The sequence below is a fragment of the Lachnotalea sp. AF33-28 genome (genome assembly GCF_003477885.1).
GTDB lineage: Bacteria > Bacillota > Clostridia > Lachnospirales > Lachnospiraceae > AF33-28.
The window spans coordinates 1-57,671 of the sequence record NZ_QUEE01000019.1 but is presented as its reverse complement, the minus strand read 5'-3'; the positions used below and the strand labels follow the sequence as shown (position 1 = coordinate 57,671).

The 57,671-nt window shown below is 47.5% G+C and carries 59 protein-coding genes (1 of these 59 running past the window's edge); 26 read left to right on the top strand and 33 right to left on the bottom strand.

Going from position 1 to position 57,671, the window contains the following annotated elements:
* The 11 genes from radC to DWZ56_RS20465 all read left to right on the top strand — a co-directional run.
* Window positions 1-87 carry the 3' portion of a RadC family protein gene (gene radC, locus DWZ56_RS20515; RefSeq protein WP_118558471.1) on the top strand. It extends 606 nt beyond the left edge of the window, so 87 of the gene's 693 nt are visible here — the last part of the coding sequence; its start codon lies beyond the left edge, outside the window; its stop codon occupies window positions 85-87.
* Complete coding sequence (gene mreC, locus DWZ56_RS20510; protein WP_243095396.1) at window positions 84-944, top strand: rod shape-determining protein MreC; 861 nt, start codon at window positions 84-86, stop codon at window positions 942-944. The genes radC and mreC overlap by 4 nt, the downstream gene beginning before the upstream one ends.
* Before the next feature lie 37 nt (window positions 945-981).
* Complete coding sequence (mreD, locus tag DWZ56_RS20505; RefSeq protein WP_118558470.1) at window positions 982-1,500, top strand: rod shape-determining protein MreD; 519 nt, start codon at window positions 982-984, stop codon at window positions 1,498-1,500.
* Window positions 1,493-4,366, top strand: coding sequence for a penicillin-binding transpeptidase domain-containing protein (locus tag DWZ56_RS20500; RefSeq protein WP_118558469.1), 2,874 nt, complete (start codon window positions 1,493-1,495; stop codon window positions 4,364-4,366). Before mreD ends, DWZ56_RS20500 begins: the two co-directional genes overlap by 8 nt.
* Window positions 4,367-4,396: 30 nt before the next feature.
* A complete protein-coding gene (minC, locus tag DWZ56_RS20495; RefSeq protein ID WP_118558468.1) occupies window positions 4,397-5,071 on the top strand; it encodes a septum site-determining protein MinC in 675 nt (224 codons plus the stop codon).
* An 85-nt stretch (window positions 5,072-5,156) separates the two neighbouring features.
* On the top strand, window positions 5,157-5,948 hold the full coding sequence (minD, locus tag DWZ56_RS20490) for a septum site-determining protein MinD (RefSeq protein WP_118558467.1): 792 nt from the start codon (window positions 5,157-5,159) through the stop codon (window positions 5,946-5,948).
* 9 nt (window positions 5,949-5,957) lie between these two features.
* Window positions 5,958-6,257, top strand: coding sequence for a cell division topological specificity factor MinE (minE, locus tag DWZ56_RS20485; protein ID WP_118558466.1), 300 nt, complete (start codon window positions 5,958-5,960; stop codon window positions 6,255-6,257).
* A gap of 6 nt (window positions 6,258-6,263) precedes the next feature.
* Complete coding sequence (locus DWZ56_RS20480) at window positions 6,264-7,430, top strand: FtsW/RodA/SpoVE family cell cycle protein (RefSeq protein ID WP_118558465.1); 1,167 nt, start codon at window positions 6,264-6,266, stop codon at window positions 7,428-7,430.
* Between the two features lie 57 nt (window positions 7,431-7,487).
* Window positions 7,488-7,883, top strand: a complete 396-nt coding sequence (mgsA, locus tag DWZ56_RS20475; RefSeq protein ID WP_118558464.1) for a methylglyoxal synthase — start codon at window positions 7,488-7,490, stop codon at window positions 7,881-7,883.
* Complete coding sequence (locus DWZ56_RS20470) at window positions 7,880-8,872, top strand: D-alanyl-D-alanine carboxypeptidase family protein (RefSeq protein WP_118558463.1); 993 nt, start codon at window positions 7,880-7,882, stop codon at window positions 8,870-8,872. Before mgsA ends, DWZ56_RS20470 begins: the two co-directional genes overlap by 4 nt.
* Before the next feature lie 183 nt (window positions 8,873-9,055).
* Window positions 9,056-9,475 carry a twitching motility protein PilT gene (locus DWZ56_RS20465; protein WP_118558462.1) on the top strand — a complete coding sequence of 140 codons (420 nt, stop codon included), beginning with the start codon at window positions 9,056-9,058 and terminating at the stop codon, window positions 9,473-9,475.
* A gap of 119 nt (window positions 9,476-9,594) precedes the next feature.
* Here DWZ56_RS20465 and DWZ56_RS20460 read toward each other — a convergent pair whose 3' ends face one another.
* Window positions 9,595-9,807, bottom strand: coding sequence for a DUF378 domain-containing protein (locus DWZ56_RS20460; protein WP_118558461.1), 213 nt, complete (start codon window positions 9,805-9,807; stop codon window positions 9,595-9,597).
* Window positions 9,808-10,027: 220 nt separating this feature from the next.
* Between DWZ56_RS20460 and DWZ56_RS20455 the strand changes: the two genes are divergently transcribed.
* The 9 genes from DWZ56_RS20455 (at window position 10,028) to DWZ56_RS20415 (ending at window position 19,183) form a co-directional block, all read left to right on the top strand.
* Entirely contained in the window at window positions 10,028-11,419 is a 1,392-nt protein-coding gene (locus DWZ56_RS20455) for an HlyD family efflux transporter periplasmic adaptor subunit (protein ID WP_118558460.1), read from the top strand.
* A gap of 98 nt (window positions 11,420-11,517) precedes the next feature.
* Window positions 11,518-12,054 carry a cell division protein SepF gene (locus tag DWZ56_RS20450; RefSeq protein ID WP_118558459.1) on the top strand — a complete coding sequence of 179 codons (537 nt, stop codon included), beginning with the start codon at window positions 11,518-11,520 and terminating at the stop codon, window positions 12,052-12,054.
* 32 nt (window positions 12,055-12,086) lie between these two features.
* Window positions 12,087-12,839 carry a YlmH family RNA-binding protein gene (locus DWZ56_RS20445; protein WP_118558458.1) on the top strand — a complete coding sequence of 251 codons (753 nt, stop codon included), beginning with the start codon at window positions 12,087-12,089 and terminating at the stop codon, window positions 12,837-12,839.
* 42 nt (window positions 12,840-12,881) lie between these two features.
* Window positions 12,882-13,976, top strand: a complete 1,095-nt coding sequence (gene aroB, locus DWZ56_RS20440; RefSeq protein ID WP_118558457.1) for a 3-dehydroquinate synthase — start codon at window positions 12,882-12,884, stop codon at window positions 13,974-13,976.
* A gap of 31 nt (window positions 13,977-14,007) precedes the next feature.
* Window positions 14,008-14,571 (top strand): signal peptidase II, encoded by a 564-nt coding sequence (gene lspA / locus DWZ56_RS20435; protein WP_118558456.1) that lies wholly within the window; start codon window positions 14,008-14,010, stop codon window positions 14,569-14,571.
* A gap of 45 nt (window positions 14,572-14,616) precedes the next feature.
* Window positions 14,617-15,528, top strand: a complete 912-nt coding sequence (locus tag DWZ56_RS20430) for an RluA family pseudouridine synthase (RefSeq protein WP_118558527.1) — start codon at window positions 14,617-14,619, stop codon at window positions 15,526-15,528.
* A gap of 74 nt (window positions 15,529-15,602) precedes the next feature.
* Window positions 15,603-16,961, top strand: a complete 1,359-nt coding sequence (trkA, locus tag DWZ56_RS20425; protein WP_118558455.1) for a Trk system potassium transporter TrkA — start codon at window positions 15,603-15,605, stop codon at window positions 16,959-16,961.
* Window positions 16,962-16,973: 12 nt separating this feature from the next.
* Window positions 16,974-18,413, top strand: coding sequence for a TrkH family potassium uptake protein (locus DWZ56_RS20420; RefSeq protein ID WP_118558454.1), 1,440 nt, complete (start codon window positions 16,974-16,976; stop codon window positions 18,411-18,413).
* Between the two features lie 131 nt (window positions 18,414-18,544).
* Complete coding sequence (locus DWZ56_RS20415) at window positions 18,545-19,183, top strand: cytidylate kinase-like family protein (protein WP_118558453.1); 639 nt, start codon at window positions 18,545-18,547, stop codon at window positions 19,181-19,183.
* A gap of 101 nt (window positions 19,184-19,284) precedes the next feature.
* Here the strand turns inward: DWZ56_RS20415 and glmS are convergent, their stop codons facing one another.
* The gene (gene glmS / locus DWZ56_RS20410) at window positions 19,285-21,114 is read right to left on the bottom strand and encodes a glutamine--fructose-6-phosphate transaminase (isomerizing) (protein WP_118558452.1); all 1,830 of its coding nucleotides are present in this window, start codon (window positions 21,112-21,114) and stop codon (window positions 19,285-19,287) included.
* 562 nt (window positions 21,115-21,676) lie between these two features.
* On the opposite strand from glmS, the gene ade reads away from it, so the two are divergent.
* From ade to DWZ56_RS20380, 5 genes are all read left to right on the top strand, one after another.
* A complete protein-coding gene (ade, locus tag DWZ56_RS20400; RefSeq protein ID WP_118558450.1) occupies window positions 21,677-23,344 on the top strand; it encodes an adenine deaminase in 1,668 nt (555 codons plus the stop codon).
* A gap of 19 nt (window positions 23,345-23,363) precedes the next feature.
* Window positions 23,364-23,987 (top strand): Type 1 glutamine amidotransferase-like domain-containing protein, encoded by a 624-nt coding sequence (locus DWZ56_RS20395; protein WP_118558449.1) that lies wholly within the window; start codon window positions 23,364-23,366, stop codon window positions 23,985-23,987.
* A gap of 282 nt (window positions 23,988-24,269) precedes the next feature.
* Window positions 24,270-24,791: an AAA family ATPase gene (locus DWZ56_RS20390; protein ID WP_118558448.1), complete on the top strand. Its 522-nt coding sequence runs from the start codon at window positions 24,270-24,272 to the stop codon at window positions 24,789-24,791.
* 881 nt (window positions 24,792-25,672) lie between these two features.
* Window positions 25,673-26,407, top strand: coding sequence for a tRNA lysidine(34) synthetase (locus DWZ56_RS20385; RefSeq protein ID WP_118558447.1), 735 nt, complete (start codon window positions 25,673-25,675; stop codon window positions 26,405-26,407).
* A complete protein-coding gene (locus DWZ56_RS20380; protein ID WP_118558446.1) occupies window positions 26,404-27,486 on the top strand; it encodes a tyrosine-type recombinase/integrase in 1,083 nt (360 codons plus the stop codon). Before DWZ56_RS20385 ends, DWZ56_RS20380 begins: the two co-directional genes overlap by 4 nt.
* A gap of 17 nt (window positions 27,487-27,503) precedes the next feature.
* On the opposite strand, the gene DWZ56_RS20375 is transcribed toward DWZ56_RS20380, so the two are convergent.
* The 3 genes from DWZ56_RS20375 to yneA all read right to left on the bottom strand — a co-directional run bounded on the left by DWZ56_RS20375 (window position 27,504) and on the right by yneA (window position 29,801).
* Window positions 27,504-28,829 carry an MATE family efflux transporter gene (locus DWZ56_RS20375; RefSeq protein WP_118558445.1) on the bottom strand — a complete coding sequence of 442 codons (1,326 nt, stop codon included), beginning with the start codon at window positions 28,827-28,829 and terminating at the stop codon, window positions 27,504-27,506.
* 2 nt (window positions 28,830-28,831) lie between these two features.
* Window positions 28,832-29,296, bottom strand: coding sequence for a MarR family winged helix-turn-helix transcriptional regulator (locus DWZ56_RS20370; RefSeq protein WP_158584679.1), 465 nt, complete (start codon window positions 29,294-29,296; stop codon window positions 28,832-28,834).
* A gap of 202 nt (window positions 29,297-29,498) precedes the next feature.
* Complete coding sequence (gene yneA / locus DWZ56_RS20365; RefSeq protein WP_118558443.1) at window positions 29,499-29,801, bottom strand: cell division suppressor protein YneA; 303 nt, start codon at window positions 29,799-29,801, stop codon at window positions 29,499-29,501.
* 315 nt (window positions 29,802-30,116) lie between these two features.
* Between yneA and lexA the strand changes: the two genes are divergently transcribed.
* The gene (gene lexA / locus DWZ56_RS20360) at window positions 30,117-30,737 is read left to right on the top strand and encodes a transcriptional repressor LexA (protein ID WP_118558442.1); all 621 of its coding nucleotides are present in this window, start codon (window positions 30,117-30,119) and stop codon (window positions 30,735-30,737) included.
* A 135-nt stretch (window positions 30,738-30,872) separates the two neighbouring features.
* Here lexA and DWZ56_RS20355 read toward each other — a convergent pair whose 3' ends face one another.
* The 28 genes from DWZ56_RS20355 to DWZ56_RS20215 all read right to left on the bottom strand — a co-directional run bounded on the left by DWZ56_RS20355 (window position 30,873) and on the right by DWZ56_RS20215 (window position 57,597).
* Window positions 30,873-31,097 carry a hypothetical protein gene (locus DWZ56_RS20355; protein ID WP_118558441.1) on the bottom strand — a complete coding sequence of 75 codons (225 nt, stop codon included), beginning with the start codon at window positions 31,095-31,097 and terminating at the stop codon, window positions 30,873-30,875.
* Between the two features lie 253 nt (window positions 31,098-31,350).
* Window positions 31,351-31,944 carry a recombinase family protein gene (locus DWZ56_RS20350; protein WP_118558440.1) on the bottom strand — a complete coding sequence of 198 codons (594 nt, stop codon included), beginning with the start codon at window positions 31,942-31,944 and terminating at the stop codon, window positions 31,351-31,353.
* 231 nt (window positions 31,945-32,175) lie between these two features.
* Window positions 32,176-32,529 (bottom strand): ribosome silencing factor, encoded by a 354-nt coding sequence (gene rsfS, locus DWZ56_RS20345; RefSeq protein ID WP_118558439.1) that lies wholly within the window; start codon window positions 32,527-32,529, stop codon window positions 32,176-32,178.
* 35 nt (window positions 32,530-32,564) lie between these two features.
* Window positions 32,565-33,158 carry a bis(5'-nucleosyl)-tetraphosphatase (symmetrical) YqeK gene (gene yqeK / locus DWZ56_RS20340; protein WP_442911455.1) on the bottom strand — a complete coding sequence of 198 codons (594 nt, stop codon included), beginning with the start codon at window positions 33,156-33,158 and terminating at the stop codon, window positions 32,565-32,567.
* Window positions 33,159-33,209: 51 nt separating this feature from the next.
* Complete coding sequence (gene nadD, locus DWZ56_RS20335; RefSeq protein ID WP_158584678.1) at window positions 33,210-33,827, bottom strand: nicotinate-nucleotide adenylyltransferase; 618 nt, start codon at window positions 33,825-33,827, stop codon at window positions 33,210-33,212.
* A 20-nt stretch (window positions 33,828-33,847) separates the two neighbouring features.
* Window positions 33,848-34,138, bottom strand: a complete 291-nt coding sequence (gene yhbY / locus DWZ56_RS20330) for a ribosome assembly RNA-binding protein YhbY (protein WP_118558436.1) — start codon at window positions 34,136-34,138, stop codon at window positions 33,848-33,850.
* Between the two features lie 99 nt (window positions 34,139-34,237).
* Complete coding sequence (gene obgE / locus DWZ56_RS20325) at window positions 34,238-35,521, bottom strand: GTPase ObgE (protein ID WP_118558435.1); 1,284 nt, start codon at window positions 35,519-35,521, stop codon at window positions 34,238-34,240.
* Window positions 35,522-35,623: 102 nt separating this feature from the next.
* The gene (gene rpmA, locus DWZ56_RS20320) at window positions 35,624-35,914 is read right to left on the bottom strand and encodes a 50S ribosomal protein L27 (RefSeq protein ID WP_118558434.1); all 291 of its coding nucleotides are present in this window, start codon (window positions 35,912-35,914) and stop codon (window positions 35,624-35,626) included.
* Window positions 35,915-35,916: 2 nt separating this feature from the next.
* Window positions 35,917-36,240, bottom strand: a complete 324-nt coding sequence (locus DWZ56_RS20315) for a ribosomal-processing cysteine protease Prp (protein ID WP_118558433.1) — start codon at window positions 36,238-36,240, stop codon at window positions 35,917-35,919.
* 2 nt (window positions 36,241-36,242) lie between these two features.
* Window positions 36,243-36,551 (bottom strand): 50S ribosomal protein L21, encoded by a 309-nt coding sequence (rplU, locus tag DWZ56_RS20310; RefSeq protein WP_118558432.1) that lies wholly within the window; start codon window positions 36,549-36,551, stop codon window positions 36,243-36,245.
* Window positions 36,552-36,735: 184 nt separating this feature from the next.
* On the bottom strand, window positions 36,736-37,971 hold the full coding sequence (locus tag DWZ56_RS20305; RefSeq protein ID WP_243095394.1) for a ribonuclease E/G: 1,236 nt from the start codon (window positions 37,969-37,971) through the stop codon (window positions 36,736-36,738).
* Entirely contained in the window at window positions 37,955-38,722 is a 768-nt protein-coding gene (locus DWZ56_RS20300; RefSeq protein ID WP_243095392.1) for a TIGR03936 family radical SAM-associated protein, read from the bottom strand. Before DWZ56_RS20300 ends, DWZ56_RS20305 begins: the two co-directional genes overlap by 17 nt.
* The gene (locus DWZ56_RS20295) at window positions 38,697-40,574 is read right to left on the bottom strand and encodes a TIGR03960 family B12-binding radical SAM protein (RefSeq protein WP_118558430.1); all 1,878 of its coding nucleotides are present in this window, start codon (window positions 40,572-40,574) and stop codon (window positions 38,697-38,699) included. The genes DWZ56_RS20300 and DWZ56_RS20295 overlap by 26 nt, the downstream gene beginning before the upstream one ends.
* Before the next feature lie 132 nt (window positions 40,575-40,706).
* Window positions 40,707-41,591 carry a sensor histidine kinase gene (locus DWZ56_RS20290; RefSeq protein ID WP_118558429.1) on the bottom strand — a complete coding sequence of 295 codons (885 nt, stop codon included), beginning with the start codon at window positions 41,589-41,591 and terminating at the stop codon, window positions 40,707-40,709.
* A gap of 53 nt (window positions 41,592-41,644) precedes the next feature.
* Window positions 41,645-42,472, bottom strand: coding sequence for an ABC transporter permease (locus DWZ56_RS20285; protein ID WP_118558428.1), 828 nt, complete (start codon window positions 42,470-42,472; stop codon window positions 41,645-41,647).
* Complete coding sequence (locus DWZ56_RS20280) at window positions 42,469-43,380, bottom strand: ABC transporter ATP-binding protein (RefSeq protein WP_118558427.1); 912 nt, start codon at window positions 43,378-43,380, stop codon at window positions 42,469-42,471. The genes DWZ56_RS20285 and DWZ56_RS20280 overlap by 4 nt, the downstream gene beginning before the upstream one ends.
* Window positions 43,381-43,471: 91 nt before the next feature.
* Window positions 43,472-44,143, bottom strand: coding sequence for a response regulator transcription factor (locus DWZ56_RS20275; protein WP_118558426.1), 672 nt, complete (start codon window positions 44,141-44,143; stop codon window positions 43,472-43,474).
* 186 nt (window positions 44,144-44,329) lie between these two features.
* Entirely contained in the window at window positions 44,330-44,611 is a 282-nt protein-coding gene (locus tag DWZ56_RS20270; RefSeq protein WP_118558425.1) for a DUF2325 domain-containing protein, read from the bottom strand.
* Window positions 44,612-44,962: 351 nt separating this feature from the next.
* Window positions 44,963-45,487 (bottom strand): nitroreductase family protein, encoded by a 525-nt coding sequence (locus DWZ56_RS20265; RefSeq protein ID WP_118558424.1) that lies wholly within the window; start codon window positions 45,485-45,487, stop codon window positions 44,963-44,965.
* A complete protein-coding gene (locus tag DWZ56_RS20260; protein WP_118558423.1) occupies window positions 45,484-47,091 on the bottom strand; it encodes an amidohydrolase in 1,608 nt (535 codons plus the stop codon). Before DWZ56_RS20260 ends, DWZ56_RS20265 begins: the two co-directional genes overlap by 4 nt.
* Before the next feature lie 155 nt (window positions 47,092-47,246).
* Window positions 47,247-48,497 (bottom strand): nucleotide sugar dehydrogenase, encoded by a 1,251-nt coding sequence (locus DWZ56_RS20255; protein ID WP_118558422.1) that lies wholly within the window; start codon window positions 48,495-48,497, stop codon window positions 47,247-47,249.
* A 206-nt stretch (window positions 48,498-48,703) separates the two neighbouring features.
* Complete coding sequence (locus DWZ56_RS20250; RefSeq protein WP_243095391.1) at window positions 48,704-48,919, bottom strand: AAA family ATPase; 216 nt, start codon at window positions 48,917-48,919, stop codon at window positions 48,704-48,706.
* Window positions 48,920-49,126: 207 nt separating this feature from the next.
* Window positions 49,127-52,624: an SIR2 family protein gene (locus DWZ56_RS22800; protein ID WP_158584677.1), complete on the bottom strand. Its 3,498-nt coding sequence runs from the start codon at window positions 52,622-52,624 to the stop codon at window positions 49,127-49,129.
* Between the two features lie 105 nt (window positions 52,625-52,729).
* Window positions 52,730-52,996, bottom strand: coding sequence for a hypothetical protein (locus DWZ56_RS20240; protein WP_118558421.1), 267 nt, complete (start codon window positions 52,994-52,996; stop codon window positions 52,730-52,732).
* Between the two features lie 575 nt (window positions 52,997-53,571).
* Window positions 53,572-54,639 carry an acyltransferase family protein gene (locus DWZ56_RS20230; RefSeq protein WP_118558419.1) on the bottom strand — a complete coding sequence of 356 codons (1,068 nt, stop codon included), beginning with the start codon at window positions 54,637-54,639 and terminating at the stop codon, window positions 53,572-53,574.
* Window positions 54,640-54,881: 242 nt separating this feature from the next.
* Window positions 54,882-55,757, bottom strand: a complete 876-nt coding sequence (locus tag DWZ56_RS20225) for an alpha-1,2-fucosyltransferase (RefSeq protein ID WP_118558418.1) — start codon at window positions 55,755-55,757, stop codon at window positions 54,882-54,884.
* Window positions 55,758-55,787: 30 nt separating this feature from the next.
* Entirely contained in the window at window positions 55,788-56,831 is a 1,044-nt protein-coding gene (locus DWZ56_RS20220; RefSeq protein WP_118558417.1) for an N-acetylneuraminate synthase family protein, read from the bottom strand.
* A gap of 22 nt (window positions 56,832-56,853) precedes the next feature.
* On the bottom strand, window positions 56,854-57,597 hold the full coding sequence (locus tag DWZ56_RS20215; protein ID WP_199679629.1) for a DUF354 domain-containing protein: 744 nt from the start codon (window positions 57,595-57,597) through the stop codon (window positions 56,854-56,856).
* Between the last annotated feature and the right edge of the window lie 74 nt (window positions 57,598-57,671).

The window sequence follows — 57,671 nt, the reverse complement described above, 5'->3', positions numbered from 1 at the left end:
GCGATGCTTGGTATTTCTTTGCTGGACCACCTGATCATCGGTGACAATATCTACACCAGCCTGAAAAGACGAGGATGCATTGAATGAACCAGAAATTCAAAGATATATTTACTGCCAAACATATATTGATCGGATTGACTGCGCTGTGCCTGCTGTTCATAGGCCTGTCCTTTCTGTACGGCGATGCTGCCAATCCGGTGAAAAATGCGGTCAACAAGGTCGTGCTGCCCATGCAGAAGGGAATCAACAGCGTGGGAAGCAGACTTTTTTCAAGTGCTGAAGAGCTGGCGGCGTTAAAGGATGCACAGGAGGAGAACGCAAAGCTGAAGGAACAGATAGCAAACCTGCAGCAGGAGATCAGCCTGTCGGAGCAGGAACGCTATGAACTGCAGACGCTGCGCAAGCTCTATGAACTGGATGCCGGATATTCGGATTATGAAAAGGTGGGGGCGAGAGTGATCGGGAAGGATTCCGGCAACTGGTTTCATTACTTTTTAATCGATAAGGGGGCGGCCGACGGCATCGAGGTGAATATGAATGTGATCGCCCAGGGAGGCCTGGTGGGCATTGTGACAGAGGTGCGGGAAAATTCCGCCAAAGTGCTGGCCATCATAGACGATGAGAGCAACGTCAGCGCTGCGTCACTGGCTTCCCAGGATTCCTGCATGATATCCGGAGACCTTAAGCTCTATCAGGACGGAGTCCTAAGCCTGATGTATGTCGATAAGGACGCTCCGATCAATGAGGGGGATAAGATTGTAACTTCATCCACCAGCAATAAATTCCTGCCGGGAATTTTAATCGGCTATGTCAAAAGCATAGAGGTGGACGCCAATAATCTGACCAAGTCCGGCACCCTGATTCCGGTGGTGGATTTCGAGCACCTTGATACGGTTCTCGTCATCACCACGCAGAAGGAAGGATGGGATTCCTGGACGGAGTAGCTGCCTGAATAAGAATTAAAGTTGGGATTGGAGCCATATGAAAAGATTTCTGTTCATTGTTGCTGTGGTGCTTCTGGGATTTCTGCTTCAGAATAATGTATTTGCGCTGATATCCTTTGTGCGGACCACGCCGAACATACTCCTGGTGATCACCTGTTCCTTCGGGTTTATCCGCGGGCGCAGAGAAGGGATGTTTGTGGGGCTTTTTAGCGGCCTGCTCATTGAATGTGTATTCGGGGGCACGATGGGATTTTATATGCTGATCTATGTGTATCTCGGCTATTTCAGCGGCATATGGCACAAATACTTCGATGTGGAAAATATTATTATGCCGTCGCTTTTATGCGGAATCAGCGATCTCATCTACGGCCTGTATATTTTTGTTGTCCGGTTTGCCTTGAGGAACCGGCTGGATCTGGGATTTTATTTCCGCACGATCATCCTTCCGGAGGTGCTTTATACGGTAGTGATTGCACTGCTGGTATTCGGTATTCTGCTGATGGCGAACCGCAAACTGGAACAACTGGAAAAAAGGAGAGCTGCAAAATTTGTTTAAGGAAATATGGTACAGCATTTGCTATGTGGTAAAAAGCATTGTCACTTCCCGTCTGTTTGTGGTGGGAATCCTCTTTTTGTGCCTGATGGGCGCGCTGGTAGCGCGTCTGTTCCAGCTGCAGATTGTGGAAGGGGAGACCTATCAGGAAAACTATATTCAGAAGACAGAGACCGGCATCACACTGTACGGAACCCGCGGTACGATTTATGACCGAAACGGCTATCCGCTGGCAGAGGACAAGCTGGCCTATGTGGTGACCTTTACGGATACCGGCTATTATAAGGACGGATATCAGAAAAATGTCATGCTGCTGGATCTGATCCATCTGCTGAACCGCAATGGCGAAACCATCGTTACAAATGTTCCGATTGTATTGAACGATCAGAATATGTATGAATATACATCCATATCTGAAACAAGGCGGCTCCGTTTCTTAAGGGATGTCTTCGGTTATTCATCCATCGAAAAAATGCAGGACAGCGCCAAGGACCCTTCCGGTAAAACTGCGGAAGAAGTGGTTGGGATGCTGATCAGCCGCTATGGGATCGGCGAATATTCCAAATATGACGATCGTGAAGAGGAGACCTATGAGGTGAGCAAAGCGGACGCTTTGCAGCTGATCAATATCCGCTATGACATGGCCATGAACAGCTACCAGAAATATATACCGATCACCGTATCCTCCAATGTCAGCATGGAAACTGTGACGGAGGTGAAGGAAAATGCTGCATCCTTTAAGGGTGTGGATATACAGGAAGAGAGCATCCGCGTATATAATGACAGTATTCCATTCGCCCATATCACCGGCTATACCGGTTCCGTACAGGAGGAACAGTTAAAAGAACTCCAGGAAAAGGATCCTGACTATGAAGAAGGGGATATCGTCGGACAGACCGGCATAGAGTCGACCATGGAGGATGTGCTTCATGCCTCAAAGGGGTCGCAGAAGATGTATGTGGACAGCCAGGGACGCATCCTGGAGGTGGTGGAGAAAACGGATCCGAAGGCGGGGAACAATGTATACCTGACGCTGGACCGGGATCTGCAGGTGGCCGTCTACCGCCAGATCGAACGAACGCTGGCCGCCATCCTGGTGGACCGTATTGTAGAGGGAGATGTTGTCATCACACCGGAAACAAAATCCGCTAACTTCCGAATTCCCGTAAAGGACGCCTATTTTCAGCTGATCAACAACAATGTGCTGTCCATCGCTCATTTTTCTTCAGAGGATGCCTCAGAGGTGGAGCGGGAAATCTATCGGAAGATGCTGTCCAAACGGGATGAAGTGCTGGCGGTGATCAGCGACCAGCTGTTTACCGAAGCTCCGTCGGCATATAAGAGCCTGACAGAGGAGATGCAGACCTATGTGGACTACGTGATCTCCATGCTGGGAGATAAGAAGATCCTGCTTACGGACAACATTGAGAAGGAAGACGATACCTATAAACAGTGGAGGGAAGGAACCGTCAGCCTTCAGGAATATCTGTACTATGCGCTGACCAACAACTGGATCGATACCGGCAAGCTCAATATGGAGAGTAAATACTCCAGCACCGAACAAACCTTCCAGGCGCTGGTGGATTTGATTAAGGAAGAGCTCACAACGGATGCCGAATTCAGTAAAAAACTCTTTCGCTTTCTAATTGATGACGAAACTTTGAGCGGAAGAGAAATTTGTCTTGCTTTATTCGACCAGGATGTATTAGAATACAATGAGGAGGATTATGCGATGCTGCAAACCAGCAAGTATGATACCGCCGCATATAATTTCCTGAAGAAAAAGATCTCCAGCCTGGAGCTCACTCCGGCCCAGCTGGCGCTGGATCCGTGTTCGGCAGGAGTTACGGTAACGAACGCCAAGACCGGAGAAGTGCTGGCGCTGGTTTCCTATCCGAGCTATGATAACAACCTGATCAGCAACAGCGACTATTTCAGCCGTCTGTTGAATGATAAATCGGAGCCGTTTTATAACCGTGTTACAAAGACGACTCTGGCTCCCGGTTCCACTTTCAAGCCCATCACTACGATTGCGGGCCTGGAAGAAGGGGTACTGACGCCGGATGAGCTGATCCAGACTATGGGCATTTTTACCGAGCAGGGCCTGCAGCTGCGCTGTGCCGCGGCGCCGAGAAACCACGGGTTGATTAACGTCACCAAGGCGCTGGTGGTATCGTGCAACTACTTTTTCAGTGAGGTCGGCTGGAGAATGTGCCTGGACAGCAACAGGGTTTACAATGAAAACCTCGGGATCGCCGCCATTGAGAAGTATTCCGCCATGTTCGGTCTCGGTGAAAAAACAGGGGTGGAGATTGACGAGAGCCAGCCCCACATATCGGATTCCCAGCCCGTGCCTTCCGCAATCGGACAGGGTACCCATTCCTACAGCAATGTACAGATGAACCGGTATGCGGCCGGCCTTGCTTCCAGAGGAAATGTATATCAGTATACGATTATTGACAAAACCACGGACAGCCAGGGAAACCTGCTGGAAGACAACCAGCCGGAGGTGATCAGCCATATTGACATCTCGGATACCGCGTGGGATACTGCGTTAAACGGCATGCGCCAGGTGATTGCGGAAAGTGTAACTGGACGGATTTTCAACGACTGCCCGGTGACTGTGGCCGGCAAGACCGGTACGGCGGAGCAGAACAAGCTGCGCCCCAACCATGCACAGTTTATCAGTTTCGGGCCCTATGAAGATCCGGAGATCGTGGTTACCGCCACGATTATCAACGGTTATACAGCGGCAAATGCCGCTGAGATCTGCAAAGCGGTTTATGATTTCTACTACGATTCGGTGTCCATGGATGAAATTTTAAACGGGGGCGCCGCGGAGCTGTCCGGCGTCGTGGTGGACGACTGACGGCGTATTTATGAACACAGAGGTGAACGTATGAAACAGACAGTAATGATTAAGGGAAATGCCTATGGTCTGGTGGTGATGCTGGACAAAGAAGCGCCGTTTGAGGACATACTGAAGGAAGTTGCGGTGAAATTCAGAGATTCCGCAAAATTTTTCAAAAATGCGAAAATGGCCGTTTCCTTTGAGGGACGCAAACTATCACCGGAGGAACAGCAGCAGCTGATTGAGACCATAACGGATAACTCGACCATTACCGTTGTCTGCGTGCTGGACAAGGATGAGGAGAACGAGCGCAGGTTTAAAAAGAAGCTGGAGGAAGCCGTGACAGGTTCGGCTACCGGCAGCGGACAGTTTTATAAGGGGACTCTGCGTTCCGGCCAGGTCTTTGAGTCGGAGAGCAGCGTGATTATACTGGGCGATGTAAATCCCGGTGCCCGAGTGGTCGCCAAAGGAAATGTGGTGGTGCTGGGTGCGCTCCGCGGAACGGCTTTCGCCGGCCTGTCCGGCAATGAGCAGGCTTTCGTGGTGGCTCTGGAGATGGCGCCGACTCAGATACGCATAGCGGATACCATAGCCCGCAGTGCGGACAGGCCTCCTGTAAAGCCGGACAGCGCCGACCAGCCTAAGATCGCCTATATTGAAAACGGCAATATTTATATTGAACCTCTCTGCAAAGAGGTAATCAATGATATCCACCTCATATAAAATTTATATCACGTGCAATTTAAGTAACAGTTCAGACGGTGGGAAAATTGATCTGTTACCAATTTAATTTGGGAGGAAGAAAGACATGAGTGAAGTAATTGTAGTAACTTCAGGCAAGGGTGGCGTAGGAAAAACCACCACAACAGCAAATGTCGGCACGGGACTGGCTATGCTGAACAAGAAAGTAGTGCTGATCGATACAGATATCGGACTGCGCAATCTGGACGTAGTGATGGGTCTGGAGAACCGTATCGTTTATAATCTGGTGGATGTTGTGGAAGGAAACTGCCGCATTAAGCAGGCCCTGATTAAGGATAAGCGCTACAATAACCTGTATCTCCTGCCGTCCGCTCAAACAAGGGACAAGACCAGCGTTTCTCCTGAACAGATGCAGAAACTGATCGATGAACTCAAAGAAGAATTTGACTATATTATACTGGACTGCCCGGCCGGCATTGAGCAGGGTTTTAAAAACGCGATTGCGGGCGCCAGCCGCGCTCTGGTTGTAACAACCCCCGAGGTATCAGCGATCCGCGATGCGGACCGCATCATCGGCCTTTTAGAGGCCAATGAGATCACAAAGGTGGATCTGATCGTCAACCGCATCCGCATGGATCTTGTGAAACGCGGTGACATGATGACGATCGACGATGTGGTGGATATACTGGCGGTCAGCCTGATCGGAGCGGTGCCGGATGATGAAAACATTGTGATCTCTACCAATCAGGGCGAACCGATCGTCGGCACGGATGCGCTGGCCGGACGAGCCTATATGAATATTGTAAAGAGAATAATGGGTGAGGATATTCCGCTTATGAATCTGGATACCGACAATGGATTCTGGAACAGGATTAAGAACATATTTAAGAGTAAATAGGGGGCCGTCATGAGTGTATTTGATTTATTTAAAAAGAAAAATTCCGGTACGGTCGCCAAAGACCGTTTAAAGCTGCTGCTGGTGTCCGATCGGGCCAGCTGTTCGCCGGAGATTATGGAAGCGATTAAAAATGATATTATAAAGGTGATCTCCAAATATATGGAAATCGACAGCGATGGGCTGGATATACAGATCACCCAGACAGAGTCGGAGGAAAATCATGGCACGGTGCCGGCGATTTTTGCCAATATTCCGATCAAAACGATCAGAAACGGTTCAGACGCAAGGTCCGAAGCCAAAAGAAATTAATAATCTATGACAAAAATATTCAACTTTCGCAAATACAAACTGAAGTATTTTGATTTTAAACTGGTGCTTATGACCCTGGTGCTGTCCACTATGGGGGTGCTGATCGTTAAAAGCGCGACAATGCCTTCCGGCGGTTCCGACTATATGCGCCAGATCATGGGAATTGCCATCGGCATCTTCTGCATGCTTTTTATCGCTATGGTAGACTACCATTGGGTTATGAAGATGATGTGGCTGGTCTATATTGCCAATCTCGGCATATTGCTGGCTGTCCGTTTCTTCGGTACCACCGGCCCGACCAATGCCCAGCGGTGGATCGATCTGCCGGCCATCGGAAGGATACAGCCCTCGGAGTTTTCCAAGGTGGCGACGATCCTGTTTTTTGCGGCCTTTTTTCAGAAGTACCACGAGAAGATCAATTCTCCTCTGACGGTGTTTGGCAGTCTTGTTCTTCTGGCACCACCGGTATTTCTGATTTTTGATCAGCCGGATCTGTCCACCAGCATGGTGGTGGCCTTTATATTTGTCGTAATCATCTTTACCGCCAAAATCAGTTACAAGTGGGTGCTTGGAGTGATTGGCGTCTGCGCGCCGGTAGTCGGTTATCTCGTGTATTACATTAACAAGACCGCCGCCGCATATTTTGCCGGTGAGATCACGATGAATTCCATCCATTATCAGATACGGAGAATCCTTGCATGGCTGTATCCCGATTTTTCCAGAGATATGGTTTTACAGCAGTTAAATTCGGTCATGGCCATCGGCTCCGGCCAGCTCTATGGCAAAGGGCTGTTCAACGAATCGCTGCAGTCGGTGAAAAACGGCCAGTTCCTCATGGAAGAGGATACCGATTTTATCTTTGCAGTGGTCGGAGAAGAATTAGGTTTTGCAGGAAGTTGTATTTTGATTGCATTATTCACCTTACTTGTGTTAGAATGTTTATGGTTGGCAACGAGAGCGAGAGATCTGTCCGGCAGGCTCATCTGCGTGGGAATGGCATCTTTTATTGCCTTTCAGGCTTTCGTCAATATTGGGGTGGCGACCATGCTGCTTCCCAATACGGGACTCCCCCTTCCTTTTATCAGTTCCGGCTTAAGTTCCCTGTTAAGCGTATTTATCGGCCTGGGATTTGTGATGAACGTTGGCCTGCAGAGAAAAAGCGAGATCATCTAATGGGGCCGGAGCCGCCAGCCTGCCGGTAAGTGACAATATTTAAGGAGGTAACTGTTAATGAACATTGGTTTAATCGCCCATGATTCCAAGAAAAAACTGATGCAGAATTTCTGTATCGCATACCGCATTATCTTAAGTAAACATGATTTATACGCTACAGGAACCACTGGAAGGCTGATTGAAGAGGTGACCAATCTGAATATACACAAATTCCTGGCAGGCCATCTGGGTGGTGAACGGCAGCTGGTAGCATCCGTAGAGCAGAATCAGATAGACCTTGTAATTTTTCTTCGTGACCCGCTGGGACCGAAGTCCCATGAACCGGATATGAACAAGGTGATGAGTGCCTGTGATATCCATAATATTCCTGTTGCCACGAACCTGGCCACAGCGGAGCTGCTGATCAAGGCGCTGGAGCGTGGTGATCTGGAGTGGAGAGATGCTTACAAATGATTAGAAAAAAATCTGTACAATGTACCCTGATCACCTTATTTTTAGCGGGCTCACTGACAGGATGTTCTCTATTCGGAGCATCCGATCCCTTACTTGAGCCTTACGCGGTGGCTTACAATACGAACATTTCCGCTATGCAGGATATGGCCGGAGACAGGACAGACCTGTTTGCGGATGATCTTGTGGTGGTGGGAGATGAGTCCGGCTATCAGGATGAGACGATCAAGGCGGAAGCTGCCATCATTTATAATGTGACTTCCAATCAGGTAGTATTCAGCCACAATGCGTTTGAGCGCCTGTATCCGGCCAGCATCACCAAACTGATGACGGTTTTAGTCGCTCTTAAATATGGCAATCTGTCGGACAGTGTCACTGTCGGTGATGACATCGTTAAGAAGTCCGAGCTTAAGGGGACTTCCCTTGCAAAGCTGCAATCCGGCTGTACCTATACGTTAGAACAGCTGATTTATGGCGCGCTGCTCCCTTCCGGCAACGATGCTGCGCTCGCCATCGCACAGCATGTGGGCGGGGGAAACGTGGATGAGTTCATCAATATGATGAATGCCGAAGCGAAAGAACTGGGGGCCACCGGAACGAATTTTGTAAATCCTCATGGTCTGACTGACGAGAACCATTACAGCACCGCCTATGATATTTATCTGATTTACAACGAGCTGCTTCAGTATGAGACTTTCAGAAATGTCGTGCAGACCGCATCCTATGATTATACATACACGGATGCCGCAGGCGCCCAGGTTTCCGGCAATTTTAAAACCACCGTCAAGTATACGAATCAGGAAGTAACCCCTCCGGAGAATGTCGTGGCCTTAGGCGGCAAAACCGGCACCACATCCGCGGCGATGTACTGTCTTGCGATGTCCAGCCAGGATACAAACGGAAATCAGTATGTATCGGTGATTCTGAAAGCGGATTCCAGAGAACAGCTGTATTATCAGATGAATCAGCTGCTTCAGAAAATTTATAATTAATTCTTGTGCTTTCTGCTGTTTTATAATATAATGGAGTCAGATTAATTATGTGACATTTGTGCCGGCCTGCCCCAAGCGTAAGACACAATTTTGTGCAATATGCAAAGTTATCGCAGAACAGCCGTGCGGCATGGGATGTCTAATCGCGTGAATGACACTAATAAACTAAAGGAGGAGATAGCCATGGTTCAAATCATAGCAGGAAAAAAGGGGAAAGGTAAGACAAAGTTTCTCCTTGACAAGGCGAACTCTGCAATCAAAGAATCAAAAGGATCTATCGTATACTTAGACAAGAGCTCTAAGCACATGTACGAATTAAATACGAAGGTTCGGTTAATCAATGTGATGGATTACCCGATCCGTTCCTACAATGCGTTTATCGGTTTTATCTGCGGAATTATTTCACAGGACCACGATCTGGAACAGATGTATCTGGACAGCTTTTTAAAGCTGGCTCATCTGGAAGGCAAGGATATTGCGGATGCCATTGATGAGCTTGATAAAATTGGAGAAGAATACGCGGTTACCTTTGTATTGAGCGTTTCACAGGACGAAGCTGAACTGCCGGCTAATGCAAAGGACAAATTGGTAATTTCTTTATAGATATTAAGCGGTACATACAGTATAAAAACAGGGATATCTCCTGACAGCCGGCTGTCAGGAGATATCCTTGTTTTTCAGTGGTGCGCCTGGCGGCACATGTTTCGATTAGGAAAATGCGATTATCTGTCGCCGGCGGATGCAATTCTGCCGTAGGTGCTGATCAGATAGAGTCCGGCAATACCTACCACCGCATATACAATCCTGCTGATCAAAGTCATATCGCCAAATAAAAACTCTACCAGATTAAAACGGAAAAATCCGATCAACCCCCAGTTCACCGCACCGATAATCGTCAGTGTAAGGGCTGTATAGTCGATTATTTTTGTATTCATGTTAAAGACCTCCTAAATGTTTGTCCGCCAAATACCTTTGGCTTTTTACTTAGTTTGTTACAATTGCCAGAAAATATTATGGTAACTCCTTCCAGCATTTCAAAAATTAGATAGATTTCATCAAAACTGTCTTTTATTCGACGATAATCGCCGGGTTTAGGCTATTGCATAATTCTGCTTAGCCGCTTATAATAATTGGGAAGGGAGACTGCGGTTACCAATGGCAAAAAAGGCGAAAAAGACTAAAAAAATCATACGTTATAAAAAGCCAATCAACATAAATATCGGAACCATCATCTTTCTGTTTATTTTTGTTTATCTGGTGATCATTGTATTCAATTATTTTTCAAAAGATAAGATACATATTTATGAGGTAGTGGAAGGAAGCCTGGCCAGCAATTCTTATTACACCGGGCTTATTTTACGCAATGAAGAGATCTATACCGCCGAACAGGCTGGCTATGTCAATTTTTATATGAAGCAGGGAGACCGGACGGGCAATGGCAACCTGATCTGTCTGCTGGATGAGAGCGGAGATATTACATCCAAGCTGTCGGAAAACAGCGAGGATGCTAATAACCTGTCCATGGAAAATTTAGGCAGCCTGCGCAAGCAGCTTACGGAGTACAGCACAGGCTATGACCCAATGGAATTTGACGCCATCTATGACGTGAAATATAAGCTTCAGTCCATGCTGTGGGAATATGTGAGCGCCCAGGCTCTCGAAGAGCTTCAAAATGCGGCGGCCGAATCTGGTTCGCATTTTCAGCTCAATTATGCTCCAAAGAGCGGTATACTGGAATACTATACCGACGGCTTTGAAACCCTGACGCCGGAGCAGATTACAGCGGATCATTTTAAGGCATCCGACTATAAAAAGAACTATATTAAATCCGGAGACATGGTGGAAGCCGGAAGTCCAATCTATAAGCTGATCGGCAGCGATGAGTGGTCGCTCATACTCCCGATTTCGGAGGAAGATGTGCTGGCTTTCGCGGATAAGACGTCACTGCGCGTCCGCTTTATCGGATACGATCTGGAACTTAGGGCGGCTTATTCCACTTTTATCGGTGCGGATGCCGGAACGTATGCGCGGCTGGATTTCCAGAAATACATGGTGGATTTTTCGGACGAGCGTTTTGTTGAGGTTGAAATCGGCAAAGAACAGGAAGAAGGCCTGAAAATTCCAAAGACCTCCGTGGTGCAGAAGGACTTTTATGTGATCCCGGTATCGTTTCTTACCACCGGTGAAAACAACAAATCCGGATTTTACCGTGAAATCTATCTGGAATCAGGGCCCAGCGTAGAATTTATCTCACCGTCCATCTATCAACAGACTGCGGAGTACTGTTACGTGGACAAGCAGGACTTAAACAGCGGGGACTATATCATCATGCCTGATTCCAACGAGCGCTATCAGGTGGGCGCATCTTCCGGTCTGTCCGGCGTCTATAACGTGAATAAAGGCTACGCAGTGTTTAAGCAGATCGAAATCATTGATGAAAATGCGGAATACTATATCGTGAAAAAAGGAACCTCGTTTGGGCTTTCCGCATTCGATCATATCGTTCTGGAAGGCTCCATGATCAGGGAGGAGGATATTATTTACTAGTCCACAAGCCCCTGATTTACCACAAAAATGTTGATAAACCGAACATAATATGCTATGATTAGGTCTTAAGAGATGAAAGGAATGGAGAGCAGAAGTTTATGGCAGCAAAAATAATTGAAAAACTTTTGGAAGCAATCAAGCTCGATGATGATTTCGACGACGATGAATACGATGAATTTGATGATGAAGATATAGATGATGAAGAATATGTAAAGAAGGAATCCAAAGAAAAGAAATCCAGGAAAAACACTGAAGAACCGGAGGATGCGGCTGTCCCGGACAAACCATTCCTCTCCAAGAGCAGAAGCAGCAATGTGGTGCCTATGAGAAACGGAGGACGCGGTATGGAGGTATGCCTGATCAAGCCAACATCTGTGGAGGACGGCAGAGAGATCTGTGATACTCTGTTGAGCGGACGTGCGGTTGTGATCAATTTGGAAGGAATTCATACAGAGGTGGCCCAGAGAATTATCGATTTTACATCCGGCGCATGCTATTCCATGAATGGAAACCTGCAGAAGATTTCAAACTATATCTTTATAGTCACTCCTGCTACAATAAATCTGTCCGGTGATTTCACCGAGATGTTAAGCGGCAGCGGATTCGATATTTCTTCACTCAATCTGAATCTGTAACGCTTTAATACCGGATACTTACAGGAGCGGCTATGGAAAAGGAAGAGCAGCTGCTGCGCAGGCGCCTGGAGGAGCTTGCGGGCACCAGTTACCAAAGGGATATTCCCTTATATAGTGATTTTTTGAATTTAAATGAGCAGACAATTTTTTTGTCCATGATGTCAAGCCTGCCTGTGGCCTGTCGGCTGGAGGGAGGCTATGATCTTGCGGAGAGAAAAATTGTTTGCTTTCTTCCTGTCAGGGAACAGGATCTTGCAAAACCTCCAATTTGCGTGATTAAAATCGCTCCGACCGCTCCCAAATTTGCCAGGCCGTGCACGCATCGCGACTATTTGGGAGCTATACTGAATCTAGGCATTGACAGAGGGAAAACAGGGGATCTTCTCCTGGATGGGAACGTCTGTTACTGTTTCTGCCTCCCGTCCGTATCCGGGCTGATTCTGGAGCAGCTCGTAAATGTAGGCCATAATCCCGTTACCTGCCGGCTTGCGGATGATATTGAAAATATCCCGGGCCCAAGTTTTGAGGAAATCACCGGAAGTGTGGCTTCGGAGAGGCTGGATGCGATTCTGGCGCTGGCTTACAGGCTGTCCAGAGGAAAGGTGGGGGAATGCGTTTCGAGTGAGCGGGTATTTGTGAACGGCAGATGTGTCACTGCAAACAGCCATTCCCTAAGAGAAGGGGATGTGGTGTCGGTCCGCGGGCTGGGCAAGTTCATCTATAAGGGATCCGGATCTTTGAGCAAAAAGGGCCGGACGTTTGTTACGATCCTAAAATATCAATAGCGGCTGGGTTTAATCAGCCGTACATGAATGGAGATAGCATATATGTCAACCAGAATTACGCTTCATAATGACAAAAAATCGATCTACGATATCTGTATTGAATCCTCATTTGACAACCTTCCCAGGGAGCTGGGGCAGCTTGACATAAGCCGGCGCAGGCTCTGCATCGTGTCGGACAGCGCGGTGGCCGGGCTGTATCTGAATGAACTGGAGGCTCTTCTTACGTCCTGCGCCAGGGAAGTGATCAGCTTTGTATTCCCGGCTGGCGAAGAAAGCAAAACACTGGATACGGTGCGGGAACTCTATGAGCATCTGATACTGCATCAGTTCGACCGAAAAGACCTCCTGATCGCTTTGGGCGGAGGGGTAACCGGTGACCTGGCAGGTTTTGCGGCGGCCACCTATCTTAGGGGCATTGAATTTGTCCAGGTCCCGACCACGCTGTTGGCACAGGTGGATAGTAGCATCGGCGGCAAGACCGGCGTGGATTTTTCTTCCTACAAGAATATGGTGGGGGCTTTCCATAACCCCTCTCTGGTCTATATTAACCTTTCCGTACTGAGCACCTTGTCGGAAAGGCAGTATCTGTCCGGCCTGGGTGAGATTGTCAAATATGGGCTGATCAACGATCCTTCCTATTATGACTGGATCAGCTGCCATATTGAAGAAATCCGAAGAAGAGATCCGGGAACTTGTGAGGAGATGATCTCCGGCAGCTGCCATATCAAGCAGGGGATCGTGGAGGAAGACTGGAAAGAGCAGGGAGAACGCGCACTGCTGAATTTTGGCCATACCCTCGGACATGCGATAGAAAAAGAGATGAAATTTGCGTTGCTTCACGGTGAATGCGTGGCGATCGGCAGTATGGCTGCCGCCTGGCTGTCCTGCCGCAGGAATCTGATTTCCGAAGAGGATGTACATGCCTTGAGGGCGCTGTTTGACAGTCTCGGCGTACCGCGCAGCCTGAAAGCGGACGAAATCGATCCGAAAGCCGTATTGAATGCCGTAAAACATGATAAGAAAATGGACGCGGGCAGCATCCGTTTCATACTGTTAGGCCGCATCGGCCAGGCATATATAGAGACCTCGGTGACGGAAAAGGAACTGGAAGATGCGCTGTCAGCAGTGCTTGACTGAATTCTGACACTGCATGCGGATAGGAGCGAATATGGACAATAACAGTAATAATAAAAAACGATCATCTCTGCTGTACTGCACAGTGCTGGCCGCTCTGCTGGTGGCACTGGATCAGTTTACCAAACACCTGGCTGTGCTGCATCTGATGGATAAGCCTCCCATCGTACTGATCAAAGGTGTGTTTGAGCTCACCTATGCCACCAATAAGGGGGCAGCCTTCGGGGTGCTCCAGAACCGCCAGGGATTCTTTCTTCTTGTGACTTCTCTGGTTCTGCTGGTTCTGGTATATTTTACCCTGCGCCTGCCGGAGACGAAACGCTATCTGCCTCTGCGGCTGACCGTCTGCTGCCTGTTTGCCGGGGCACTCGGCAATCTGATTGACCGTGTGCGCCTGGGCTATGTGGTGGACTTTTTCTACTTCAGTCTGATCGACTTTCCGGTATTTAATGTGGCGGACTGCTATGTGGTCGTTTCCTCCATCCTGCTGGCCGTTCTGATCCTCTTTGTATATAAGGAGGAGGAGCTGGCCGTCTTGCTGCCTGCCCGGAAGAAAAATTCCGATCTGCAGGAAAGGGATGAGGAAGGGCGGAAATAAAGTGAACGAAATGAGAGAAGGAGACAACCAGTGACGGGGCCGGATATGGAACATGTGGAACTGACAGTGCCGGAGCATGCGGGCGGAGAGAGAGCGGATAAATTTCTGGCTGCAGCATGTGAAAATCTTTCCCGTTCCTATCTGCAGAAGCTGCTGAAAGACGGATATGTCCGCATCGGTCAGACGCCGGTAAAAAGCAGCCAGAAGGTAACGGCCAATACCGTCATAGACCTCTGGATACCGGAAGCTTGTCAGCCGGAAATAGTGCCGGAGAATATCCCACTTTCAATTCTGTATGAGGACGAGGATGTGATTGTAGTCAATAAGCCGAAAGGAATGGTGGTACACCCCTCCAACGGGCATTACAGTGGGACATTAGTCAATGCACTGCTGTATCACTGCCGGGACAGCCTAAGCGGCATAAACGGAGTGACGCGTCCCGGCATCGTACACCGCATCGATATGGATACCACCGGCGCGCTGGTGGTCTGCAAAAATGACGCAGCGCACAGCAGCCTGGCCTTGCAGCTGAAAGAGCACAGCATTACCAGGAGGTACCGAGCGATCGTATGCGGCGTTTTAAAAGAGGATGAGGGTACGGTGGAGGCGCCGATCGGCAGACATCCGAAGGACCGGCTGAAGATGGCGGTAAACCGCCAGAACGGGAAACCGGCCGTAACCCATTATCGGGTTTTGGAAAGGCTGAAAGGATATACTTATATTGAATGCATGCTTGAAACCGGCAGGACGCATCAAATCCGCGTCCATATGGCAAGCATCGGCCATCCACTGCTGGGGGATACGGTTTACGGCTATACAAAACAGCCCTTTTCACTGCAGGGGCAGACGCTGCACGCTATGGTTCTGGGATTTACTCATCCTAAAACAGGCAGTTACATTGAATGCACGGCGCCTCTGCCTGATTATTTTACAGCGCTTTTAAAGAAATTGAAGTAATAATATACGACAGAAGGGGCGCACAGGTATGCGCACAGGCCATCGGCATCTGGCCGGCGGCAGAGGAGGGTGTTATGCAGATTATTATCGTAGGCGCGGGCAAGGTGGGCTCGACGCTTGTCGAACAGCTAGTGCAGGAGGGAGATAACGTTACCGTTATTGACAATCGGAGCGAGAAGATTCATGAAATCACCGAAAGCTATGATGTGATGGGCATAGTTGGAAACGGAGCCAGCTATTCCATACAGATGGAGGCGGGCGTGGAGAGCGCCGAACTCTTAATCGCAGTCACAGGTTCTGACGAGTTGAACCTGCTCTGCTGCCTGATCGCTAAAAAGGCGGGCAACTGCCAGACCATCGCCAGAGTCCGCAATCCGGTCTATAATAAGGAAATCGGATTTATTAAGGAAGAGTTGGGCATGTCCATGATCATCAATCCGGAGTTTGCAGCTGCCATGGAAATCGCCAGAATACTGCGTTTCCCCTCAGCAATTAAAATCGATACCTTTGCCAAGGGGCGTGTGGAGCTTCTGAAATTTAAGATCCGTCCGGGTTTAAAACTGCACAACTATATGGTATCGGATATACACAACAAGCTCCACTCGGACGTGCTTGTATGCGCGGTGGAGAGAGGGGAGGAGGTATTTATACCCGGCGGCGATTTCATTTTGCAGGAGCAGGATACCGTATCAATCATTGCCCCGCCCAAAGTTTCTTCGGATTTTTTCCGGAAGATCGGTGTGGAGACTCATCAGGTGAAGGATGCCATGATTGCCGGAGGCGGCAAGATCGCTTATTATCTGGCTATGCAGCTCATTTACATGGGGATCGATGTCCGCATCATTGAAATGGATAAAGCCCGCTGTGAGGAGCTTTCCGAGCTGCTGCCAAAAGCCATTGTAATTCAGGGCGATGCCACCGACCAGGATCTTTTGCTGGAAGAAGGGCTGAAGAGGGCTGAGGCTTTTGTAGCCTTGACCAACTTTGACGAAGAAAATCTTCTGCTTGCGCTTTTTGCCAAGAGTGTGTCCAATGCAAAACTGGTAGCTAAGGTGAACCGTATAAATTTTAAAGATGTCATCAACCAGCTGGATATAGACAGCATCATTTATCCCAAATACATTACATCCAACAATATACTGCGATATGTCCGTGCGATGGAAAATTCCATCGGCAGCAACGTGGAGACGCTGTACAAGATACTGGATAACCGTGCGGAAGCGCTGGAATTTAGGGTGCAGGAGGAATCCCCCGTCACAGGCATCACGTTAGAGGAACTGGATCTGAAGAAAAACCTTCTCGTATGCAGCATCAGCCGTGCAGGCAAGGTATTTATACCGGGAGGACGCGATACGATACAGGTGGGAGATTCTGTCATTGTGGTGACGACTAACGCCGGACTGCATGATATACGGGACATACTACGAAGTTAAAGGACGCTCGCTATGAACTATTCGATAATCTTATACATACTTGGATGGATACTGAACTTTGAGGCCGGATTCCTTGTCCTGCCGGGAATCGTGGCCATTATTTACAGGGAGAAGAGCGGGTTTGCGATATTGGCCACGCTGCTTATGTGCCTGTTTCTGGGCCTTCTGTTGACCAGGAAAAAGCCGAAGAGCACAGTCTTTTATACGAAAGAGGGCTTTATCACCGTCTCTCTCGGATGGATTGTATTAAGTATATTCGGCGCTATGCCATTTATTTTTAGCAGGGAGATACCAAGCGTCACGGATGCTCTGTTTGAGACCATCTCTGGCTTCACCACTACGGGCGCCAGCATTTTGAACGAGGTGGAATCCCTGTCCCACTGTATTCTGTTCTGGCGAAGCTTCACGCACTGGATCGGCGGCATGGGCGTGCTGGTCTTTATCCTCGCGATACTGCCGCTGTGCGGAGGGTATAACATGAATCTGATGCGGGCGGAAAGTCCCGGGCCTTCAGTATCAAAGCTGGTGCCCCGGGTGCGTTCCACAGCGATGATTCTGTATGGAATTTATATTGTGCTGACACTCACGGAAATAGGCTTTTTGTTGGCGGGCCGTATGCCGTTGTTTGACGCGCTGACCACTGCATTCGGCACGGCCGGTACCGGCGGTTTCGGCATCAAAAATGATAGTATGGGCAGTTATTCCGGCTATATACAGACTGTGGTGACCGTATTCATGATCCTCTTTGGCGTGAACTTCAGCGTCTATTTTCTGGTGCTGATCCGTAAACCCAAACAGATTTTACAGTGTGAGGAGCTAAGGCTTTATCTGCTCGTGATTTTTGCCGCCATAGCGGTGATCTCTGTCAATGTGCGGGGACATTTTGACAGCATGGGAGACGCGATTCATCATTCCGCCTTTCAGGTTGCTTCTATCATAACGACAACCGGATTTGCCACTGTGGATTTCAATGTATGGCCTCAGGTTTCCAGAACCATACTCATCATGCTGATGTTCATCGGCGCATGTGCCGGCAGCACTGGCGGCGGTATTAAAGTATCCAGAATACTGATTTTGCTAAAGACGATCAAAAAGGAATTATACACGTTCCTGCATCCTCACAGCGTTAAGAAAATCAAGATGGACGGAAGAACTGTGGAGCATGAAGTGGTGCGCTCCGTCAATGTGTTCCTTGTGGCCTATGTGATCATATTTGCGTTTTCCGTGCTGCTGGTCGGTTTTGATAATTTTGACCTCACCACCAACTTCACTTCGGTGGCGGCGACTTTGAACAATATCGGCCCCGGCCTGGAGCTGGTGGGACCGGCGAGAAACTTCTCCATTTTCTCACCGTTTGCGAAATATGTGCTGATGTTTGATATGCTGGCGGGACGTTTGGAACTGTTCCCGATGCTGCTGTTGTTCCTTCCGGCGTCCTGGAAAAAATTCTGATATTATTTTCAGAAAACTATGTACTTTTCCTTCCAATTCTATTATAATATATATAAGAAGCACACCGTTGTGTGTCACGACTTCAGGGTGTATCTGGTGATATAGAATATGGCAGCAAAGGAGAGGATCATATGAATGGTAATATGGTAATTACGATCGGCAGGGAAAGCGGCAGCGGCGGTAAACATATCGGTCAGTTGGTTGCCGAGCGTCTGGGGATTCAGTGTTATGATAAAGAATTGCTGGCTTTAGCCGCCAAGAACAGCGGACTGTGCGAAGAAATATTTGAAACGCACGATGAGAAACCGACCAACAGCTTTTTATATTCTCTTGTTATGGATACTTACTCGGTGGGCTATAATACCACCGGCTATGTGGATATCCCGCTGAACCAGAAGGTGTTTCTGGCCCAGTTTGATACCATTAAAAAGCTGGCGATGGAGGGTCCCTGTGTGATCGTCGGAAGATGCGCGGATTATGCGCTGGCGGATTTCCCGAACACCACCAGCGTCTTTATCACAGGCAACACCGAGAATAAGATTCAGGCATTGATGGAACGCCATAATCTACCCCAGGATAAGGCCAAGGAATATATGGTGAAAACCGACAAGAAACGCGCAAGCTACTATAACTATTATTCCAACAAGAAGTGGGGCAGTTCCAAGAGCTATGACATATGCATCAACAGCAGCGTGCTGGGGCCGGAAAAAACGGCGGACATCATCATTGAGTTTGCGAAGAAAAAACAGGAACAGCTGAACAATAAGTGAAAAAGAATCCCGCTTGAATCAAATGACAGCGGTCATATCCGGGCAGTAAAACCGGATATGACCGCTGTTTTTAGCGTGCGCCGCCAGTGACTATGGATAGGTTATTCCACAGTCACGGATTTTGCCAGGTTTCTGGGCTTATCTACATCCAGACCTTTCGCAACGGACGTATAGTATGCGATCAGCTGCAGGATCACTGCGGTCGGCAGTCCGGTAAAGCAGTCTTCTTTAACCGGGACTGTATAATGGATATCACAGATGCCTTCCGCAAGCCTGGCATTTTCTTTGGTGATCATAATCACATAGGCTCCTCTTGCCTTCACCTCACGTATATTGGAGACGGTTTTCTCAAAAATGCGATCCTGCGTGGCGATGGCTATCACCGGAGTGCCGTCGGAAATAAGTGCAATAGTTCCATGCTTTAGTTCGCCGGCCGCATAGGCCTCCGCATGGACGTAGGAGATTTCCTTCAGCTTCAGAGCTCCTTCCAGCGAGAAGGCATAATCCAGCCCCCGCCCTATATAATAGGCGTCGGACGCGCGGCTTAGCAGCTCTGCGGCCTTTTTTATCTCTTCTTCTTTCTCAAGGACAGATGCAATGGCATCGGTACATCCGAGCAAATTGCGGATAAACTCCGCTCCATGCGCATTATCCATCCTGCCGCGCACCAGAGCCATCTTACAGCCCAGCAGATAGAGTGTAGCGAGCTGGACCGAATATGCCTTGGTGCTGGCCACCGCAATCTCAGGACCCGCATGGGTATAAAGCACATAGTCGCTTTCCCTGGCTATGGTCGCCCCCTTCACATTCACAATGGACAGAGTTTTGGATCCGCAGGATTTTGCCAGCCGCAGGGCTGCCAGCGTATCAATGGTTTCACCGGACTGGGAGATCACAACGGTCAGGGTCTTTTCATCCAGTAGGGGATTCTCATAACGAAATTCCGAAGCGATATTGACGGAAACCGGGATCTTTAGCAAAGGTTCCATCAGCGCCTTACCCACCATGCCCGCATACATCGCAGTGCCGCAGGCGATGATAGCGATCCGGCTGCAGGAAACAAATAAATCATCCGGTATTCCCTCATTGGAGAAATCGGGCAGTGCGTCAGCCAGGCGCGGGAGAAGCGTGTTCTTTAATGCGTCAGGCTGTTCATGGATTTCTTTGAGCATGAAATACGGATAGCCGTTTTTCCTCGCCGCTTCGACATTCCAATTAACGGTGAGGAGCTGCGGTTCGATTTCCTCCCCGTTTCGGGCATACAAGGTTATGCCGCTGTGTTCCCCTTCCCGTTTCATCACCATCAGCACATCCTCCGGCAGCACGAAATACTGCCTGGAATAGTTGATCAATGCGGTCACATCCGATGCCACAAATGCTCCCTGCCCGGTGGAAGCGGCAACCAGCGGACTTACGTTGCGTATACAGTATACGGTGTCCGGAATATCCTGAAAGAGAATACAGAAAGCATAGGACCCCTGTATCTCATCGACCGCCCGGTAAATCGCCTTTGCAGGATCCCCCTGATAGAACCGGTCGATGAGCCTGGCGGCAGCCTCAGTGTCAGTCTCTGAGATAAGGCTGTCCGTAAAACCGTATTTTTCCGATAAAGCGTGATAATTTTCAATAATGCCGTTGTGTATCAGTGTGACACGGCCGGCGCGGTGCGGATGCGCATTTTTATTGCTGACACCTCCATGAGTCGCCCATCTGGTGTGGCCGATGCCGCAGTGGGAGAGGAGCGGTTCCATCTCACACACTTTTTTTAAGTTGGCCACTGGCCCTACGTGTTTGATTATCTGCGTGTCTTCTCCCGCGATATCAAGTGCCAGCCCCGCGCTGTCGTAGCCGCGGTATTCCAACGTCTCCAAGCCCTCTATCAGCACTTCCTTGGCATTTAGAATGCCGGTATATCCAATAATTCCACACATACATATCCGTCCTTTCGATATTTGGCAGTACAAAAACAAACCAGTGGCTGTGACTGGCTTTATGAATCACACTGTGGCAGGTCATCAGCCTCCGGTCGGTGACATTATAACTCTCCGGTTATACCGTATTTGTTTTGCAGTCACCTGCATATTTGCCGGTATATCCCGCACCCGGAGCGGTACGGAAGAGCATCCGCCGAAAATTCGATCACTCTTCACCTCGTCGTCCTTTTCACACCATTTCCGCGGGATCTTTTGTCTCCCGGACATGGCTTCCGTCCGTAAAAAGGCGTCTGGCGCTTCTTTGATTTCTGCTGAAATCCTTACTGTCTGCATCCTCCTCACATACAAATCTCTGACATAATATCATTATATGCAAAATTCGTCAATAAAAATCTAAGAATCGCAGCTGTAACGTTACTGCAAGTAGGAGCAATAAATCTGCCCGGTAAAAAATTATCTTTAAAAGCTCTTTCTTTTATTTTGGTAAAATGGTATAGTGGTTATAATTTAAAAACAAGTTATTTATGAAATATGTCCAAACAGGAAGGAGAATGTATTTATGCCGGCAACAACCAGAGATCTGATCATGACCGCTACCAAACAGGAACTGCCCGATCTGGTGTTTAAAAACGCAAAGGTGGTCGACGTATTCAACCGCGGTATCATCGCGGCCGATGTGGCGGTAACGGGTGAACACATTGTAGGCCTCGGCAGGTACAGCGGAAAGCGGGAAGTGGACGTAAGAGGCTGCTATCTGCTTCCGGCGTTTACAGATGCCCATATTCATTTTGAATCCAGCATGCTGACCCCCGGGGAATATGCCCGGCTTGCCGTGGCCAGGGGAACCACCGCGGTGATCGCAGACCCGCATGAAATCGCCAATGTCTGTGGAGAGGACGGTCTGGACTATATGCTGCGCTGTGCAGAGGGAATCCCCTTTGATGTGCATTTTATGCTTCCCAGCTGTGTGCCCGCGACAGGATTTGAGCATTCCGGCGCGGTGATTGACAGCGAGATGACGCACAGGCTGATGAAAAAATATCCTTTTTACGGTCTGGGTGAGATGATGAATGCGCCCGGCGTTTTAAATGCGGATGAGGAGGTGCTGGGCAAGTTATCCAGTGCAGAAAGGATTGACGGCCATGCGCCGATGGTGACCGGTTCCAACCTGTGCGGTTATCTGTGTGCGGGCGTCATGACAGACCATGAGGTGGGCGATCCGGAAGAAATGCTGGAAAAGATCAGCATGGGGATGTATATACAGATCCGCGAAGGAACCAGCGCCAAAAACCTGGCGCAGCTGCTGCCCGCAGTGACCCCCTATAATATGAATCGCGTGATGTTCTGCACCGACGATTTCCATATCGATGATCTTGCCGATCGGGGCTCCATAGCAAACTGTGTGGCCAAAGCGGTCGGTCTGGGGATGGACCCGCTGGATGCCATCACCATCGCAGCATTAAATCCCGCGCTGTGCTACGGCCTGCGGCACCGGGGCGCCATTGCGCCCGGATACCTGGCAGATATCATTATCAGCCGGGATCTGATCTGCCAGGAGATCGAAGAGGTATACCATCACGGTGTGCTGGCTGCCAAAGACGGGAAGGCTGTGTTTACGGCTGTCAAACCCTCGCCGCAGCGGGTGAGCAATACGGTTAAGCTTCCTGACCTGTCAGAAGAAACCTTTATGTATGAGTTTTCCCCGGAGATGCCGGTGATTCAGGTGCTGCCTCATTCCCTGGTCACCAAAAAGGTATTCAGGGAATCTGCCGATGGGCTGAACCTCTGCGCCGTAATCGAGCGCCACGGAAAATGCGGATCCGTTGGACGGGGGTTCGTGGACAGCTTTTCTGTTAAAAACGGCGCCATAGCCCAGTCTATAGGACACGATTCCCATAATGTGATTGTAATCGGCGACAATCCGCATGACATGTATCTGGCTGTCCAGGCTTTGGGTGAGGGTGGTGGGATAGCGGTGGCCATGAACGGCGCGGTGACCGCTACGATGCCGCTTCCGATTGCAGGGCTGATGTCGGATAAAACTGCCGAAGAAGTGCTGGAAGAGTACCGGGCACTGTGTACGGCCGCCGGCCGTCTGGACTGCAACAGCCAGATCGACCCGTTTATGATGCTGTCCTTTTTGCCGCTGCCGGTGATTCCGGAATTGAAGCTGACAGACAGTGGAGTCTTTGATGTGAATCTGCAGCAATTCTATGGTAATATATGATAAAAGGAAGATATAGCATATGAAGAAACTATTTTTAGCGTCCTTGTTTAAGGATGTATCTGAAATATTTGTAGATTTTGCTAATGAGAATCTTGAAGGCAAGACAGTAACCTTTATTCCAACAGCCGCATTACCGGATAAATTAGATTTTCATATAAAGTATAGTATGGAATTATTAGCTAAAATGGGGCTTAAAGTTGATGAACTGGAAATCTCTACAGCCACTCATTCAGATATAGCAAACAAACTGGAGAATAATGATTATATTTATGTAACCGGAGGGAATACTTTCTTTCTGCTTCAAGAAATGAATAGATCAGGTGCAGGGAATTTGATTAAAGCACAAATCGAAGCAGGAAAACTATTTATAGGCGAATCTGCCGGAGCAATTTTGCTGGCACCAGATATTGAATATTCTAAAGATACGGATAACCCCCTTATAGCACCACAGTTAAAAACATTTGAAGCTTTGAATATGATCGATTTTTATCCCTTACCACACTATAAAAACGATCCATTAAAAGAAGCTGTGGAGAAAGTAATTTCAAAATATGGCGCGGAATTGCCCCTTGTTCCATTCAGCAATTCACAGGCTATCCTTATTACAGGGGAAGAAAAGCAAATTGTTTCAGTGCCGATGTGATTGTAATCGGCGACAATCCGCATGACATGTATCTGGCTGCCCAGGCTTTGGGCAAGGGCGGCGGGATAGCGGTGGACATGAACAGCGCGTTTTCGGTAACGGTGAATAGTAACATTGCAAATGGCTGTTTATGCGTGTGCACCGAATGAAGTGGAAACTTGCAAGAATGATTGGCATCAAATAAAATAATTGCCCGCCGAACAAAGTGAGTATGTTCCATAGGTTATCCAAGCATTTGTTCGGCATGAAGGGAATAAATCGGACTTTATTGGAGGGCTGTCTATGGGAACAGGTATTATTATATGTGGCTTAAATGGCGCTGGAAAGAGCACATTGGGAAAAGCCCTGGCAGAAAAATTGGAGTTCTATTTTATTGATAATGAAGACTTATATTTTCCAAAGACAGACCCCAATTATATCTATGCTTCTCCATGTACTCGTGAAGAAGCAGTAAAACTCTTTTTCAGTGAGATTAAAGAACATGAAAACTTTGTCTTTGCTTCTGTTAAGGGCGATTACGGAGAAGCCATTTATCCCTTTTTACAATATGCCGTTTTGATTGATGTCCCAAAAGATATTCGGTTACAACGAGTTAAAAATCGTTCTTTTCAAAAATTTGGTAATAGAATGCTGCCGGGCGGGGATTTATATGAGCCGGAGGAAAGGTTTTTTGATTTTGTCAAATCCAGGACAGAGAACACAGTTGAAGAGTGGGTACACTCTTTAAGATGTCCTGTCATTCGAGTAAATGGAACAAACTCCATTGAAGAAAATGTAAATGATATCTTAGCGCAAATACAGTGAGAACTTTCAGTCTATTATTGATATGGCTTTTTCAAGAATTTTTATGGAACTGGCGAATTAGTTTACATATTTGAATTATGTAAACTAATTCGCTAATTTTAATAGGGAGAGAAAGATTGACGACCCGCCGCAGGCGGATCCCGTTCGTGGGATTCCTATTTGTATAGACTATAACTTTGAGATTCAAGACATTATCAAGATACTAAGCACATTAAATTTCCGTTTTATGTTTTAATATAATATAACAAATCTTAAATTAAGAATATTTGCGAACAATTCGATTACAAAGGGCTTAAAACGCCTTTTAAGCCAAAAAAAATCAAAAAAGGTATAAACTATTGGGTGAGACCCGAAAACGCGTAAATTTAAAAATAGCGGCAGATAACGCGGTTCGGCTGAATTTGCATGTAAAATCAAGTTGCAGACCGTCAAATCGGGGATGCGCATAGTGTATGAACGTACTTCAGTAAGGTACGGATAGCGATGCCGCCGGTCAAGTGAATCACAGATGGTTAATATTATATCATCACCATTATTAACTGCAATGGCACACGGCTTTTATTGTCACAGATGCGGACGGGATTCATCTGCGGGCAGACAGAAGAATGAGGCGCTGCGGTGTGAATAATGCTAGAAATAAAAACACAGCAGCCGCTGATGGATGATATAAATAGCATCAATGCCGGTTTTATGATACAATACAGCTTGACAGAGGCATAATCGCTGTTTATAATTAAATTCAGCCACATCTATTCGTTAAAGTTGTCTTTCGCGAATAGTTTGAGATCCTTCAGACAGCACTCTTTTTCTGAAACCTCTTTATCAATTTGTATCATGAACCGGTCAAATAATGCTGAAATATACGGAAAGGAATTTCTTCAATGAAACTGCAACGATTATTGAGCTACACCCGCCGCGCTGTGGACGATTATCATATGATTGAGGACGGCGACCGCATTGCCGTCGGGATATCCGGGGGCAAGGACAGCCTTACTTTATTATATGCGCTGCACGGGCTGAAACGGTTTTATCCCAAGAAATTTGAGATCGAGGCGATTACGGTTGATCTGGGTTTTCCGGGCTTTGATCTGTCCGGTGTTAATAACTTGTGCGAGGAACTGAATGTGCCCTATACGGTGGTTCCCACCCAGATTGGAGAAATCATTTTTAAAGAGCGAAAAGAATCAAACCCCTGTTCTCTCTGCGCGAAGATGCGCAAAGGAGCATTTAACGAAAAGGCCAAAGCCCTGGACTGCAATAAGATCGCCTATGCCCACCACAGGGATGATATTGTGGAAACCATGCTGCTTTCCCTGATCTTTGAAAGCCGCTTTCATTCCTTCTCTCCCTATACATATCTGGACCGCATGGATGTGACGGTGATCCGGCCGCTGATGTATGTGCCTGAGGCTGATGTGATCGGATTCAGGAATCTGATGCAGCTGCCGGTCTGCAAGAGCCCCTGCCCCGCTGACGGCTACACCAAGCGCCAGTATGCCAAAGATCTGCTGAAACAGTTAAATGAAGATCATCCGGGAACTACCGACCGCATGTTTTCCGCAGTGATCAACGGAACTATCCCAGGATGGCCCCAAAAAGGAGGCGGCAGGTTATGAAAAGCCGTCCTTACTATGAACAGATCGATATTGAAAATACGACGAAGCTGAGGGAGCTGACCGCTGCTCTCCCACCTTTTGTGAATGACTTTTTCCGCGGCATTGAACAAACCACTTCCTCCAGAACCCGGATCGCCTATGCGTACGATCTGCGGGTGTTCTTTGATTTCCTCCAGAAGGAAAATCCCGTTTTTTCCAGGCTGGATACTCAGTCGGTCACCCTGGAAATGATGGATGAGATAAAGGCGCTGGATCTGGAAGAATATATGGAATATCTGAAGTATTACACCACAGAGGACGGCGATCATATGAACAGGGAACGCGGCATTATGCGTAAAATTGCCTGTGTGAAGACGTTCTATAACTACTTCTACCGCCATGAGCTGTTAAAAAACAACCCTGCCGCCTTAGTCACCCTGCCGAAAGTGTCTGAAAAGGCGATCATCCGGCTGGATGTGGATGAGGTGGCCATCCTTTTAGACCAGGTGGAACAGGGGGATAAGCTGACGAAAAGCCAGCAGGCCTTTCACCGGAAAACAAAGAAACGGGATCTGGCACTGCTCTCTCTCCTCTTAGGTACGGGAATACGTGTGTCGGAATGTGTGGGCCTGGACATCGGTGACATCGATTTTAAAAATGACGGCATACGCATCCACCGTAAAGGGGGCAAGGAAGTGATTGTGTACTTCAGCGATGAAGTCGAGGAGGCGCTGGCGTCTTACTATGAGGAGCGCAAGGCAGTCATCCCGGCAAGCGGCCATGAAAACGCATTCTTTCTGTCTCTGCAGAAAAAGCGGCTCAATGTGCGCAGCGTGGAGAATCTGGTCAAGAAATATACCCAAACGGTGACCACGCTCAAAAATATAACGCCCCACAAACTCCGCAGCACCTACGGCACCAATCTCTATCAGGAAACCGGGGATATCTATCTCGTTGCCGATGTGCTGGGGCATTCGGACGTAAATACCACGAAGAAGCATTACGCTGCAATTGAAGAGGAAAACCGCAGAAAGGCGCGCAACAAAGTCCGTCTGCGGGATTCCGGGCAGCCGATGCATGCGGACGGCCCCACTGATTGAACCGTTTGCGGTATAATTTAATAGCCGTATACCTTTCTGTATTTCAGGATGTAGATCAGAGCGACCACCAGGGCCATCAGCTCCGCTGCAGGGATGGAGAGCCATACACCGTTCACTTCCAGGAGCAGAGGAAGCAGTAAGATTGTCAGCAGCAGAAATACAAATGTCCGGAGAAATGACAATATCGCGGATATCCTTCCGTTGGACAGCGCGGTGAACAGTCCTGATGCAAAAATGTTAAAGCCCATGAACAAAAATCCGGCTGCAAACAGATACATTCCGTGCTTTGCCAGTTCAAACACGCTGCTGCCGGATGCAGCGAACACTCCGATTACCATGTCGGACAGGACTATAGAGAGCCCAAAGGCGATCACAGAGCAGGCCGCTATGAAGATCATGCTGATCCGAAACAGCTGATGCAGCTTCTTTTTGTCCTGCGCCCCATAATTAAAGCTGAACAGAGGGGCGGCTCCTGAGGTATAGCCCAGGAATATGGCAGTAAATAAGAACTGCGCATAAAACACGATGGTCATAGCAGCTACACCGTCTTCACCGAGATAATCCATCATAATCCTGTTAAACAAAAAGGTGGTGACAGACACCGCCAGATTGGAAACCATCTCCGATGAACCGTTGGTACAGGTCTTTCTCAATATGCTTAGGTCCCTGACCGGTTTTGCAAAGCTTAAACTCTTCTGTCCCTTTTCTGAAAAGTATATCAGTCCGATCACGGACGGCACCGCATAACCGATGCCTGTGGCGATTGCGGCCCCCTTAATGCCCATATTGAGAGGCACTATGAACAGATAATCCAGAACGATATTAGCCACGCCTCCGGCTACGGTTGCCCAAAGTCCGAGATTCGGTCTGCCTGCGGTAACAAAAAAGAACTGGAACAAAAGCTGCAGGATGGCAAACGGGATAAAAAGGCTTAAGTAAAATGCATAGTCATAGCAATACCCATAGATTGCATCGTTTGCTCCCAGCACGTGCACGATGCTGCCGGTAAAGCAGATGCAGAGCACAGTGATTATCAGTCCCATCACCACGCCGCTGACTGTGATGAGCGAAAAGCTCTGCCTGGCCAGCATGGGCTTTTTCTCTCCCATCAGCCGGGCTACGATGGCGCTGCCCCCGGTAGCCAGCATGATTCCTACCGCAAAAACGAAGTTAATAACGGGATAGACTATGTTTACCGCAGACAGCGCGCTTGTTCCTACAAAATTTGATACAAATCCGCCGTCAACCATAGTGTAAAAAGAGTTGAAAACCATCATAATCATGGTGGGCAGTGTAAATTTCATTAAAAATCCCGGTGTTATTTTATGCTCAAGTGAACTCATACTTACTCCTTATGCGCGGCCAAAACCGCCGCTCTCTCCTGTCTGGCCTCGTCTTCAAAATGACGGTTGATAATATCCAGCATGCTGCAGAATGTCCGCACTTCCTCCGGAGAATAGGTTGTTTCAATCTCGCCCAACGCCCTGTGAAGCACGCGGTCGTACGCCTTATAATCTTCTAGCAGTTTCTCATTGACATGCAGGTAATATACCCGCTTGTCCTCCTGGCTCCTGGTTTTGTGTACCAGCCCCAGCTTTTCCAGTTCCTTTACCTTGAGTGTTACCGCCGATTTGGCAACATGCAGCGCATCCGCTATGTAGCTTGCGGTACAATGCTCCTTATATGCAATGATATCGAGATAAAGAAGGCTGTTATACGTCACATGTTCATAGCAGCTGAAATTCGCCAGACGCAGTTCATTGATCACCATGTCCAGATAAAATCGGTCCAGTTTCGATTGCAGGCTCATCGGGTTCCCCCTCATTCTCGGTTATAGTTAAGCTAATATAATTATACTTGCTTAACCAATATAGCAGAATAACCGAATTCTGTCAAGAAAAAAAGTGCCGTGTTCCATTCACCTGGACTGGAACACGACACTTTTTTCTTGCTAGAAAATACGACCTATTAAACAAAAACGCTCCGCTTAGAATCGCGCTGCGGCGGTTTAATTATTTATATTCCTGCGAGTAATAGTAAACGGTTAAGCGCTGTCCCTCATAAATTGTATCATCTTTTAAATGATTCATCCTCTTAATCTCTTCAATGTATTCGTGTATGGTGCAGGCGCCCTCCGGCATATATTCCTGTGCAATTGTCCAGAGGGTATCTCCTGCCTGAATTTGGACGCCGGTATAGTATTTATAACCCAGTTCGTCCGAACTGTCTTCTTTTGCTATGGAGATCATACCGCTGCACAGCAAAACACACGCCATAAGAACAATAATAATGAAACAAAGCTTTCTTCCTCTCATCTGGATTTCCCCCTAACGCACTTTCCTTTTTTCATATGTAATTTAACCTGTTCACATCTTTCGTTCATGCAGAAACAAATTGACACATTTGCTCCTATCCGCTCCGGATCAGCGGATCAGATCCTCTGCTGCGGATAACATCATATTTTCGAACAGATGTTGCGAACGAATGTTGTGAACTTATGTTTGTCTTGATTATACCACCCGAACACGCGTTTGTCAAGAGCGTGTTCGAACGAATGTTTTGAAAATCTGTTTGCTTTTTTACCGAACATGTGTTAGGATATAAACAGGATAACAATTAGGAGGTTTTGTATGCCGAACGGAAAAATAACAGCAAAACAAAGGGAAATTTTAGAATTTATAAAGAGAGAAATACTGCAGAGAGGATATCCGCCGGCTGTAAGAGACATCTGTGAAGCCGTCAGCTTAAAATCAACTTCTTCCGTTCACTCCCATCTGGAGACATTGGAGAAGAACGGATATATCAGGAGGGACCCGACAAAGCCCAGGGCGATTGAGATTCTGGAAGACGATTTCAATCTCACACGCCGCGAGCTGGTGAATGTTCCCATCGTAGGTTCTGTGGCTGCCGGCTCACCGATCCTGGCCGTAGAGAATATCGAAGGATACTTTCCCCTGCCTATCGAGATGATGCCCAATAAGCAGTGCTTTATACTCCATGTAAAAGGCAGCAGTATGATCAATATGGGAATACTTGACGGGGATTCCGTGATTGTTGAACAGAACTCCTCCGCTGAAAACGGTGATGTAGTGGTGGCCATGGTGGACGATTCTGCTACGGTTAAGAGATTCTATAAAGAGGACGGACATTACCGCCTGCAGCCTGAAAACGATTTCATGGAACCCATTATAGCGGATGAAGTGGATGTGCTGGGAAAGGTGATCGGACTAGTAAGGATGGATATACACTGATACCGTATCGCATTCGGACGTTTGTACATATTCAAAAAAGGAGAGACCATAACGACATGGATACTCTCCTTTTTATACCGCAGCCGTACCTTTATGGAGATAGCAAAACAGCCTGTACTGCGGCAATTTATTCATTCAGCTGTTTAAGCATCTGATCAGATAGTCCCGCGCCTGCGACGGTGTCTCCAGACAAGTTTCATGTTTTTCTGTCAGGTAACTTACGGCGTCCTGCCATTCCTTTATGCTGTAGTCATCTATATGATCCATTTCTGTGATGATCGAATACCATTCTTTTTGATATTTCAAGTCCGATAAATAATCAAAACCGCATTGACGCATCCAATATTCCAATAATCCCATTGCCTGATCCTCACTATCGCTGCAAATTCGGTGCAATCCGATACTGCACGTCCCAAGGCGTGAAGTAATCGGTGCCGACGGCCGGCGTACTGCTGGCAATTAAATTAGACTTTTTTAACCGGCCATTTTCAATTACATATACTTCCTTAAAGTCTGTAAAATAACTATGAACAGAGCTTAAAAACGCTCTAATAACATTTTAACTGAATTGGTGCTAATTGTCTACCTTTTTTGCCACAGAACGCAAAAATATTCATAGTTCTCTCGCCCATTTAAAAAAAGTCGAATGCGTGATCTGGAGAATCCTGGCAGCCTCTCTCCCGCTTAGTTCCCCGCTCTCCCACCGCCTGCATATGAGCGGGAATTCCGGCGGCTTCTGTTTTTCCGGACGTCCGAAACGCACTCCGCGCATTCTGGCGGCAGCGATTCCCTCCGCCTGCCTCTGACGGATATTGTCCCTTTCTGTCTGTGCCACATAGGATAGCAGCTGCAGCACAATATCGGCGATCAGCGTTCTGGTCAGATCCCTGTTTGTATGCGTGTTTAAGAGAGGCATGTCCAGCACCACGATATCGATCCGCCGTTCTTTGATCAGATACCGCCACTGCTCCAGTATTTCATCATAGTTGCGTCCCAGACGGTCTATGCTTTTAATGACCATCACATCCCCTGTTTGCATGCGCTTTACCAGGCTTTTATAAGCCGGCCGGTTGAAGTCTTTTCCGCTTAGCTTATCCATGTAGATGTGATCCTCCGGTACCGAATACGTTCTTAATGCGATGAGCTGCCGGTCTTCATTCTGTTCTTTTGTGGATACTCTGACATACCCGTAAATCTGATGTTCCATAAGTTCCTCCTTCACCTGTTGTAACCCCGTTAGTGCAGTTACTAGTAAGTACTAGTATTTGCTGTAAGTTTTTATTTTAACATGTTTTATAAAATCAGTACCTGTCAAAAATACACAGCGGATACATGATTCCTGCAAAGCAGCCGATCATAGGCGGAGAAAGTCAAAAACAGGCAGTGCACATTGGTCTCACAATGCACACTGCCTGTTCATACACAGCACATGGCTGTTTTATTTGATTTCATCAATATCCATCTGCCGTCCATCCCTCCAGATCCTCTCCAGATCATAAAAACGGCGGTCTTCTCTGGAAAACACATGGATTACGATGTCCAAATAATCCAGCAGGATCCAGGTAGCGCCCTGATAGCCTTCCACCTGCTTGCATTCATATCCGGCCTTGTAGAGCTTTTCCTGTACATTGTCCACCAGCGCCTGTACCTGATTTGGGTTTGCGCCGCTGGCGATAAGAAAATAGTCGGCGATCACCGTAACACCGGATATATCTATGATAGAGATATCCTCCGCCTTTTTCTCATCGAGGGCGTCATACGCGATCTTTACCATCTCTTTTGATTTATTCATAATTCCTCATTTCCGCGCCGCTATGAAGGAGGCTGTCAATCTTCCCCTTCCAGCAGTGCTTTGTAATAGTCATAGGTCTTCACGGTCTGTTCATCTATCCAGTTGCCGGTTTTTTTCAGATAACTCAATGTGTCGGCGAGAATCATGAGTAATGCACGGTCTATATCGACGAACGCCATATGGCGGATCTGCGGCAGATTGGGAGCCTTATATCGGCGGGGCTCAATATAATCCGCCACATATACAATTTTCTCCAGCATGCTCATATCCGGTTTACCGGTAGTATGGCACAAAATAGCACTAATAATTTCCTTATCCGCCACCTGGTATTTTTTCATCGCGATAAACGCGCCCAGCTTTGTATGCAGCAGCGCCTTGTTTTTTAATTCTGCCTCAGACATACTTATATTGTATTTCTGGCACATTTCGTAGATCGTGGAATCATCATACTGCTTAGCGCAGTCATGTAGAAGCCCCGCTATCTCTGCCTGATCCAGATCACATTCATAGCGCATTGCGAGCGCAACCGCAGTATAAGCCACGCCCAGGGTATGCTCATAACGCTCCGGCGTCAGCTTTTTCATCAATTTCCTGCGGATTTTCATACCGTTTTCCTGCATGTGTTTCATCCTCTTCCTGATATAATGTCACCGGCCGTCATAAAACGGCGGCCTGCGCTTTCAGCGCATTTCTCTGTAAAGATGATGTTTTAAAATATAATCATAAACACTTTCTGTAACGTAATAGCGGATAGATCTGCCGGATGCGACCGTTTCCCGGATCATATGGGAAGATATATCCAGAGCCGGAAGGTCAATCAGACGGACATCAGCCCCAAAATTCCGCCTAAGAAACGAGATCTTTTCATCGATCTGTTCTCTGGGAAGTTCATCCCTGTTCGCACACAGAATTACCGCTTTTGAAAATATCTCCTCGGGATGATGCCATTTTTCCATATAATTCAAAGAATCCACGCCTACAATGAAGTAAAACCGGCTGTTTGGCTCCATAACGGCCAGATCGCTCAAGGTATCGGATGTATAGGAATAGCCATCACGGTTCAGTTCGATATCGGAACAGGTAAAGTGCGGATTCGGCGCGATCGCAATCTTAACCATTGATGCCCTTATACTCTCTGACAATACCTGCCTGTCACGTTTATGAGGTGGATATTTGGCCGGAATGAACCGAATTTCATCCAGCTCATACTGCTCATAGGCGCATTCCGCCAGCTGCAGGTGAGCGATATGAATGGGATCAAAGGTGCCACCCATAATGCCTACTTTTTTTATACCCATAGCATCCATACCTCCAGCCCTTACTGTGGAAGTTCGATTTTGCTATTTTCCGCAGCTTTGCGGAACAGTACAATTCTCTTCCCGATCACCTGAACTACCTCGGAATGGGTGCGTTCCGACAGCATGGACGCGATTTCCCGCGGATCATCCATGCAGTTTTTTAATACATTTACCTTGATCAGCTCCCTGGCCTCCAAAGCCTCTTCTACCGCCTTGGTTACTTCCGGTGTCAGACTGGATTTCCCGATCTGAAACAGCGGGTCCATCGTCATGGCCAGTCCTTTTAAATAAGCGCGCTGCTTACTAGTCATAATATTCCTCATTTCTGCGATGCTCGCATCTTGCTTTTGTATTCTCATGTGCGTTTGGTTAACATAATTAAATTATGTTAACCAAACGCACATAAAAGCCTATTTATAATACTCAAACTCAATATCCACAACCCGTACGGTATCGCCCTCCTGGATGCCCGCGTGTTCCAGCTGCTTTAAAATACCTGTGCTTTTCAGAAACTTCTGGAAGAAATCAAAGCCTTTTTCCGAATCCAGATTGGTATAGCCCAGCATTTTCTCCACCCGCGGTCCTGTGACGCTGTATACGCCGTCAGGCAGCTTTTCCACCGTAAAAGGCAGCGTCTCATCGTCCTGATCTTCAAGGACAAACTCTCGTTCAAATACCACTGGTTCGGGGTCCAGAGTTTTTAGCAGATCATTTACATAATACAGAAGCTCCTTTAAGCCCTGGCCGCTTACTGCAGAGATGGCAAACACCTTCAGGCCGGAAGGCTCGAATTCATCCCTTAACTTCTGTACCGGATCCTCATCCTCCGAATAAACCGCATCGATTTTATTCGCCGCGATCACCTGCGGCCGTTCCATCAGCTTTGGATCATAGGCCATGAGCTCCGCATTGATGGTTTTGATGTCCTCTACCGGATCGCGGCCTTCCGTGGAAGCCGCATCCACCATGTGGATAATGCATTTGGTTCTTTCAATATGCTTTAAAAAGGCATGTCCAAGGCCGACACCTTCACTGGCCCCTTCAATCAGGCCCGGGATGTCAGCGACCACAAAGCCCTCGCCGTCTCCTAAATCCACCACACCCAGATTGGGATTTAATGTGGTGAAATGATAATTGGCGATTTTGGGTCTGGCGTTGCTGATACGGGAAAGCAGCGTGGATTTGCCCACGTTAGGAAAACCTACAAGACCCACATCCGCGATTACCTTCAGCTCCAGCCGTACCCACAGCTCTCTTCCCGGTTTACCCGGCTTGGCGTATTTCGGGACCTGCATGGTGGCCGTCGCGTAGTGCATATTGCCCTGGCCGCCTCTGCCGCCTTTTAAAATCACTTCTCTCCGGTTCTCACCGGACATATCGGCGATGACCTTGCCGGTTTCGTCGTCTTTGATTACGGTGCCCGCCGGCACCCGGATCACCAGATCGTCCGCGTCAGCCCCGTGACAGCGGCGTTTGCCGCCCTCTTCACCGTTGCCTGCCACATATTTGCGGACATGCCGAAAATCGGTGAGGGTATTAAGGCCGTCATCCACCTCAAATATGATGTCTCCGCCTCTGCCGCCGTCTCCGCCGTCAGGCCCGCCATTGGGCACATAGAGTTCCCGGCGGAAGCTGACATGGCCATTGCCGCCGTTACCTGATTTAATAAAAATTCTAGCACTGTCTGCAAACATAGATGAATACCTCATTTCTGCGGTGAAAAAAAGCAGGCTTTCTGGTCAGATTCAAGAAAAGCCGACGAGAATCCGTCGGCTTTCTTCTGAATTACTACCTCATTAATCGTTCACTACTTTGGGATAAACAGAAACCTGCTTTTTGTCTCTGCCTTTTCTTTCAAATGTAACAACACCGTCTACCAATGCGAATAATGTATCGTCACCACCGCGGCCTACATTGTTGCCAGGGTGAATCTTCGTACCGCGCTGTCTGTAAAGAATATTTCCAGCTTTTACGAACTGTCCGTCAGCTCTCTTTGCGCCAAGTCTCTTGGACTCGGAATCACGGCCGTTCTTTGTGGAACCAACGCCCTTTTTATGAGCGAACAACTGAAGGTTCATTTTCAACATAATTACACCTCCTCGATCAGGATCCTGATATATTTTGTACCATATTCCTCTTCAATATTCTTTAAACCCAATATTAAAGAGTTTACCAATAACTGGGGTTCCGGATGCTTCCCATCCTTCAGCCTGCAGGTTAAGCAACCCGATTTCTCGCTGGCCTCTGTTTTCGTACCGGTAAGAGTTTCTATGCTGTTTACCGTATTCACCGCCAGAGCGGATACAGCGGCACAGATGATATCTCTGCCGGCTTCTTCAAACCCTGCATGTCCTTTAATCTGAAAGGACTGGCAGTCACCGTTGGAATCTCTGTAAAAGACTGCCTGTATCATAATCAGCAGGTAATCTTATCGATCTTCAACTCTGTATAAGCCTGTCTGTGACCATTTTTCTTATGATATCCAGATTTTCTCTTATACTTGTAAACGATCACTTTTTTACCTCTGCCTTCGCCGGTAACGGTTGCAGTAACCTTTGCACCAGCTACGGTAGGTGTTCCGACCTTCATTTCATCGGCACTTACAGCAAGCACCTGATCAAATTCATAAGTTTGTCCGGCTTCAACGCCCAGTTTCTCAACTTTGATAACGTCGCCTTCGGATACTTTGTACTGTTTACCACCTGTTGCAATAATCGCGTACATATGGCACCTCCTTAATACAATACTCGCCAACTTCGGTGTCCGGCTTTCCGGATCTTTTCAACCCCATTGTGCGGCACACTAAATCATAATACCATTTTCAAGCATCTGCGTCAACCATTATTTTCATATTTTGCAGGTTTTTTATTGCCTTTTCGTATCTTTTTTGTTTGCGTACGGCAGACTTTCAGTTCACCGCCGCCTGTTCCCACAAGGGCTTCCGCTCACGTTTCCGCGTGATTTCTACCAGATTCAACCCGGTCATATCCACTACAGTGGTTTTGATCCGGTCTTTTCGTGTCCACGCGGTGAGCGCATCCATCAGCTTACGTTTATCTTCCTCCCGCTCCATATCGATGAAATCGATGAGCACGATGCCGGATATATTGCGAAGGCGCATCTGCCTGGCCGCTTCCTCCGCCGCCTCCAGGTTGATCTTTAAGAAGGTTTCCTGCTGTTTTTTCCTGCCGTCAAACTTGCCGGTATTTACATCGATGACCGTCAGGGCTTCCGTAGGCTCCACTACCAGATAACCGCCGGACTTCAGCCAGACATTCTTTGCCAGCGCTTCCCTTATAACCGTATCCAGCGAATACAGCTTGCTAAGCGGATAAGACTCATCCTCATACAGCCTAACGCTGCAGCTTATGATTCCTTTGGCAGCAGCGTCCGCCAGAGCCCGGTAAATGCCGGCATCATCCGTCACGATTTCCGCTTCGAAGCCCTTCTGCAGATCTCTGGCGGTTGTGAGATAGGCCGGCAGGGATTCATAGACGCAGCTGTAGCAGGTCCGGCACAGAGAGCTTTGAAGAATCTGATCCATACGATTCGTAAGCCCCTCCAGGTCCTGCCTTATATCCTCTTCCTCTGCTTCAAATGCGTTTGTCCGGATAATCGCTCCGCACCCTTCCGGAAGAACCGGCTGAAAAGCGGAACGGATTTTATCCTTCCAGTGGGTATTTTTGATTTTGGAGGAAAAATGGATCTGGTTCCCGCCATAGATCAGCACCGCATAGCGGCCGGACAGGTTGATGCGTCCGCTCACCACCGGAGCTTTAGTCTTTACCGCTTCCCTTACAACCTGCACCGGCAGCTCATCCCCGGCGCAGAGCTTATAGCCGCCGTCCGACCATTCTCCTGCACCGATACGGCGTCCGCCGCGGGAAACGGTTCCCGCCGGTATTTCCTCAAGCGGGCAGTAACAGATGCAGCCCTGCCCGATCTCAATAAACGCGGCGCTTATATTGCCGACTATATTTTTTACCTTGCCGATGTAGACATCTCCGACCTGCGGCCCTGCCTTTTCCTGATCAAAGATCAGCTCCATGATGCGCCCGCTCTCCAAAACGGCAGTCATGATCCGGCTGTCTCTTCTGGTTATGATCAGCTTATTGTCCCTCACCGTATTATTCAATGACTTCACCCAGCGCTTCCAGCGCAATCCATTCCCCGTTTTCTCCCAGAGCATAGGTTTCGCGGCGGTTAATCTGCATGGAATACTGATAGGATTCCACCGCAGGGTCCCAGTCTGAACCGATGCCTTTATAGAAGGCTTCCATCACCAGCTCAGGCTTTAAATTGGCGGAGCTTCCTGTGGAAAGGCTCATAGTAATCACACGGCTTTTGCGGTCAAGCCGGCAGCTCTTTATCATCGGGCGGATATCGGCTGTCAGGCTGCTCTTTTTAGTGGCCTTTAACACCGTGATCTGTTCCAATGCGCAGAATGCGTCAAACGCGTCACAGAACCCGTCCCAGTCCTTCGGTTCATGCCCTTCCTTAAATACCAGATCATAGTCGGCGCCGGCCACCATCGCCATGGCGCTCCTGTCCTTTAAAGCGTTGCCCTGTGCGTCAAATCCCGGATCGGGGATTCGGCGCACGCTTACGACTTCGATCCCATGCGTCAGCAGTGCAGCATTCAGCCGCCTTTTCATCGCTTCGGAGGAATCCGCGCTGTTCACCTCGATATCCAGATACTCCCCGTCCGAAGTCAGCCCGACTCCCAGAGGGGCGGCAAAAGACATGACCTGATGCGGGCTGTAGCCCGTGCTGTATGCGATATCAATGTCTGCCCGCCGTATGGCCTTCTGGAAAAAACGCATGAGGTCCAGGTGGCCGATAAATTTCATATACTCTTTTTTGCTGAATTTAATTCGCAGCTTCAAAGCAGACACCTCCTCCAAACGATTTCGCGCCGCAGCCGGAACATCTTTCGTGGCAGTTGGGCGTGACCTTCCCCTCCATGGCATTCTTCCACTCTCTCTTTAAGAAGTCCTTAGTCACGCCGGTATCGATGAAATCCCACGGGAAGATTTCATCCAGGCTGCGCTCTCTGGTCGTATAGAAGTGGTAATCCATGCCGCAGTCTGCAAAAGCCTGCATCCATTTCTCATTGTCGAAGGTCTCGGACCAGGAATCGTACAGGCAGCCCAGTTCATAGGCGCGCAGGAGGACTCTGGCTGTTCTTCTGTCTCCACGGGCGAACACGCCCTCTAACACAGTCACATCCGCTTCATGCCACTGGTATTTAAGACTTTTGTGATTGAGCTGTTCCTTAAATTTGCGGTTGACTATGCGGGCCCTGTGCAGATATTCTTCCTTTTCAAACATGGGCGCCCACTGCAGGGGGGTAAAGGGCTTGGGGATGAAAAAGGAGGAACTGGCTGTGACCTGTACGCGCTGCCCCTTCCGCTCTTCCCTGGGGATCGTATCGAAATAGGTTCTCGCCACTTCGTTGGCCAGGACGGCGATGCCCTCCATATCCTCCTCGGTCTCCGTAGGGAGCCCCAGCATGAAGTATAGCTTTACCTTATTCCAGCCGCCTTTAAATGCCTGGGCGGCACCGTTTAAGATCACCTCTTCGGTCAGACCCTTGTTAATCACATCGCGCAGCCTCTGGGTTCCCGCTTCCGGAGCGAAGGTCAGGCTGGATTTGCGCACATCCTGGATCTTTTTCATCACATCCAGGGAAAACGCATCGATTCTTAAGGAGGGCAGGGATATATTGATGCCCTTGCCATGGAACTCTTCGATCAGAAACGTGACCAGCTCTTCCAGGTGGGTGAAATCGCTGGAGCTTAAGGAGCTTAAGGAAATTTCTTCGTGGCCGGTGTTTTTGAGCATTTTATAGGCTTTGTCTTTTAAGAATTCCAGATCCCGTTCCCGTACCGGACGGTATACCATACCTGCCTGGCAGAAACGGCAGCCGCGGGTGCAGCCCCGCTGGATCTCCAGCACCACCCGGTCCTGAGTTACTTTTATAAAGGGTACCACGGGCTTTTCAGGATAACAGATATCCGGGTCCCCCATATTCATCAGGATTTCTTTGCGCACCGTCGGTTTCGCGTTGGGGTGGGTGGGATAAAACCGGCGGATGGTACCGTCTTCATTGTATTCTGTCTCATAAAAAGAAGGCACGTAGATTCCGGGAACCGTGGCGGCCAAAGCAAGGAAATCCTGCCTGCTCCCCCCGCGCTTTTTATTGTCTATATAATGCTTCATCAGCTGATCATAAGCGGTTTCACCCTCGCCGATATAAAAGAGGTCGAAGAAGTCCGCAAGGGGTTCCGGATTGTAGGTGCAGGGGCCGCCTCCGATCACAATCGGGTCTTCCTCCGTCCTGTCTGAGGAATACAAGGGGATTTCGGACAGGTCCAGGACCTGCAGGATATTGGTATAGCACATCTCATACTGTATGGTAATCCCTAAAAAGTCGAATTCTCTGACAGGGTCCTGCGATTCCAGAGCGAAGAGAGGAATATGCCGGCTGCGCATGATTTTATCCAGATCCGTCCAGGGGGAATAGACCCGTTCGCACCAGATGTTTTCATGCCGGTTGAACATATCATAGAGGATCTGTATGCCCAGATGGGACATGCCGATCTCATATACATCAGGAAAACACATGGCAAAACGGATATCCACCTTTGCGGGGTCCTTCATCACTGTATTGACCTCGCCTCCGATATAACGGGCGGGCTTATCAATCTGTAACAGTATTTCATCGGACAAAGCTAATTTTCTCATGTTGTATCCTTTTCATTTTGTGCGAAACGCATATTTGGTGTTGCTGTGTACAATCCAGAACACACGCATAATTATAGGATACTTTTCCAAATTAAGCAACACCCTTCGGGCAGTTGCTGTAAACTCACGCCCTTAGAGCTTCAGAATCACCGTCAAACGCTGATCCCGCCAGACAGCCGATATCTGTCCTCCCATCTGTTCAGTCAGAGTTTTGGCGATGGACAGGCCCAGACCGGTGGAATGGCTGCCGGCTTTTACCGTATAAAACCGGTCAAACAGCCTGCCCGCCGCCACTTCATCCATCCCATCCGCGCGGTTTGTAAAGGTGATTACTCCCTGGTCCGTAAGTTCAATCGTCAGATCACCGCTGCTGTACTTCACGGCATTTCCAAGCACATTTTCAAAGATGCGGAAAAGGGCGGCCCGATTCAGCCGCCTTTCAATCCGCACCCTGGGCATAAGTATCCGCGGGCAGATGCCCCGTTCGTTCATTGACGCATAAAAGGCTGCCACACTCTCTTCAAGAACCTGGTTTATATTTACGTTTTCCCTCTGTTCATACTGCTCTGCCGTCACGGCGAGCGAATAGCAGAACAGCTCTTCTGTCAGATGTTTCAGCGCGTTCGCCCTGTTTTCAATGATATCCGCATAGTTCCTTGCCGCATCGGATAAGGGTTCCCGCTTAAGGAGCTCCAGATACCCCATGATGGCTGTCAGCGGAGTGCGCAGATCGTGGGATATGTTGGCGACCGACTCTTTCAGCTCATGATCTCCGAGACGATAACGGATCTGGGCTTTCCGCAATATCTTTAACTGACAGTCGAGCTGGGCTGCCAGACGGCGCATATGCTTATCCGCCGTCCGTATATCGATGCCGACATTGGTATCGGTATCCAGCCTTTCCCCGAATTCCCGTCCGATTTGATCCGCCGCCCGATGCAGGCTGAAGATTTTCATGAGCAGCACGGCTGTCACGGCCAGGAGGAATGCACACGCTGCGCTAAGCAATCGTTCCATATTTTACTCTGCTTTCTTATTCTATTGAACCAAAGACATTCGCGGGATCCTTTTTATTTCAGGTCTTTTCGGCGAAAGCCCAGGGCTCCGCCGATGCTGGCCGCGGCCGCGGTAATAACCGCACATAGCGCCATTCTCCAGGGATGCGGAGCGCTTAAACCCGCAATCTGTATGCTCTGGCCGGTAGGCAGCAGATCCGCAAAGAACTGATAAACCTCCCTTTGGGCCTGCGTAAGATACTTGGGATTCGGTTCGGGCACAGCGGACTGTATCCCGCCCTCCGTAATCGTGATGCCTTCTATGAATTCCGGCGCATCAAGCCTCGCCATCAGGTAAATGGCAAGAGCCAGCAGTACAAAGATGAACATCAGATTGATGACCGCCGAGAGCGCCTTATTCTGGTTATGCATGGACATGAGTGTAAATAGGGAGGCGGTCATCACCGTCATGAGTATTCCGTCCAGCGTAAAAATAAGCACCGCTGCAATCCCAGAATGAAAGAAGCCGAACAGAGGGATTCCCACCGCACAGGCAATCACGGTATAGGCCAGGTTCATGAGCAGCCCTGCCGCCGCACAGCAGAGAAAATTCGCCAGATAGATATCCGTCCGCCGGCATCCCACGATCACCTTATTGCGCAGTGTTCCGTCCCCGTACTCCGTTCCTATAAAGATGCTAATAAAGGCGGCTACAAGGATCCCGATCACTGAATAAGATGCGAAGAACACATCGTCAAAGCGGACGGACTCTTCATACTTTACCATATTTATATAATTGGCAATACAGTTTCCCACCGCAAACACGATCATCGCAGCCATGCCTGCAAGGAAGACCCGGTCTTTTATTAAACGGGCAAAATTAGCACGCAGCAGTTTACTCATTTTTCAGTACCTCCGATCAGATTGATGTAATAGCTCTCCAGGCTCTCATCTCTCTCTGCGATTTTCATGACTTCGCAGCCCTCGTTTTTCAGGGCAAGGATGAGATCGGACACATTGCATTCCCCATAAATCTCAGCGGCAGTGTCGGAAAGTACTGTGTATTCCATCTTGTTTAGATCCAGCACACGGATCAGGGCACGGATATCGGAGACTTCCATGTGCATGCATTTGCGGCAGGCCTCCTCCAGTTTATCCGCGCTGATTTCTTTTATGATGCTGCCATGATCTATAAAACCGTAATGAGTGGCCAGCCGGGACAGTTCATCCAGTATATGGCTGGAGATCAGCACGGTGATCTGCCTCTCCCGGTTCAGCTTCAGGATCAGCTCTCTCATCTCTATGATTCCCTGCGGATCCAGGCCGTTAGCTGGCTCATCCAGAACCAGGAAATCAGGATCCCCTGAAAGCGCTACCGCAATGCCGAGGCGCTGACGCATTCCCAAAGAAAAATTCCGCACCTTTTTTCTCCCGGTATCGGAGAGCCCCACCAGGGCGAGCAGCTCCTGTATGCCATGAAAGGACGGGCGCCCGATGATGCGGTACTGCTCACGGAGGTTTTCCTCCGCAGTCATGTCCTGATAGAGAGATGGGGTTTCGACCACCGCTCCCATCCGCCGCCTTGCCTCTTGTATTTCTTTGGATGTATTCTTTATCCCATAGAGCGTATAGGTTCCGGAAGTGGGCTGCTGCAGCCCGCAGATTAAACGGATCAGCGTGGTTTTACCGGCCCCGTTTCTGCCGACAAACCCATAGATCGCCCCTTTCTCCACATGCATGGTAAGGCCGTTGAGCGCTTTGAAATTCTTATACTGTTTTGAAAGCGCTTCCGTGCTTAAAATGTACTCCATATCAATGCCTCCTTATGCTTGATGAACCAATGATAGCATGACATGGTTAAGAAAAAGGTTAAGAGAACGGTTAAGAAACGGTTAAGACAGTTCATGAGCCGCCTTTCTTAAGCTTAAAGCCGATTCCCCATACCGCTTCAATGTAATCCTTATTTGTCGGCTCACGCAGCTTTCTGCGCAGGTTGCTGATATGAACCTTCAGCGAGCTCTCCATACAGTCCGGCGTATCCAAACTGATCAGATCCAAAATCTGCGTTTTGGTGACCACCTGGCTTGGATTTTGCATCAGCAGCTTTAAAATGGCAAATTCTGTTCTGGTCAAATGGACCTGTTTCGTACCGGCTGTTACCTGGCGGGTATCCGGATCCAGATGCAGCTGCTCGAAATCCAGGCAGCTGCTTTGCGGCAGGGATACATTTTTTCTTATCTGAACAGCAATCCGCGCCAGCAGTTCCCTGGGTTCAAACGGTTTGGTAATGTAGTCGGCCGCTCCGCCAAGCAGGAGGTCCACCTTATCGTCAATACCCGCCCTGGCGCTGACCACTATGACCGGAATCCCCCGAAGCTGCTGAAGCACTTCTTCCCCAGAGAGCCCTGGCAGCATCAGATCCAGCAGGATGAGATCCGGCCGGGAACCTGTAAAGAGAAGCAGCGCTTCCGTGCCCGAATAGGCGCGCAGCACTTCATAGCCTTCTTTGCAGAGCACCTCCTCCAGCATATTACCTATATAAACATCATCTTCCACTACCATGATCCGTGTCATATCCCGCTCCTCTATCATAACCGCACATGATTTCCCGTATATGTAATAGCAGTCATTTAAACATAGCAATGTAAGTATTATAAAAAGAGCGGCCGAGAATGTCAAGGAACCCCTATGAGGATCAAATTCAGCCCAGTTATGCGCTGCTTTTGTGACAACTCCGTAACAGGAGCCAGTCCTGCTGAATCAGCCGCAGTGTTCCGCCAGCACTGCATGCAGCGCCGAAGCGCTGCTGGTATGGGCCCATGCTACCGGAATGCGGTTTTTCTTCGCTTCGGCCGCCGCACTGATCACCATCTTATGCGAAACTGCACCGGTAAAGAGAATCACCAGATCCGGACATCCCAGTTTCTTTTTTAAGGATCCCTTCTCTTTTGTAAACACCTTCGCCCTGCACCCGTATTCTCTGCAGATATCCAGGTACTTCCCTTCCATCCTCTCATTTCCGCCTACAATAACAATGCTCATATGACCGTCTCCTTTTCTTATAGTTGCTGTACAGGTTTATGCGATGGATGTAACATAGACTGATTAAATCCTTTTTAAGTTAGTTTATGCTAATTCAAGCACAAAAAATAAACCAGCGAATATAAAATGCTGTCTGTATGAAGGCAGCATTTTAAAGTTAGCCAGAACTAACTATTTTAAATTACCACAAAACAACAGAAAGGTCAAGTCCTATTATACATTCATACCGCGCTGTAAGTTACTATACGCAACAGTTCAGACGGCGCATTTTATGGACCGAAAAAAACGGGTTTTCACGGTTCCTCTATCGGCAGCCGTGAAAGCCCGTTTTGACCGTCACGGCACCGTCTTTCACCCCTTCAGATATGTAACTGTGCCTTCCGCCCTGGGCTTGCTCTCCGGATCCTTCGCCGCATATCCCAGCGCAGCCATGCCGTACACCCTGTGTCCGGACGGAACCGCGTATCGGTCCAGTATCTCCCGCACAGCGGGCGCATCACAGGTATCCTTGCACTGGTTGATCCATACGGAACCGATCCCCAGAGAATGGGCAGCCAGCATGATATTTTCCATGGCGCAGGCACAATCTGCCTCTCCGTTGGAATTATCCCTTTCATTGGAACAGATGATCAGCGCTGCAGGATTATAGAAATCATAGCTTTCATCCCTGCCCAGTTCTTTTCCGATGGCGCTGGCCAGCTTACGGATCAAATCTTTGCCGGTGAGAACAGAAAAATGCCAGCTCTGCCGGTTCATGCCGCTGGGTGCGTAGATTCCGGCCCGGACGATCTGTTCCAGATCGTCCTCCGCCAGCGGCCAGTCTTTAAATGAACGAATGCTTCTTCGGGTTAAAATATTTTCAATTACCTGGTTCATAGAATGTCCTCTCCCTCTTTAATCGTTCTTAAAACTTTGATGTCTTTGAGCGTTTCCTTATCCGCCTTCAGCGGATTCTGGTCCAGAATCACAAAATCCGCCAGCTTGCCCGGCGTGATACTGCCCTTGTTTTCTTCTTCAAAAATCTGATATGCCGCATAGACGGTAGCGGCCTTCAGCGCTTCGATAACAGGTACGCGCTGCTCTTCTCCCAGAACCATGCCGTTTTTGGTTTTCCGGTTCACCGCGTTATGGATGGAAAACAGGATATTGGGCGGCACCACCGGGGAATCCTGATGCAGGGTAAAGGACATACTTCGCTTTACCGCAGAAGCGGCGGGACTGATCCGCTCGGCTCTCTCCGGCCCCAGCACGGATTCAAAGTGATAATCTCCCCAATAATATACATGATCCAGGAAAAAGCTCGGCAGCATGCCGATACCTTTCAAGCGGTCCAGCTGATCTTCCCGAACCGTCTGGCAATGTATGACTACGGGACGGAGCTTCTCCGGATGCTCCACAGCCTTGAGCGCTTTTGTATAGCAGCGGATCATCTGTTCGATCGCCTCATCCCCATTGGCGTGCACATTGATCTGCCAGTGATTTCTAATGCAGGTTTCCATCACCTGGAATACATCCTCGCTTTCCATCACAGGAAAGCCTCGATACTCCTCGTTCTGCCCGTCCGGCGGCACCAGATAGGGCTGTGACAGCCAGGCTGTCTTTCCCTGGGGGGAACCGTCCAGGTAGATCTTGCAGCCGGCCGGGCGGTAATGATTCATATATCCGTTTAATGCGGGGTACTGTCTGGGAAGAAACTCTTTGGCGCAATCCACAGCCATATAGGATATCACATCATTTTTCAGAAGGCCTGCCGCTCCGGCCGCCTTCAATAACTCATAATCCGACCGGGTGGTTCTGCCATCCTGTGCGGTGGTGATGCCATAGGACGCATACAGCCTGGAAGCCCTTCCAACCGCCTTCAGCACCTGATCCGGACCCGGACCCTGCATGAGTTTCTGCTTATGGGGCGCAAGAAACGCCTGTTCTTTTAACAGGCCGTCCGGCTGCACCACACCGCCTTCCGGTACCTCATATCCGCTGCCGCCGTAGCCCAGCAGTTCCATCGCTTTCGTATTTACCACGCAGAGATGGCCCGATACATGCATCATGGATACAGGAATATCCCGGCTGATTTTATCCAGGTCCTCCCTTGTGGGATGTTTTCCGTCCGGATAGACGGAATTGTCGTATCCCATCCCCATAAACCACTGGCCATCCTCCAGATGGGTCTGCGCCAGAGCACGAATGCCTTCTTCCACAAGTTCTTCCACACTGTTGCAGCGGCCGGTTGGGGACGGGTTGACGTTCACCATTAAAAGCTGATAAGCTGCAGCAGTCAGATGGGAATGTCCGTCGATAAAACCGGGCAGCATTGCTGCCCCCTCCAAATCCACCTGTTCCGCATCCCTGCCGATCGTTTTCAGCTCTTCCGTCCTTCCAAGAGCCATGATCCGGCCGTTTTCTGTCAGCACGGCTTCCGGACTGTGATAGCGGTCATCCATAGTGAGAATCTGGCCATTATAATACAATTTACGGTTCATTGCTAACCCCTCCCAATGTATACGTCTGATGTACTGATACATTTATAGTAAATTAAACAGGTCAGCGCACGATCAGGCACTCTGTTCACTGTTAATCGCGTAAAAACAGTTTATCAGTGAATAGTATCGCCCGAGCGGTGATAATTATGCGGATATTAGTCCCTGAAATACAGATCTCTGGTATAGATTTTATCCATGACATCCTCAAGCTGCGGGCTGTACCGGTTTGCAATGATCACATCGCTGATCTTCTTAAACTCATCCAGGTCACGGATCACCCTGCTGCCAAAGAAACGTTCCTCTGTCAGCGTCGGCTCAAATACCACAACCTCCGCGCCCTTGGCCTTAATCCTCTTCATTACCCCCTGGATGGAGCTTTGGCGGAAGTTGTCGGAATGTGACTTCATGGTCAGCCGGTATACGCCGATGATACAGTTTTTGCCGGGCGTGCCGTCCCGCCCGGCGGTCCTGCGCGGGCCGTCCGATGTACTGCCGAAATAGCCTGCCTTTTCCAGAACCCGTTCCGCGATAAAGTCTTTTCTCGTGCGGTTGGCATCCACGATGGCGCCGATGATATTATTCGGCACATTGTCATAATTGGCCAGCAGCTGCTTAGTATCCTTAGGGAGGCAGTAGCCTCCGTAACCAAAGGAAGGATTGTTGTAATGTGTGCCAATACGGGGATCCAGTCCGACGCCCTCAATGATCTGCCGGGTATCCAGTCCGCGCACCTCAGCATAGGTATCCAGCTCATTAAAAAAGGATACGCGAAGCGCCAGATAGGTGTTGGCAAACAGCTTCACCGCCTCCGCTTCCGTAGGATTGGTAAACAGAACCGGGATTTCCTCCTTAAGCGCTCCCTGTTTTAAAAGATCCGCAAAGGTATGGGCAGCCCTCTGCAGGCGTTCGTCCGTAAGAGGGGCTCCGACGATGATGCGGGACGGATAGAGGTTATCATAAAGCGCCCGCCCCTCTCTTAAAAATTCCGGGCTGAACAGGATGTTGTCACAGTTATATTTTTCCCTTACAGAAGCTGTATATCCCACCGGAACCGTTGATTTGATGACCATGACGGCATTGGGGTTGATTTTCATAACCAGCTCAATCACGGCCTCCACGGATGATGTGTCAAAATAATTGAGCTGTGGATCATAATTTGTAGGCGTGGATATGATGACAAAATCCGCATCGCCGTACGCTTCCTCTGCATCCAGCGTGGCTGTGAGGTCCAGCCTTTTTGAAGACAGATACTCTTCGATCTCCTTATCCACTATGGGAGACTTCCTGTTATTGATCATTTCTACTTTTTCCGGAATTATATCCAGCGCATACACGTGATTGTGCTGAGCCAGCAATACTGCGTTGGATAAGCCTACGTATCCGGTTCCTGCTACTGCGATTTTCATATGTTTCTCCTATGTTATTTATTTTAGTTACCTCTGTAAAAAGAACAGGGATGCGCAATGCGATGCCATAGCACACTACAGTTTCAAATTCATCAATGCCTTCTAAAAAGAGTAAGCTCCACAGATTCTTGTCATCAGCAGTCAATGTATCATAGGTCAGTACTTCCGAGACAATCTCCTGAATGGAGTCACCGCTCATTAAGGTTTCAAATATGTGCCGTGCTATCTTTTGAAATGTCAAAGAAGTCATCCAGCATGCTCATGATCAATGACTTACCAAAGCGTCTCGGTCTTGTGATCAAATTGGCCATGAATTGTGTATTCAAAAGTGCCTTTATAAAATTCGTTTTATCTACATAGTAGTAATTCTTTTCACGCATCACAGCGAACGATTCTACGCCGAGTGGAATGTGTACTGCCATTCAAAACACGCTCCTTCTTGGCTAAATTATTGTGGTTTACCGCCACAAGTCTAGCCGTTTTTGGTGAATCTCTGCAACAGGGTATAAATCACCTATCATCCCGTATCTTACCACAAACGCCTTTCTTTTTCAATCTCAAGGAAGCTCTCTAACTGTGATTTTTTGTGAACACCACTCATGCACATTTCCGTCAGAAACTGCTTTCTGCTAATCATATTTCCCGGTACCCCGGCAGCATTTTTTGAATTTTTTACCGCTGCCGCAGGGACACGGATCATTGGGTCCTACTTTGGGATGCGGCCTGACATAGGTTCCAGACGAATCATCGTCATCTAAACTTAAAAGGCGGCGCAGATTCAACCCGTACAATTCATTTCTTTCCAATTCGTCTAAAAACTGCGTTTCGTCAGGTGAATCATACCCTCGTAGCTGCAGGTACTGTTCGGCAGCATCACCGGAATACAGCGGATTATATTGCATGTCCTGAATGATTGCGGTATTCAGCGGACGGTTTAAATATCTGCTTTTGTTATTTTTTTCCTCCGAATTGTTCAGCAAATCCACAAACGCGCTTCTTGTATTTTCCGATTCCGTATAACGCATCACATAGGCAAACGCTTTGCCTACGATATCCTTTGGAACGGGATTGCCTCTTTTTTGATGGATAAAGATCTGCATCCTGATCCAGGCCTGGGCGAGCGAGCTTCCGTCGCCCTTAAGACGGTCCAGACGCTCTTGCGTTCCTGCGAGCAGCTTTTCCACGCCCTTCATATCATCCGCAGTATTCAGGTATGCAAGGGCCGTCAGCGCCCATACATCGCAGGTTTCTTCATTCAGCTCAAGACTGCCGAGTTCATGAAGTGTGCCCTCAATGATCTGTTTGGCGGTGTCACGCCCAGTTTTCAAATTCATCATATTATACTGCTGTTCATATATGATACCGCTTAGATAAAGGGCATGTACTGAGGCATCCTTGCTGTAAAGCTCATTGCAGTATTGCAGCAGCCGGTTTCCCTTCTCTATAAATCCCGGTTTACCTGTCATAAATGACATATTGATGAAGTTTGAACAGCTGGTTGCAAGTAAGCGCATCTGTTCAGCACTTGTTTCGTCCATCATTGACTGCATTCTTTTGAGTACCCTGTACGCGTCATAGAATTCTCCCTGAAAAAGGCAGCCCATCATCTCAACATTCAGATCCGTCAAACGCACACAACCGGCATATTCATCCTCCGGGCTTTTGTTTATAATCTGCTCATTGAGCTTTTTCAGCTCATCTGCCAATTTGCCAAATCCTGCTGCTGCCGCTTTTTGAATCCGCTCGTTTATAAAAACGCTTTTCATCATCTCAAGCTTGCCGAGCGGCACTGCTGCTGCTTCTTTCATGCATTCCAGCATGCGGCAGACCAGCTGGTCTTTATAGGATAACGCGCCATACTGCACAGCGGCCGCTGCGAGTCCGCGAAACTTAATGAGCTGAAACATCAGCTGCTGTTCGTTGTCCTCATCTTTAAACACATCGGGCATACCATGCCAGAAGCAGTACTCCGTGTCCACACGGCGCAGCAGCTCTTCCCTCGTTTCGTTCGGCGCCACTGCTGTTCGCTCCAGCAGAGCCAGCCTGGCTGTCAGAATATCTATATTCCCGTATGGATCAGGAGAATTCTCAATAATCTTTATCAACAGAGGGTTGTTGCGGAAATCGCTTAAAGCTCTATGAAGGAATAGGGAAAAGGCACGGCCTGCGTTTCTCCAAAGCTCACCGGCCACGTCCGCACAGTCCTTTTCATCCAGATAATAAATAAACATATATTCACGGATAATATCCGGATACATCGGCTGAATGATTCCGTCATTGCGGATCAGGCTCTGGGATACATCGGACAAAAATGTGATCACAGTCTCTTTCCTCTGACGCCCTGGCAGTGTTGTTTCCTCAAGATACATTCTTACAATATTCCAGTCTTCTTCGTATTCCTGCGGAAGACTGCCCAACGCCAGCCCGCCTCCGGCAGAAGCTCTTACCAGCAGACGTATTAATGAAGAGCAAACCTTTCTGCTGCCGTTTAAAGCGGACAACCAGCGTTCCTGTTCCCGCAGTATCACATATTCAAGGACTCCTTCAAATGAGTCATACCCTGGTGCGTTACAGCCGTTATCAATCCATGCCTCCACAAACAGCTGAACAAACAAAGGGCGGAAATGCAGCATTTCGAATTTTTTCCAGTACTCCTGTTTGAGAGTTTGGTCTCTGCGCCTGTCCGCCGGCAGATTATGAGATATGCACACTTCTCCGATCAGATCCAGCACCGCCTGACTGTCCAGATCCGCAAGCGAAATATAATCTCCGTATTGCGCTGCCATGAAACGGCCGCGGTCTGCAATTCCAAAGGAATTTACCAGATTCTCCGTCCAGGAACCGGTTTGGGCGCCGGACTCCCGCTCAATCAGTAAAATGCGCAGCCGAAACCCCACAGCCAAAAAAGTGTCGGCCAGACACCCAATCACGGCCGCATACTGCTGCTCTCTTCCCTGCACATAGTCGATTGCGACAAGTGTATTCATAATCGGCGCATATGACTTCACATCGTTAACGGTCACCCTGTCATTCAGGAAAAAGGAGTACCAATCATTCTTATGGCGTTTCATCAATTCGAGGACCAGCCTGCTTTTGCCCGCGCCGGCCTGTCCCGTCACCGCCCACCACAGAAAAGCCTGATCTTCGGACAGGAACTGACCCAGCTCATCTAATTCTTTATGGCGACCGACAAACGAAAGAAGTTCATTGGAATAATGATACTTCCCCAATGCGCTTAAAGCATCTGCCGGCAGCTTATCCTCATATACTGTCCTTCCGACAATCGGATTTCTGTTCATGAACTCATTTGCGCGGTACATCATCATATCGTGCAGGAAATCCGGAAGATCCGTATAATCCGTGCCGTAATCGATCACTGTGAAATTATCCGGAAGCGCCGGCTCCGTATCACAGCTGCGCTTTAAATAGAAATATGGGACATTCAAATGCAGCTTCTCACCCGCAAACTTTATAAAACGGGAAATATTCACATCATCCGTCGTCTGTCCGCAGCCAATAAAGATCAGTGTGCGGGTCCCCAGCAGCTGCTGGATGAACTGAGCCGCCTCATCATTATATATGGCCTCATACTGCTCCTGGCTGGCGATTATATTATCCACTCCGGCCGCAGAGCTGTACATGCCGTGCAGATGCAGCACCGAATCCGCTCTTCCTTTATCTATCATCTCAAACGCCAGGTCCGGCTGCTCATAGGTAAGCGAATGCAGGCCGATTGCGGATTCCAGAAGCGTATCGTAATTTGTTGTCGTAATGATATCTCTCGTCAGTCCTGTGAGTGTGAGCGTCTGAGCAAGGGACCGATTCGTCACGCTCATGCTTTCGATGGATGCTTTCATCCAGGAATCGTATGTACCTGCTGCCTTGGTCTTAGTGATTACTTCTCCTGCGATTGCGATAAGGGACGCGGCAGAGGAATCAGATTCAAGGCGCGCTTTAAGTTCCTGCTGTCCTGCCCGATCCAGTATATATTCAATTCCGTCATTTATCCACTGATACCAGCTTGAGCGGCGGCCTGAAATGGAGGTTGAGAAGCCGGAGCCGAATACGTATACAATTTTTTCTTTGGAGAGGATGGGTTTTAGCTGAGGTGATAGCGGGGTTTTCATGGGATGCCTCCAGACTGTGTAGAGCAGGATACGTGGGAGCGTATCCTGCATCCATTATACTGACAGTTTAGCATTGGCGTGGCTAAATGGCAAGCTTTCTGCTTCTTATCCTATACTCCCCTTCTTCCATTGTTTATTTAGAATCCGCCAGATCAATTGCAGCATTTTCCGGAACAGACCTGTGCCAAAGAAGCGGCGGATTTTTTTACAGCGCAAAGTCTGCGGTGCATTCTCGGTTGAAGAGGCTGCATCAAAACAGTCCTCGCTGTACTTGTCATTGCTGTTCTTATTCTCCCGCACGTTCACAAAAGAAATGAAACACGGGATGATTACCTTGGTTGCCTGTTCTTCTTTTTTTAACGCAGTTGCCATAATGCTACCTCCTTGGATTATGGCAAACCGCCTGGCGCAGGTTTCCACACTACATTAAGAATCCAAGAATGCGCTGCTGTCAAAATACGATGCGGCAGATCCTTATGGGTTTATAGCGCTTGTGTTCCAGACAGCAGTAAAATCACGTTCAGCATTTGATATCAGGTCGGGCGGCTCCCTGCAAAATGCTGTGGAATACTGCCTGGAAAACACTGATAATTTGACGGATAACGTCCCTGTGAAAATTGCATTTTCAAGGCCTGCTGGCGATCGTAACACTTCCTTTGACAGGACGATCGTGAAAGACAAACAGTGCAGTCAGACAGCCCACCAAGACCTGAATTTGATAAATGGCTTGATTCATTATCCGTCCATCATAAACCAAACGAATATCCAACATATCAGACATCATGGATGAAGCGTTACTATTGTTCACTTCCTGGATATACCGATGCGGTGAAACCGCTATTCCGGAAAAACCGGACTGGCGGTTTCCCTTTTCCGGGCGTTGTTGCCTCCTTTTTTGGCTGTACAACCTATGAAGCAGTTACTATAAATAAGCCTCCTTCTTAACGTTATTTTTCATCTCGCTTTCCATACATCAAGAAATTAGCTAGTGGAATACTTTTAAACACTGAAATTATAATTACAGTAAACACACAAGTACAAATAAGCGATACAGTAAAGTTAACGAATCCTTCTGTACTCCAAAAAATATTCTTATTGCTAACAGTAAATAAATTGTTTACAAGCATGTGTGTCGCATATATTTCTAATGTATATTTTCCAATCCATGGAAATTTAATCTTGCTGAGTATTTCTTGAAATCTTTCAACAGTATTATACAATACGAGATTTCCAGCAAAACCAGTTATACATCTCAGCATAATTGATAACAATCCATCCTCGCAATGGTATAAATCATAGTTGAAGATTATTGCAAGAAATATAATAAAGCTAATAAAAACTACATGATTCTTTAAATTTTGCCAATACGGTTTCCATACGTTCTCTGTCCAGCGTAGGATAAAACCAAAACCATAGAAAACTGAGTAATATAAAATATATTTAATTCCAAACATACTAACATCACGATACAAAACCACAACTATTAGTAACACGCCAAAATACACACAACAAGTTATGAAACTTAATACTATTTTTTTGAATTTTTTCTCGTTACTTGAGATGATTCTATTTACAAATGCTGCCAAAACTGACAGTGCAAAAACAACCCATAAAAACCATAGGCCACCATCAACATTATGAAATAGTGTGTTTAACCCTGTAATAATATTTCTATCGCATCTTCCTAATAGCAAAACGCAAATTAGAATCCACCAACTCAAAAAGGGAAGAAGATAGCGTTCACAGCTTTTCTCAATTGCCTTTCCAATTTTGTTACTTGGTCTTGCAACAAAATAGCCTGACACAAGCATAAATCCAGGCATCTGAATAGCCCAGATAAGATTCGTCAATATTCCGCCCTCATCTAAAACCGAGTACTGAAGAACATGGCGAATCACAACCAAAATCATGAGAATACCTTTAAAACAGTCTAGCGTATAGTTTCGCTCTGTCTGTCTGTCTGTCTGTCTGTCTGTCTGTCTGTCTGTCTGTCTGTCTGTCAAAATATGATACATTCATTTTAACCTCCACGTCAATTTTTTTATTTTATGTCCACAGATAATTTCACTTGTCAAGGTTCTGCTCGCAGTACGATCAAAGCGGATAGTATGACCAATTTGGCGGCGATGACAGCCCTCTTGCGGAGGCGATCCTTAGTCGCAATACACAGAAATTTTTACCCCCTATTGCAACCCTGTGCATTAGAACCTCCACATCCATCTATTTTAGTTGTACTACACACAAATAACTCACATCATTACAGTTTAATCCACTGCGGAGGAACTATATCGATTTTTTTCTTATCGAAAAACCACCTCTTAGGAGCAATTACAATTTTTCCATCATGTTCTTTTAATTTAGCTCCCCACCAATAAAATGTACTGTTTACAATGATAGAATGCACACACGACGACATGATGAGCAATTCTTCAAAGTCACTTTCAACATCCTTATTTTCTCTGACTATTACATGTCGATTTTGAAAATCAATATTATTTTTGACCCATTCTATATCGTTTGAAAAAACATAATAAACTGGCGATTCAACTTTCTCATCAATATATTTCATAGCATTAGAAAAATAGTCTTGACCATATGAACCATAGTGTTTTTCTTCAAGTGAATAATCACCTTTTCTAATTCCAAGGAACACAGAATTGCATTTTTCTACTTCTTCAATGAATCGTTTAGTCTTTTCATTCAAATCAGCCCTTGGCGTAAAATCTTTACGTACTTCTTCTATTACAGATTCAACATGTTTCCATGATTGCCAATAACCATCATAATAATTGTACTTTTGCAATGCGACAATATTCCTATAGCTTCTATCTATTTCAAAAAAGTAACGATGATTAAAAAGCATTTCAAAAACTACCAATGCTTTGCTTTTATAATTTAATCCACTGTTTTCATGTTCCATTAAACATATATTAGCAATATCTTCTTGGGTAGCAATTGGTAATGATATGTTAAATTTTAGTATTCTGGGTTTTCTAACTTGATCATTTTCCAAATGATTATAAGAAGATAAGTCCAATTTTATTGAATCATTTGTCATTTTCTCCAAAGCCTTCGCAAAAGAATATTGGAACATTTGATTTCCTAACCCACCTTTTAATTTTACAATCTTCATAATAATACACCTATTAGTCTATTCCCAAATTCATACCATTTCCCATGTCAACACAGTATCTTCTTTTAAATCCATTAAGACTTTTCGTCCGATTACTACTTTTGTAAATTTCGGCGAAATACCTATACCAGGGCGTTTAGGCATAAGATCCTCCTCCTTAATCACTTCGCCTGCCCGCATATCTCTAGTAAGCACAAGAGACCTTCTAGCTTCTCTTCTAGGCACAAGTTCACACTCTAAAACCGTCTTCTCTGCCGAACCAAGCACAGTGTCAATCCAAATAAAGTTTGCAATAGCTTTTTTGAAGTCTTGAGGATCGCCTGCATGGTAATGATCATTACCATGAAGGGTCTTGTCGAGAGTAAAATGCTTTTCGATCACATCTGCACCAAGCATGTAAGCTGTAGCAAGAGTCATCATTGTATCGTCCGGAGCGACATGATCGCTGAAGCCAACTCTCACATCCGGGAAATCATTTTTCAGTGTTTTAATAATTCTCAGATTAGCATTCTTTGGTTCTGTTGGATAAGAAAGAACGCAATGGAAAATCACAATATCCTTACAACCGACTTCTTTAAGGGCACGTACCGCTTCATCCACTTCTGATAAATAAGAAGCGCCGACAGACATATAAACTGGTTTCCCCTTCCTGCCGATGTGCTTAACAAACGGAATATTTGAAAGATCAGACGATGAAATCTTATAAAAATCCACCATATCATAGAGATAATCAGCAGATGCATAATCAAACGGAGTAGAAGTGAAATCCATTCCTTTTGAATGAGTATAATCACAAAGCTCTTTATACTCCGCCACACCAAAATGATCATGCTTCAAAAACAACTCATACTGTGTCTTAGTAGGCTCTTTAGATGTATCCCAATAAGCAGGAGAATTCTTAGATACTATTGTTCCTGCCTTGTATGACTGGAACTTTGCACAATCAATCCCTACTTCGGCAGCCTCGTCTATATAAAGCTTTGCTGCTTCCAATGGGGAGATCCCCATCTCTTTTGCTGTGTCATAAAAGTTAACTCCCATTTCGGCAATTATATATGGTTTTGTTTTTCTCATATTCTTATTTCTCCTTCTACCTTTATAGGTTATTAATCAATCCCATTACACGCTTTCGTCCACCTCTAAGATCATGACTGAGAAGCATATTATGAAATTTCATTCGACTTTCTTTTGTTAACTCAAGGTACATCTTAAGTGTGCCTTCAATTATTTCGTCAGTAGGGTTCAACCCAATATATGTAAATCCATTTTCATTACATACAAATCCGTGCTTTTCTTCTCTCTGGTTTTGTGCCATTGCAATTGCAGGAATTCCAAGTATTGCAAGTTCATATCCTGTTCTTCCTCTTGAAGTCACAGCTACATCGCAACTTGACATCAGCTCAGGCATATTAGATACATCATAGAGTACTTCAATGTTCTCATACTTATTAAACTTCATAAGTGCATCGACATTATATTTGGCTCTTCCCAATACTACTACAAAGTAATATTTTTGATATTCAGGCTTAGATATAATCGAAAGTAACCTATCAGAATAATTCTGAGGATCAGCTCCTCCAAAAGAGATAAAGACCTTTTCTACATGTTCCTTAATTTGAATTGGCTCATAAAACATAAATGTCTTACCCGAAATATAATACTTCTCTCCAGCTTTAACCTGTGGCAATGTATTCTCCTGGAATAATGCATTAAATACCAAATCAGCCTTAAAAACACCCTCTCCATCATCTTCAAAGTTAATTATCTTTGCGTTTGGTAGTACTGTTCTTAATGCAATCATATAATCAATAGAAGTTGTCAGGATATCGTTGATAAACACGGTATAGTTTTCTTTTTTACATATAATGGTATCGTAATTTAAGACACTTCAAGAGACATTTCTTAATGAATCTG

What these genes read in the sequence shown, in the direction of transcription:
- rplU (WP_118558432.1), bottom strand. Translation starts at nt 36,551, where the DNA reads ATGTACGCGATTATTGCAACAGGTGGTAAACAGTACAAAGTATCCGAA.
- DWZ56_RS20295 (WP_118558430.1), bottom strand. Translation starts at nt 40,574, where the DNA reads ATGAGAAAATTAGCTTTGTCCGATGAAATACTGTTACAGATTGATAAG.
- DWZ56_RS20350 (WP_118558440.1), bottom strand. Translation starts at nt 31,944, where the DNA reads ATGGAACATCAGATTTACGGGTATGTCAGAGTATCCACAAAAGAACAG.
- DWZ56_RS20225 (WP_118558418.1), bottom strand. Translation starts at nt 55,757, where the DNA reads ATGAAGATTGTAAAATTAAAAGGTGGGTTAGGAAATCAAATGTTCCAA.
- DWZ56_RS20445 (WP_118558458.1), top strand. Translation starts at nt 12,087, where the DNA reads ATGGAAAAGGAAGAGCAGCTGCTGCGCAGGCGCCTGGAGGAGCTTGCG.
- yhbY (WP_118558436.1), bottom strand. Translation starts at nt 34,138, where the DNA reads ATGACTAGTAAGCAGCGCGCTTATTTAAAAGGACTGGCCATGACGATG.
- DWZ56_RS22800 (WP_158584677.1), bottom strand. Translation starts at nt 52,624, where the DNA reads ATGAAAACCCCGCTATCACCTCAGCTAAAACCCATCCTCTCCAAAGAA.
- minC (WP_118558468.1), top strand. Translation starts at nt 4,397, where the DNA reads ATGAAACAGACAGTAATGATTAAGGGAAATGCCTATGGTCTGGTGGTG.
- DWZ56_RS20230 (WP_118558419.1), bottom strand. Translation starts at nt 54,639, where the DNA reads ATGTATCATATTTTGACAGACAGACAGACAGACAGACAGACAGACAGA.
- rsfS (WP_118558439.1), bottom strand. Translation starts at nt 32,529, where the DNA reads ATGAATAAATCAAAAGAGATGGTAAAGATCGCGTATGACGCCCTCGAT.
- DWZ56_RS20395 (WP_118558449.1), top strand. Translation starts at nt 23,364, where the DNA reads ATGAAGAAACTATTTTTAGCGTCCTTGTTTAAGGATGTATCTGAAATA.
- DWZ56_RS20460 (WP_118558461.1), bottom strand. Translation starts at nt 9,807, where the DNA reads ATGAATACAAAAATAATCGACTATACAGCCCTTACACTGACGATTATC.
- DWZ56_RS20315 (WP_118558433.1), bottom strand. Translation starts at nt 36,240, where the DNA reads ATGATACAGGCAGTCTTTTACAGAGATTCCAACGGTGACTGCCAGTCC.
- DWZ56_RS20355 (WP_118558441.1), bottom strand. Translation starts at nt 31,097, where the DNA reads ATGGGATTATTGGAATATTGGATGCGTCAATGCGGTTTTGATTATTTA.
- minE (WP_118558466.1), top strand. Translation starts at nt 5,958, where the DNA reads ATGAGTGTATTTGATTTATTTAAAAAGAAAAATTCCGGTACGGTCGCC.
- DWZ56_RS20280 (WP_118558427.1), bottom strand. Translation starts at nt 43,380, where the DNA reads ATGGAGTACATTTTAAGCACGGAAGCGCTTTCAAAACAGTATAAGAAT.
- DWZ56_RS20420 (WP_118558454.1), top strand. Translation starts at nt 16,974, where the DNA reads ATGAACTATTCGATAATCTTATACATACTTGGATGGATACTGAACTTT.
- DWZ56_RS20370 (WP_158584679.1), bottom strand. Translation starts at nt 29,296, where the DNA reads ATGAGCCTGCAATCGAAACTGGACCGATTTTATCTGGACATGGTGATC.
- lspA (WP_118558456.1), top strand. Translation starts at nt 14,008, where the DNA reads ATGGACAATAACAGTAATAATAAAAAACGATCATCTCTGCTGTACTGC.
- DWZ56_RS20240 (WP_118558421.1), bottom strand. Translation starts at nt 52,996, where the DNA reads ATGGCAACTGCGTTAAAAAAAGAAGAACAGGCAACCAAGGTAATCATC.
- DWZ56_RS20275 (WP_118558426.1), bottom strand. Translation starts at nt 44,143, where the DNA reads ATGACACGGATCATGGTAGTGGAAGATGATGTTTATATAGGTAATATG.
- aroB (WP_118558457.1), top strand. Translation starts at nt 12,882, where the DNA reads ATGTCAACCAGAATTACGCTTCATAATGACAAAAAATCGATCTACGAT.
- rpmA (WP_118558434.1), bottom strand. Translation starts at nt 35,914, where the DNA reads ATGTTGAAAATGAACCTTCAGTTGTTCGCTCATAAAAAGGGCGTTGGT.
- DWZ56_RS20290 (WP_118558429.1), bottom strand. Translation starts at nt 41,591, where the DNA reads ATGGAACGATTGCTTAGCGCAGCGTGTGCATTCCTCCTGGCCGTGACA.
- DWZ56_RS20465 (WP_118558462.1), top strand. Translation starts at nt 9,056, where the DNA reads ATGGTTCAAATCATAGCAGGAAAAAAGGGGAAAGGTAAGACAAAGTTT.
- DWZ56_RS20270 (WP_118558425.1), bottom strand. Translation starts at nt 44,611, where the DNA reads ATGAGCATTGTTATTGTAGGCGGAAATGAGAGGATGGAAGGGAAGTAC.
- DWZ56_RS20415 (WP_118558453.1), top strand. Translation starts at nt 18,545, where the DNA reads ATGAATGGTAATATGGTAATTACGATCGGCAGGGAAAGCGGCAGCGGC.
- DWZ56_RS20380 (WP_118558446.1), top strand. Translation starts at nt 26,404, where the DNA reads ATGAAAAGCCGTCCTTACTATGAACAGATCGATATTGAAAATACGACG.
- mreD (WP_118558470.1), top strand. Translation starts at nt 982, where the DNA reads ATGAAAAGATTTCTGTTCATTGTTGCTGTGGTGCTTCTGGGATTTCTG.
- yneA (WP_118558443.1), bottom strand. Translation starts at nt 29,801, where the DNA reads ATGAGAGGAAGAAAGCTTTGTTTCATTATTATTGTTCTTATGGCGTGT.
- trkA (WP_118558455.1), top strand. Translation starts at nt 15,603, where the DNA reads ATGCAGATTATTATCGTAGGCGCGGGCAAGGTGGGCTCGACGCTTGTC.
- DWZ56_RS20470 (WP_118558463.1), top strand. Translation starts at nt 7,880, where the DNA reads ATGATTAGAAAAAAATCTGTACAATGTACCCTGATCACCTTATTTTTA.
- mreC (WP_243095396.1), top strand. Translation starts at nt 84, where the DNA reads ATGAACCAGAAATTCAAAGATATATTTACTGCCAAACATATATTGATC.
- ade (WP_118558450.1), top strand. Translation starts at nt 21,677, where the DNA reads ATGCCGGCAACAACCAGAGATCTGATCATGACCGCTACCAAACAGGAA.
- DWZ56_RS20285 (WP_118558428.1), bottom strand. Translation starts at nt 42,472, where the DNA reads ATGAGTAAACTGCTGCGTGCTAATTTTGCCCGTTTAATAAAAGACCGG.
- lexA (WP_118558442.1), top strand. Translation starts at nt 30,117, where the DNA reads ATGCCGAACGGAAAAATAACAGCAAAACAAAGGGAAATTTTAGAATTT.
- DWZ56_RS20250 (WP_243095391.1), bottom strand. Translation starts at nt 48,919, where the DNA reads ATGGCAGTACACATTCCACTCGGCGTAGAATCGTTCGCTGTGATGCGT.
- DWZ56_RS20265 (WP_118558424.1), bottom strand. Translation starts at nt 45,487, where the DNA reads ATGAACCAGGTAATTGAAAATATTTTAACCCGAAGAAGCATTCGTTCA.
- yqeK (WP_442911455.1), bottom strand. Translation starts at nt 33,158, where the DNA reads ATGAAACACATGCAGGAAAACGGTATGAAAATCCGCAGGAAATTGATG.
- DWZ56_RS20260 (WP_118558423.1), bottom strand. Translation starts at nt 47,091, where the DNA reads ATGAACCGTAAATTGTATTATAATGGCCAGATTCTCACTATGGATGAC.
- DWZ56_RS20385 (WP_118558447.1), top strand. Translation starts at nt 25,673, where the DNA reads ATGAAACTGCAACGATTATTGAGCTACACCCGCCGCGCTGTGGACGAT.
- glmS (WP_118558452.1), bottom strand. Translation starts at nt 21,114, where the DNA reads ATGTGTGGAATTATTGGATATACCGGCATTCTAAATGCCAAGGAAGTG.
- DWZ56_RS20480 (WP_118558465.1), top strand. Translation starts at nt 6,264, where the DNA reads ATGACAAAAATATTCAACTTTCGCAAATACAAACTGAAGTATTTTGAT.
- nadD (WP_158584678.1), bottom strand. Translation starts at nt 33,827, where the DNA reads ATGGGTATAAAAAAAGTAGGCATTATGGGTGGCACCTTTGATCCCATT.
- minD (WP_118558467.1), top strand. Translation starts at nt 5,157, where the DNA reads ATGAGTGAAGTAATTGTAGTAACTTCAGGCAAGGGTGGCGTAGGAAAA.
- DWZ56_RS20375 (WP_118558445.1), bottom strand. Translation starts at nt 28,829, where the DNA reads ATGAGTTCACTTGAGCATAAAATAACACCGGGATTTTTAATGAAATTT.
- DWZ56_RS20255 (WP_118558422.1), bottom strand. Translation starts at nt 48,497, where the DNA reads ATGAAAATCGCAGTAGCAGGAACCGGATACGTAGGCTTATCCAACGCA.
- DWZ56_RS20220 (WP_118558417.1), bottom strand. Translation starts at nt 56,831, where the DNA reads ATGAGAAAAACAAAACCATATATAATTGCCGAAATGGGAGTTAACTTT.
- DWZ56_RS20450 (WP_118558459.1), top strand. Translation starts at nt 11,518, where the DNA reads ATGGCAGCAAAAATAATTGAAAAACTTTTGGAAGCAATCAAGCTCGAT.
- DWZ56_RS20390 (WP_118558448.1), top strand. Translation starts at nt 24,270, where the DNA reads ATGGGAACAGGTATTATTATATGTGGCTTAAATGGCGCTGGAAAGAGC.
- obgE (WP_118558435.1), bottom strand. Translation starts at nt 35,521, where the DNA reads ATGTTTGCAGACAGTGCTAGAATTTTTATTAAATCAGGTAACGGCGGC.
- DWZ56_RS20455 (WP_118558460.1), top strand. Translation starts at nt 10,028, where the DNA reads ATGGCAAAAAAGGCGAAAAAGACTAAAAAAATCATACGTTATAAAAAG.
- DWZ56_RS20430 (WP_118558527.1), top strand. Translation starts at nt 14,617, where the DNA reads ATGGAACATGTGGAACTGACAGTGCCGGAGCATGCGGGCGGAGAGAGA.
- mgsA (WP_118558464.1), top strand. Translation starts at nt 7,488, where the DNA reads ATGAACATTGGTTTAATCGCCCATGATTCCAAGAAAAAACTGATGCAG.